Origin of the sequence: Mycobacterium sp., assembly GCF_044223235.1 — a bacterium.
Lineage (GTDB): Bacteria > Actinomycetota > Actinomycetes > Mycobacteriales > Mycobacteriaceae > Mycobacterium.
In genome coordinates, this window is record NZ_JBGAME010000009.1 from 57,672 (window position 1) to 115,342 (window position 57,671).

The 57,671-nt window shown below is 66.6% G+C and carries 34 protein-coding genes and 3 pseudogenes (2 of these 37 cut by a window edge); 18 read left to right on the top strand and 19 right to left on the bottom strand.

The annotated features are described in order from the left end of the window. From ADBZ6K_RS14125 to ADBZ6K_RS14160, 8 genes and pseudogenes are all read right to left on the bottom strand, one after another. A protein-coding gene (locus ADBZ6K_RS14125) for an SDR family NAD(P)-dependent oxidoreductase (RefSeq protein WP_526347753.1) crosses the window boundary here: on the bottom strand, nucleotides 1-780 show its 5' end (the start). Its footprint begins 10,353 nt before the window's first position; only the first 780 of its 11,133 coding nucleotides appear in the window; it begins with the start codon at nucleotides 778-780; its stop codon lies beyond the left edge, outside the window. A gap of 20 nt (nucleotides 781-800) precedes the next feature. After that, nucleotides 801-1,136 carry an SCP2 sterol-binding domain-containing protein gene (locus tag ADBZ6K_RS14130; RefSeq protein ID WP_526347651.1) on the bottom strand — a complete coding sequence of 112 codons (336 nt, stop codon included), beginning with the start codon at nucleotides 1,134-1,136 and terminating at the stop codon, nucleotides 801-803. 29 nt (nucleotides 1,137-1,165) lie between these two features. Further along, a complete protein-coding gene (locus ADBZ6K_RS14135) occupies nucleotides 1,166-2,299 on the bottom strand; it encodes a Rieske 2Fe-2S domain-containing protein (protein ID WP_526347653.1) in 1,134 nt (377 codons plus the stop codon). After that, nucleotides 2,296-6,810, bottom strand: coding sequence for a non-ribosomal peptide synthetase (locus ADBZ6K_RS14140; protein ID WP_526347755.1), 4,515 nt, complete (start codon nucleotides 6,808-6,810; stop codon nucleotides 2,296-2,298). Before ADBZ6K_RS14140 ends, ADBZ6K_RS14135 begins: the two co-directional genes overlap by 4 nt. Continuing rightward, nucleotides 6,805-9,849: pseudogene (locus tag ADBZ6K_RS14145) on the bottom strand (type I polyketide synthase); the annotation flags it as partial. The pseudogene ADBZ6K_RS14145 and the gene ADBZ6K_RS14140, both read right to left, overlap by 6 nt. After that, a complete protein-coding gene (locus ADBZ6K_RS14150; protein ID WP_526347655.1) occupies nucleotides 9,846-11,975 on the bottom strand; it encodes an AMP-binding protein in 2,130 nt (709 codons plus the stop codon). The gene ADBZ6K_RS14150 and the pseudogene ADBZ6K_RS14145, both read right to left, overlap by 4 nt. Before the next feature lie 735 nt (nucleotides 11,976-12,710). After that, nucleotides 12,711-14,597, bottom strand: a pseudogene (gene pepN, locus ADBZ6K_RS14155) (aminopeptidase N); the annotation flags it as partial. 59 nt (nucleotides 14,598-14,656) lie between these two features. Beyond that, nucleotides 14,657-15,436, bottom strand: a complete 780-nt coding sequence (locus ADBZ6K_RS14160; protein ID WP_526347657.1) for a ribonuclease T2 family protein — start codon at nucleotides 15,434-15,436, stop codon at nucleotides 14,657-14,659. A 177-nt stretch (nucleotides 15,437-15,613) separates the two neighbouring features. Between ADBZ6K_RS14160 and ADBZ6K_RS14165 the strand changes: the two genes are divergently transcribed. Beyond that, on the top strand, nucleotides 15,614-17,704 hold the full coding sequence (locus ADBZ6K_RS14165) for a hypothetical protein (RefSeq protein WP_526347659.1): 2,091 nt from the start codon (nucleotides 15,614-15,616) through the stop codon (nucleotides 17,702-17,704). Further along, the gene (locus ADBZ6K_RS14170) at nucleotides 17,701-19,041 is read left to right on the top strand and encodes a hypothetical protein (RefSeq protein ID WP_526347661.1); all 1,341 of its coding nucleotides are present in this window, start codon (nucleotides 17,701-17,703) and stop codon (nucleotides 19,039-19,041) included. Before ADBZ6K_RS14165 ends, ADBZ6K_RS14170 begins: the two co-directional genes overlap by 4 nt. An 89-nt stretch (nucleotides 19,042-19,130) precedes the next feature. Here the strand turns inward: ADBZ6K_RS14170 and ADBZ6K_RS14175 are convergent, their stop codons facing one another. The 4 genes and pseudogenes from ADBZ6K_RS14175 to ADBZ6K_RS14190 form a co-directional block, all read right to left on the bottom strand. Further along, nucleotides 19,131-21,650 (bottom strand): FAD-dependent oxidoreductase, encoded by a 2,520-nt coding sequence (locus tag ADBZ6K_RS14175; protein WP_526347663.1) that lies wholly within the window; start codon nucleotides 21,648-21,650, stop codon nucleotides 19,131-19,133. Between the two features lie 19 nt (nucleotides 21,651-21,669). Further along, the gene (locus ADBZ6K_RS14180) at nucleotides 21,670-22,590 is read right to left on the bottom strand and encodes a phosphotransferase (protein ID WP_526347665.1); all 921 of its coding nucleotides are present in this window, start codon (nucleotides 22,588-22,590) and stop codon (nucleotides 21,670-21,672) included. A 24-nt stretch (nucleotides 22,591-22,614) separates the two neighbouring features. Continuing rightward, on the bottom strand, nucleotides 22,615-25,032 hold the full coding sequence (locus ADBZ6K_RS14185; RefSeq protein WP_526347667.1) for an FAD-dependent oxidoreductase: 2,418 nt from the start codon (nucleotides 25,030-25,032) through the stop codon (nucleotides 22,615-22,617). Nucleotides 25,033-25,239: 207 nt separating this feature from the next. Further along, nucleotides 25,240-27,978 (bottom strand): annotated as a pseudogene (locus tag ADBZ6K_RS14190) (aminotransferase class I/II-fold pyridoxal phosphate-dependent enzyme); the annotation flags it as partial. A gap of 275 nt (nucleotides 27,979-28,253) precedes the next feature. Here ADBZ6K_RS14190 and ADBZ6K_RS14195 point away from each other — a divergent pair. From ADBZ6K_RS14195 to pntB, 3 genes are all read left to right on the top strand, one after another. After that, nucleotides 28,254-28,508 (top strand): hypothetical protein, encoded by a 255-nt coding sequence (locus ADBZ6K_RS14195; protein WP_526347669.1) that lies wholly within the window; start codon nucleotides 28,254-28,256, stop codon nucleotides 28,506-28,508. 251 nt (nucleotides 28,509-28,759) lie between these two features. Further along, on the top strand, nucleotides 28,760-30,295 hold the full coding sequence (locus tag ADBZ6K_RS14200) for a Re/Si-specific NAD(P)(+) transhydrogenase subunit alpha (protein WP_526347671.1): 1,536 nt from the start codon (nucleotides 28,760-28,762) through the stop codon (nucleotides 30,293-30,295). Between the two features lie 28 nt (nucleotides 30,296-30,323). After that, a complete protein-coding gene (gene pntB / locus ADBZ6K_RS14205) occupies nucleotides 30,324-31,745 on the top strand; it encodes a Re/Si-specific NAD(P)(+) transhydrogenase subunit beta (protein WP_526347673.1) in 1,422 nt (473 codons plus the stop codon). Between the two features lie 6 nt (nucleotides 31,746-31,751). Here the strand turns inward: pntB and ADBZ6K_RS14210 are convergent, their stop codons facing one another. Then, on the bottom strand, nucleotides 31,752-32,168 hold the full coding sequence (locus ADBZ6K_RS14210; protein WP_526347675.1) for an ACT domain-containing protein: 417 nt from the start codon (nucleotides 32,166-32,168) through the stop codon (nucleotides 31,752-31,754). A 182-nt stretch (nucleotides 32,169-32,350) separates the two neighbouring features. Between ADBZ6K_RS14210 and ADBZ6K_RS14215 the strand changes: the two genes are divergently transcribed. Beyond that, a complete protein-coding gene (locus tag ADBZ6K_RS14215) occupies nucleotides 32,351-32,647 on the top strand; it encodes a DUF4193 family protein (protein ID WP_526347677.1) in 297 nt (98 codons plus the stop codon). Here ADBZ6K_RS14215 and ADBZ6K_RS14220 read toward each other — a convergent pair. Both ADBZ6K_RS14220 and ADBZ6K_RS14225 read right to left on the bottom strand, forming a co-directional pair. Beyond that, nucleotides 32,625-32,966 (bottom strand): cysteine hydrolase family protein, encoded by a 342-nt coding sequence (locus ADBZ6K_RS14220; protein ID WP_526347679.1) that lies wholly within the window; start codon nucleotides 32,964-32,966, stop codon nucleotides 32,625-32,627. The two genes, ADBZ6K_RS14215 and ADBZ6K_RS14220, sit on opposite strands and share 23 nt — an antisense overlap. Nucleotides 32,967-33,121: 155 nt before the next feature. Next, on the bottom strand, nucleotides 33,122-34,741 hold the full coding sequence (locus tag ADBZ6K_RS14225) for an amidohydrolase (protein ID WP_526347681.1): 1,620 nt from the start codon (nucleotides 34,739-34,741) through the stop codon (nucleotides 33,122-33,124). Nucleotides 34,742-34,940: 199 nt separating this feature from the next. Here ADBZ6K_RS14225 and ADBZ6K_RS14230 point away from each other — a divergent pair, with 199 nt between their 5' ends. Then, nucleotides 34,941-36,224 carry a metal-dependent hydrolase family protein gene (locus tag ADBZ6K_RS14230; protein ID WP_526347683.1) on the top strand — a complete coding sequence of 428 codons (1,284 nt, stop codon included), beginning with the start codon at nucleotides 34,941-34,943 and terminating at the stop codon, nucleotides 36,222-36,224. A 122-nt stretch (nucleotides 36,225-36,346) separates the two neighbouring features. On the opposite strand, the gene ADBZ6K_RS14235 is transcribed toward ADBZ6K_RS14230, so the two are convergent. Continuing rightward, on the bottom strand, nucleotides 36,347-37,351 hold the full coding sequence (locus ADBZ6K_RS14235) for a LacI family DNA-binding transcriptional regulator (protein WP_526347685.1): 1,005 nt from the start codon (nucleotides 37,349-37,351) through the stop codon (nucleotides 36,347-36,349). A gap of 263 nt (nucleotides 37,352-37,614) precedes the next feature. Between ADBZ6K_RS14235 and ADBZ6K_RS14240 the strand changes: the two genes are divergently transcribed. From ADBZ6K_RS14240 to pgm, 8 genes are all read left to right on the top strand, one after another. Further along, nucleotides 37,615-39,339, top strand: coding sequence for a sugar porter family MFS transporter (locus tag ADBZ6K_RS14240; RefSeq protein ID WP_526347687.1), 1,725 nt, complete (start codon nucleotides 37,615-37,617; stop codon nucleotides 39,337-39,339). Then, the gene (locus tag ADBZ6K_RS14245; protein ID WP_526347689.1) at nucleotides 39,339-40,286 is read left to right on the top strand and encodes a carbohydrate kinase family protein; all 948 of its coding nucleotides are present in this window, start codon (nucleotides 39,339-39,341) and stop codon (nucleotides 40,284-40,286) included. Before ADBZ6K_RS14240 ends, ADBZ6K_RS14245 begins: the two co-directional genes overlap by 1 nt. A 121-nt stretch (nucleotides 40,287-40,407) precedes the next feature. After that, on the top strand, nucleotides 40,408-41,646 hold the full coding sequence (gene glgC, locus ADBZ6K_RS14250) for a glucose-1-phosphate adenylyltransferase (protein WP_526347691.1): 1,239 nt from the start codon (nucleotides 40,408-40,410) through the stop codon (nucleotides 41,644-41,646). Further along, nucleotides 41,646-42,830, top strand: coding sequence for a glycogen synthase (gene glgA / locus ADBZ6K_RS14255; protein ID WP_526347693.1), 1,185 nt, complete (start codon nucleotides 41,646-41,648; stop codon nucleotides 42,828-42,830). Before glgC ends, glgA begins: the two co-directional genes overlap by 1 nt. 103 nt (nucleotides 42,831-42,933) lie before the next feature. Then, nucleotides 42,934-45,015: a maltotransferase domain-containing protein gene (locus ADBZ6K_RS14260; protein ID WP_526347695.1), complete on the top strand. Its 2,082-nt coding sequence runs from the start codon at nucleotides 42,934-42,936 to the stop codon at nucleotides 45,013-45,015. Nucleotides 45,016-45,028: 13 nt separating this feature from the next. Next, nucleotides 45,029-47,230 (top strand): 1,4-alpha-glucan branching protein GlgB, encoded by a 2,202-nt coding sequence (glgB, locus tag ADBZ6K_RS14265; protein ID WP_526347697.1) that lies wholly within the window; start codon nucleotides 45,029-45,031, stop codon nucleotides 47,228-47,230. A gap of 57 nt (nucleotides 47,231-47,287) precedes the next feature. Beyond that, nucleotides 47,288-49,870, top strand: coding sequence for an alpha-glucan family phosphorylase (gene glgP / locus ADBZ6K_RS14270; RefSeq protein ID WP_526347699.1), 2,583 nt, complete (start codon nucleotides 47,288-47,290; stop codon nucleotides 49,868-49,870). Nucleotides 49,871-49,920: 50 nt separating this feature from the next. Further along, entirely contained in the window at nucleotides 49,921-51,594 is a 1,674-nt protein-coding gene (gene pgm, locus ADBZ6K_RS14275; protein WP_526347701.1) for a phosphoglucomutase (alpha-D-glucose-1,6-bisphosphate-dependent), read from the top strand. 16 nt (nucleotides 51,595-51,610) lie between these two features. Here the strand turns inward: pgm and ADBZ6K_RS14280 are convergent, their stop codons facing one another. The 3 genes from ADBZ6K_RS14280 to ADBZ6K_RS14290 are packed head-to-tail and all read right to left on the bottom strand — an operon-like array spanning nucleotide 51,611 to nucleotide 53,825. Next, nucleotides 51,611-52,015 carry a RidA family protein gene (locus tag ADBZ6K_RS14280; protein ID WP_526347703.1) on the bottom strand — a complete coding sequence of 135 codons (405 nt, stop codon included), beginning with the start codon at nucleotides 52,013-52,015 and terminating at the stop codon, nucleotides 51,611-51,613. A 56-nt stretch (nucleotides 52,016-52,071) separates the two neighbouring features. Beyond that, a complete protein-coding gene (locus ADBZ6K_RS14285) occupies nucleotides 52,072-52,818 on the bottom strand; it encodes an IclR family transcriptional regulator (protein ID WP_526347705.1) in 747 nt (248 codons plus the stop codon). Beyond that, complete coding sequence (locus tag ADBZ6K_RS14290; protein WP_526347707.1) at nucleotides 52,815-53,825, bottom strand: sugar kinase; 1,011 nt, start codon at nucleotides 53,823-53,825, stop codon at nucleotides 52,815-52,817. Before ADBZ6K_RS14290 ends, ADBZ6K_RS14285 begins: the two co-directional genes overlap by 4 nt. A 154-nt stretch (nucleotides 53,826-53,979) precedes the next feature. On the opposite strand from ADBZ6K_RS14290, the gene ADBZ6K_RS14295 reads away from it, so the two are divergent. The 3 genes from ADBZ6K_RS14295 to ADBZ6K_RS14305 all read left to right on the top strand — a co-directional run. Beyond that, complete coding sequence (locus tag ADBZ6K_RS14295; RefSeq protein WP_526347709.1) at nucleotides 53,980-55,287, top strand: amino acid deaminase; 1,308 nt, start codon at nucleotides 53,980-53,982, stop codon at nucleotides 55,285-55,287. Between the two features lie 25 nt (nucleotides 55,288-55,312). After that, nucleotides 55,313-56,914, top strand: coding sequence for an N-acyl-D-amino-acid deacylase family protein (locus tag ADBZ6K_RS14300; RefSeq protein ID WP_526347711.1), 1,602 nt, complete (start codon nucleotides 55,313-55,315; stop codon nucleotides 56,912-56,914). 116 nt (nucleotides 56,915-57,030) lie between these two features. Next, on the top strand, nucleotides 57,031-57,671 hold the start of the coding sequence (locus ADBZ6K_RS14305) for a GntP family permease (protein WP_526347713.1). The gene runs 754 nt beyond the window's last position; the window shows 641 of its 1,395 coding nt (coding positions 1-641); it begins with the start codon at nucleotides 57,031-57,033; its stop codon lies off the right edge, out of view.

A 57,671-nucleotide genomic window follows, 5' to 3' on the forward strand; every position in this document is an offset into this window, starting at 1 on the left:
GACCCCGCACCCCTCGCCGCGCACATAGCCGTCGGCAGCGGCGTCGAACGTCTTGCACCGGCCGTCCGGTGCCAGCATCCGCGCCCGGGAGAAGTTGATCATCGTCGCCGGGCTGAGGAGCACGTTGACGCCGCCGGCCAACGCGACGTCGCACTCTCCCACCCGCAGCGACTGGCAGGCCTGGTGCACCGCGACCAGCGAGGAGCTACACGCCGTGTCGACGGCGATCGCCGGTCCCTGCAGCCCGAGTCGATAGCTGATCCGCCCCACCGCCGCCGCGGGTGATGTGCCGGTCCCCAGGTAGGCCTCGATCTCCGCATAGGACAGCTTGTCCGCGATCATGCCCAGGTAGTCGTGGGTGGACAGCCCGACGAACACCCCGGTCAGGGTGCCCGCCAGCGCCGATGGCGCGGTTCCCGAATGCTCGATCGCCCGCCATGCCGTCTCCAGCAACAAGCGGTGCTGGGGATCCATCAGCGCGGCCTCCCGCGCCGACACCCCGAAGAACGCGGCGTCGAATCCTGCGACGTCGTCGATGAATCCGGCCCTGCGGGTCATGATCTTGCCGCGTGCCTCCGGGTTGGCGTCGAAGAACTCCTCGATGTCCCACCGGTCGGCGGGTATCTCCGACACCGCGTCGCGGCCCTCGCGCAGCACCTCCCAGAATTCGTCCGCATCCGCCGCCCCGGGGAACCGCACCGCGTACCCGACGATCGCGTAGCCTTGGCCTGCGCCCTCCAGTTCACGAATCCGGCGCTGCAGCTTCTCGATCGCGAGCAGCGCCCGTTTCTCGACGTCGCTCATCTGCGGTCGCCCATCATTTCGTCGAGGCTCTTGAGCTTCATCGCCAACGCCCAGTCACCCTCGACGCTGAGCCGGCCCATGAAGAACAGCGCCCGCCGGTCCTTGCGCCCCTCGACCAGATCGATGAAGTCCTTCGCCGCCATCCGGATGATGCAGTCGGCGGTGCCGTCCCCGTCGATCACCCTCGGATTCTCGGTGAGATCGACGATGAACGTCCTGCCCCCGTCGCCGTCCAACTCGAACTTGTAGACGCCGCCGAATTCGCGTGCGCGCTCCGGGTTCTCGGCGATCATCGTCGTGGCCCGGTCCATCAGATCGCTGACGGTCGTCATGGGTGAGTGCCTTTCTGCGCGGTCGGTGTTCAGCCGTCGAGCCGGGTCAGCGCCGCGACGTCGGGGGTCGGAAACTTGGTGAGCGGGTGACCATCCTCGACGGCGGCCAGTTCACGCGCATAGAGCTTGCGCAGCAGGATGATTGCCGCATCGGAGGCGCCGAGCCGGTTCAGCGAACGGTCTGGCAGCACGCCCTGGCCGAGCAGGACGATGCCGTCCTCGATGAGGACCTGGTCGGGTCGGTCTTCGATGTCCTCCCACCGTTCCCGTCCGCTGAGCACCGCACGAACAACCTCCTCGACCGGCCGCAGGGTGGACAGGTATTTCCGCCCTTCCCGCACACCGGTCGCCACCCGCGCACCGACCTCGGGCGGCAGATGGGCGGCGATGAACAGGAAGAACATCATGTGACTCTCGTCGTCCACCGGCACGTTCCACAGGAAGCTCTTGAACCCCCGCATCACCCCGGCGCCCGAGTTGAAGTACAGGGTGTTCGGCATCAACAGGGCCAGCCGGCGTATGAAGCCGTTGCTGAATCGGCTGGTCTGTGTCAACCCGAAATCCGCCAATTCCGCGGTGATCTCCGGCAGTTCGCCGGAGAGGCCATCATCCTGGTAGACGCCGGTCTTGTGCACCCAGTACTGATGCACATCGTCGACGGTGTTCTCCAGATCGTGGAAGTAGTTCCACTTGCGCAGCTCGATGACGTGGAATCGGCCGTGAACTTCGAGCTCTGGCCAGTGCGGCAGTTCCGGCTCCGGGCTGTCGCCCAGGTACACCCAGATGAATCCGAGGTACTCCTGGACCGGGTAGCTGGCGATACGTACCTTGTCGGCAAAGCTTTTCGGTTCGGCCGGCTGGTCAACACATTGGCCGGTCTCGTCATAGTTCCAGCCGTGGTAACGGCACCGGACGCAGCTGCCTTCCACGATGCCCACGGAGAGCAGCACGCCGCGATGCGCGCATCGGCCGGCGATGATGTGCGCCACCCCGTCCTCACCGCGGTACAGGGTCAGCTCCTGATGCAGCACCTTCAGCGGCACCGCCTGGCCCGGCTCGAGCTCCTCGGCGGCGTAGACCGGTTGCCACCGCTGACGCAGCAGATATCCGGCCGGTCGGCCCGGACCGGTGTGTTCGAAGTCGGCGTCCTTCAGGCTGTTCATGTGATCCTCCTGTGCTTACCGAATCTTGTCCCGTCGCTGCGCTCGCCCCGGAAATCATTCCCGTCGCTGCGCTCGCCCCGGAAATCATTCCCGTCGCTGCGCTCGCCCCGGTGGCCCCGTGATGACGGTGTCAGCGCTGCAATGAAATTCGTGATGATGCCCTCGATCGATGATGCTTCGTACAGTGCGTCGTCGTAGGTCACCGTTCCGCTGATCTGACCGCTTCTGGTACTCATCGCCACGGTCAGCTCACGGCGGGCGATGATGCGTTCGGGCGCAACCCGTGTCAGGGTGAAACCGCCCGCGGCGAACTCGCCGGGTGCCGGATCGTCCATCAGGAACACCGTCTCGCCGATGCCCTGGGCCGACGGTCCGTGGTTGTCTGCCAACGCGGAAAGCACGTGCTGCCAGGGTGCATCCTGATGCGCGAGTGCCTGAAGCACGGTGGCCTTCACGTTCCCCACCAACCGCGGCAAGTCGTCCCCGGTTTCCACGTCGACGCACAGCGGGACGGTGTTCATCATCGGACCGAGCATGAGTTGGGTGGCCGGGTCATTGCGCCGAGTCACCGGCGACCCGATCACCACGCAGCCCCGGTCCGCGTAGCGGCCCAGCGCCGCGGCGAAGGCGGCCAGCAGCACCGCGTACAGCGACGCCTGTTCCCGCACCGCCAGCGCACGTGCGGCATCGGCGGCCGCGGACGGAAACTCGAAGGTGTACTGGCCACCGCGGCGGGCCGCGCGACCGGTGCGCGGGTGGTCGGTGGGCAACGCGGGCGGAAGCTCCCGCGACGCGAACTCCCGCCGGAAGTGCTCGACGTGGCGGGCCAGCACATCACCGGTGAGCCAGGAGCGTTCCCACGCGGCGTAGTCGGCGTACTGCAGGTCGCCGTCGAGCAGGGGAAAGTCGTCGAATCCCACCGAACTGGCGACCAGGCCACCGATCTCGCTCAACAGCAGCCGCATGGTGTACCCGTCGGCGAGGATCCGGTGCACGCGCAGCCGCAGGATGTGGTGGCCGTCGGCGACCCGGACCAACTCGGGGCGAAACGGCGGGCGAACGTCGAGATCTCGCCATTCCCGATCCGAGTCATCGCGCCGCTGCAGCGCTTCCAGCATCGGAACGTCCGGCAGGTGGGACGGCAGAATCACCTGCGTCACCGATGTGGCCGTCGGCCGGAAGGTGGTGCGTAACAGCTCATGCCGTGCGACGGCCTGCTGGACGCCGGCGACCAGCAGCGTGCTGTCGAGTGGACCGCGGATGCGAATCGACAAGTCGATCCAGTGTGCCGGGGACCCGGGATCGTCGCGCTCCAGCTGCCACATCAGCTCCTGCGCGTAGGAAGCAGGCAGCGTCCCGGTGCGCGGGGCCGACCGCAGCGGCGGAGTGTCGGTGGCTTCCGCGCTGGTCGCGCCCTCGATGCGACGGGCAAGGTCCGCCAAAGTCTGGTCTTCGAACAATGCGTCCAGGGGCAGCTCGATCCCGAGCAGCTGATGGATGCGGGATCGCACCTGCGCGGCAAGCAGCGAATGCCCGCCGAGGGCGAAGAAGTTGTCCGCCGCCCCAATCTGTTCGATCTGCAACGTGTCTCGCCAGATCGACGCCAGTGATTCCTCCACGCCGGCGCGGGGTGCGACGTATTCGACGTCCTGGTCGCGGGCGATCGTCACCTCGGGCAGCGCCGCCTGGTCGAGCTTTCCGTTCGATGTCTGCGGCAGACGGTCCAGTGCCAGGAATGCCGCCGGAACCATGTGTTCCGGCAGCTTCCGGCGGACATGGGCCCGCACCTCCGCGGCCGGCACCGGTTCGTCGGCCACGAAGTACGCGACGAGCACACCGCTTCCGTTGATCTCGCGTACCAGCGACACCGCCTCCCGTATGCCGGGGTGGTCGAGCAGCACCCGGTCGATCTCGGCCGGCTCCACGCGCAGTCCACGGATCTTCACCTGCCGGTCGGCGCGACTGCGGAATTCGATCGTCCCGTCCCAGCCGAGTCGCACCACGTCACCGCTGGCGTACAACCGCTCGCGGTCATCCCACGGCGCGGGGATGAACTTCCGTGCGGTCAATTCCGGAGCGCCCCAGTACTCGCGAGCCAGTGCCGGGCCGCAGATGTACAGTTCCCCGGTGACGCCGGGCGGCACCAGGCGCAGCTGCGGGTCGAGGACGTACATCCCGATGTTGTCGCGGGGACGGCCGATCGGCATGATCCGCTGATCCCCGGCGTCGACGTCGCCGATCCGGTGCAGGCTGACGATGCCGGTGGTCTCGGTTTGCCCGTACATGTTGATCCATGCCGCGCCCGGGCCCATCCGCTCCCGCCAGGCCCGCACCACACCCGCCCGCAGGGGTTCGCTGGCGGTGACCATCAAGCGCAGCCGGTTGGCAGTCAGCGCGGCGCGCTCGCCGTCCGGCCGGTCGGCCACCGCGTCGACGATTCGTTGCACCACCGTCGGCACCAGATCGGCGACTGTTACCTCTGAATCGGCGATCCGGTGCAGCAGTGCGACGGGATCGCGGCGCTCCTCAAGGCTGGCGATCACCACCTGCGCACCGACGGCGAACGGGACGAGCAGCTGCCGGATGGACGACGAGAAGGAGATCGACGCCGTTTCCAGATACACATCGTCGGCGGTGATGCCGAGTTGACGACCAAGGGTTTCTGCGTATTCGACGACACCGCCGTGGCTCACCGCCACGCCCTTGGGGCGGCCGGTCGAACCAGAGGTGTACATGATGTACGCGATTTCGTCGGGGGTGGTGGGGGTTTCGAGGCGTTCGGGATCGTGCTGCCCAATACTCCCGATGCTGAGGTCCTCCACCATGGCCTCGTCGAGCCGCAGCACCACCCCCGCATCGGCAACGATGTGCTCGATCCGGTCCTCGGGGTACGACGGGTCGATCGGTACGTAAATGGCGCCGGCCTTGAGGATGCCGAGCATGCCGACAGCCATCGCCGACGTCCGTCCCACGCAAAGGCCCACCGCCATCCCCGGCAGTACGCCCTGACCGCTCAGCCGGCCCGCGAGCCAGTTCGCGGCGCGGTCGAGTTGCCGGTAGGTCAGTGAACGGCCGGCCGTGGTCACCGCGATGGCATCCGGGCTGCGATCGACAACGGTCTCGAACAGCGCAGCGATCGACGGGGCGGTCGTGATGTGCGGTGACCGATTGATACGGTACTGCGCCTGCTCCGACTCGGTCAGCAGCGGAAGGTCGGCGACTCGCTGGCCGCGGTCGGCCACCATGGCATCGACGACCCGTGTGAAATGCGCGATCATCCGTTCGATGCGGTCGGCGTCGAACAGTTCACTGTCGTACTCCGCATGGGCCGTCAGCAGCGCGTCGTCGAAGAAGGTGAGCGTGAGATCGCGCTTGGCCGTGTAAGTGTCGACTTCGGAGACCTCCAGGCCCAGCCCGCTCAGTTCGCCGCCGGCGGTTGCGGGCTGGACGACGAGCTGCACCCCGAACAGCGGGTTGCGATTGGCCGCTCGATCCGGCGCCGTCGCGTTGACGATCATGTCGAACGGCACGTCCTGATGTGCCAGCACGTCGACCATGCGTCGACGGGTCCGGTCCAGGAGCTCCGCGACATCGGGATTTCCGTCCAGCCGGATCCGCACCGGCAACGCGTTGACGAAAAGCCCGATGAGGTCCTCGGTTTCGAGCTGGGCACGGTTGGCGGTCAGGGTACCCACGACGATGTCGTCCTGTCCCGAATGGCGCTGTAGCACCGCGGCGAATGCGGCGAGCAGCGGTACGGACAGCGTGACGCTCTCGGTCCGGCATAGATCGCGCAACGCCATGGCTCGTTCCCTGCCCAGGTCGAACCGTATCCGGGCGCCCCGGAACATCGGCGTCTTCGGCCGCGGCCGGTCGGTGTCAAGCTCCAGCGGCGGTGCACCCGCGAGCTCTTGTCGCCAGTGCTCAAGGAGCCCTTCGAAATCGGGGCCGTGCAATCGGTCCCGTTGCCACTGTGCGTAATCCGCGTACTGGATCGGCAGATCCGCGAGCGGCACCTCGTCGCCACTCGCGAACGCCTGATAGATCTGGCCCAGCTCGCGCAGCAACACCCGGAACGACCAACCGTCGGTAACGATGTGATGCATGGTCAGCACCAGCACGTGACGCTGCCCGCTCAGCCCGAACAACCGGGCGCGCAGCAACGGACCTGTGCCGATATCGAAGGGCGCAGCGGCCTCCCGCTCCGCAGCCTGGGTGACGGCCGCGTCTTCGTCGGGCTCGACGGCGAGTTGGACGAACGGCAGCTCGAACGGCCGGGCCGGCGCCGGCACCACTTGCGGGGCCCCCTGCTCACTGCGGAACGTCGTGCGCAGCACCTCGTGCCGATTCACCACGGCCTCGAGGCTGCGCCGCAGCACATCGGGATTCACCGGGCCGGGGATGTCCACCCGGGCGGCCACGTTGTACGCACTGGACGACGGCAACAACTGGTTGAGAAACCACAGCTGCTCCTGTGCATGCGAAATCGGGAGCACGGCACCGCGATCCACCCGGGCAATGGGCGACTGCCGTTTCGCCGGATCGGCCGCGGTTTCCAGCCACAGCTCCAGCAGACCCTTCGCGAGCGCGGACACTCCGGGGTGGGTGAAGAACAACGACGCCGGCACTGCGATATCCAGCGCCGCCTGCAGCCGGCCACGCAGCTCCATCGCGACCATCGAATCCAGTCCCAGCGCGACGAAGTCCGCCTGGGGATCGATCTCGGCGACGGGCATCCGCAAGGCCTCACCCAGTTCGGTGAGGATCAGTTCGGTAATCCGGTTGATCCGCTGCTGCGGTGGCACGCTTCCCAGCCAGTCCTCGATCCGGGCGGTGGCCGGCGCCGGCTCGGGGGTGCGCGGCGCGGCGGACGGCGCCGGTGCCGTGCCGACCGGAAACCAGTAGCTGCGGTGCTGGAACGGATATGTCGGCAGATCGAGCGAGCGGTACGGTCGGGTGCGCCGCGCGGCGAAATCGAGCCGGTGCCCTACGGTGTACGCGGTCGCCAATGCCTCGGTGAAGCAGCGGCCTGCGTCAGCATCCCGGCGCAGGGAGGCGATGGCCGGCGGGGTGTGCGTGGTGTCGGGCCAGGCGCGCAGCGCCGCCGTGGTGAGGACCGGTTGCGGGCCGATCTCCATCAGCACACCGCAGCCCAGTTCGGACATCGTGTGCACACTGTCGGCGAACTGGACGGGTTCGCGGGCGTGCCGTCGCCAATACGATGCGTCCAGGTGGGTCCGCCGCGGCAGCACCTTGCCGGTCCGGTTGCAGATCAGCGTCAGCTGTGGCGATTCGTAGTCGAAACCTTCTGCATACAGCTCGAATTCGTCGAGGACGGGGTCCAGTAGCGCGGAGTGGAATGCGTGGCTGGTGTCCAGCCAGTCGCAGCGGATTCCCCCGGCAGTGAGCGCGGCCACCGCTCTTTCGAGGTCATCCACGGGCCCCGACAGCACGGTGCTGGCGCCGTTGTAGGCGGCCACCGACAACCGTGGCTGCTCGACTGCGCAGAGTTCGGCCCGGTCGGCGCCGCCGAAGACCGCAACCATGCGGCCGCCCGTCGGCAGTTGGCCGAACAGCCGCCCGCGCTGGGCGATCAGCCGGGCGCCGTCATCGAGATCGAAGACGCCCGCCACACAGGCCGCCGCATACTGGCCCACGCTGTGTCCCAACACGACATCCGGCTCGATGCCCCACGACTGCCACAACCGCGCCAATCCCATTTCCACCGCGAACAGCGCAGGCTGCGCGAAGGTGGTGTCGCGAAGAACATCTTCGACGCCAGGCCCGGTGTCGGTGAGCACGTCCACCAGCGACCGGGGCAGCAGGCCGTCCATCACCTCGGCACACCGTGTCACCGTGGCACGGAAGACCGGTTCGGTGTCGAGCAACGCGCGCGCCATTGCCGGGAACTGACTGCCCTGTCCCGGAAACAGCCACGCGGTCTTCGGCCGGTCGGCACACACTCCCCGCACCAGCCCGGGAGCGGGTCGTTCTTCCTGCATTGCCCGCAGGAGCCGCCGCGCTCGCCGGCGCGAGTCGACCACCAGGGCCGCGCGATGTTCGAAGTGCGAGCGACCCGCTCCCGCCGCCGCGCAGATATCCGCAAGGTCCGCCTCCGGATGGGCATCCAGCCAGTCGAGATATCGAGAAGTCAAGTGAGCCAGTGCTTCCGGGCTACGCGCTGAGAGCGGCAGCATCTGGTATCCGCCCACCGCCTCCGGCTCGGCGGCCACGCCTGTCGATGCGCCGGCCTCTGGCGCCTCCTCGACAACCAGGTGCGCGTTGGTTCCGGAGAAGCCGAACGAACTCACCCCGGCGAGGCGCGGGCGGTCGGTCCGCGGCCACGGCACCGCCTTGTCCACCACGCGCACCGGCAGCCGATCCCAGGGGATGTGCGGCGACGGCTGCTGGAAGTGCAGATGCTCCGGCAGCGTTTCGTGTTCCAGTGAGAGCACGACCTTGATCAGGCCGGCGACACCGGAGGCCGCCTCCAGATGGCCGATGTTGGTCTTCACCGAACCGATCAGCAACGGCCGGTCCGCATCCCGCCCCTCGCCGAGCACGGCACCGGCGGCCTGCACTTCAATGGGGTCGCCCAGCGACGTCCCGGTGCCGTGCGCTTCCAGGTAGTCGACGTCGGCGCCTGTGATACCGGCCCGACGCAGCGCCTCGGCGATGACGCGCTGCTGCGCACCACCATTCGGCACGGTCAAACCGCCCGACGCACCGTCCTGGTTCACCGCGCTGGCCCGGATCACCGCACGGACCCGGTCGCCGTCGCGGATCGCGTCGGCAGTGCGTTTGAGCACCACCACACCGCAGCCCTCGCCGCGCACATACCCATCAGCGGCGGCGGCGAAGGTTTTGCAACGCCCGTCGGGGGCCAGCATTCCGGCCCGGCTCAGGTTGATCATCGGGACCGGTGTCAGGATCACGTTCACCCCGCCGACCAGCGCCAGGTCGCAGTCCTCCGAGGCCAGCGCCTGACAGGCCTGGTGCACGGCCACCAGCGACGAACTACAGGCGGTGTCAACCACCACGGCCGGACCCTGCAGACCAAGACGGAAACTGATTCGCCCCGCTCCCGCCGCGGGGGACGTCCCGGTTCCGGAATAGATGTCGACGTCCTCATATCCGGTGTAGCGGATGAGCATTCCAAGGAACTCGTGGGTGGACAGCCCCATGAAGACCCCGGTCGACGTCCCGTTCAGCGACGAGGGCGCGATACCGGCATGCTCCACCGCCGACCATGCGGTTTCCAGCATCAGCCGATGCTGCGGATCCATGAACATCGCTTCGCGCGCCGACACCCCGAAGAATGGAGCGTCGAATCCGGCGACGTCATCGACGAATCCCGCGCGGCGGGTGGTCGACTTGCCGATGGCGTTGGGATCTGGATCGAAGAACTCATCGACATCCCAGCGATCCGGGGGTACGACCGACACCGCGTCGCGACCGTCTGCCAGCACACGCCAGAACTCGCCCGAATCGGCAGCGCCGGGGAAGCGCACCGCGTAGCCGACCACGGCGAACCCCCGCGGGACGGTCACAGCCGGCCGCCGTCCAGCACGTCGTCAATGCGCCGCCGCAACGCCTCGACAACCTCACGCTCGTCCAGGGCGTCGATCTGCGCCTGGGTGTGCGCGTCGATGTGCGCGTCGGGGGTGCGGCACAACCCACCGTTGCCGAAACTCAGCGTCGATCCGCGAATCAGGTCGGCCAGCGATTCAACCGTCGGATGATCAAGCATCGAGGTCGCGGGAAAGGTGCGATCAAACGCGGCCGACAGGACATTGACCAGTTCCACGCCCTTCAGCGAGTCGATGCCCAGCTCGGTGAGCGGGGTGCTCCAGGTGAGGTCGGTGAGCACCAGTTCCCGCTGCAGCCATTCCACCAGTTGCCGTTCGAGATACCCGGGCTGGCTCAGCGAATCGGTGTCGACGTCGAGCGGCGCAACGGCCCTGGCGGACATCTGCCACTGGTGGTGGATGGGAAGCCGCTCGGCGTCGAGGTCGTCGCGGCACTTGCTGCGCTGTACCTTGCCGCTCGATGTCTTGGGCAGACCGCCGCGGTGTAACAGGACGACCCGTTGCAGAGCGAGCTGGTGGTCACGTGCCACCGCGCGCCGGATCGCGTCGACGACCTCATCGAATGCCGTGGAATCCGGGCAGTCGCCCCGGACCTCGTGTACCGCCACCAGCCCGGTGCGGCCACCGACTTCCTGTCCCAGAACCGCGCCGGCATCCGGTTGCAGCGCGGGATGGCTGCGCTCGACCGTGTACTCGATGTCGTGGGGGTAGTAGTTGACCCCGCGGATCACGATCATGTCCTTGAGCCGTCCGATGACGAACAGTTCACCGTCGTGGACGAATCCGAGGTCACCGGTGCGCAGGAAGTGCCCCTCCCCTGTCGCCAGGTACGCGCCGAACGTTTCGGCCGTTTCCGCTGGTTTTCGCCAATAGCCTTGCGCCACACTGGTGCTGCGCACCCAGATCTCGCCGAGCGCGTCCGGCGCCGCGACCCGGCAGACGTCCGGCCGGACGATACGCACCTCGATGCCGGCGCCGGGACGACCGGATCCTGCCAGCCGCTTGGTGCCTGGGCCGCCGTCGGTGCGCAACCGGATCTGTCCGATGTGCAGTTCGGATTCGTCGACGGTGATTTCGACGGCGCGCTTCGATCCATCTCCCCCGCTGACCACCAGAGTTGCCTCCGCGAGGCCGTAGCCGGGGGCGATGCTCTCCGGCCGGAAACCGTTCGCCGCGAACTGCGCGCGGAAGCGGTCCAGCGTGTCCGGGCGGATCGGCTCCGCGCCGTTCCAGGCGACCCGCCAGCTGGCCAGGTCCAGGCCGCTGACATCGGCGAACCGCGCCGCCTCCACACATGCCTGATAGGCGAAGTTTGGTGCGCCACCGTGTGTTCCCCGGAAGCGGGAGAACATCTCCAGCCAGCTGAGCGGGCGTCGGATGAAGGTCGACGGCGCCGTCAGATACGTCGGATAGCCCACCCAGAGCGGCAGCAGAACGCCCGCGATCAACCCCATGTCGTGAAATAGCGGCAGCCAGCTGATCCCGACGGAGTCCTCGTCGACGCCCAACACACCGCGCAACGAGTCCAGGTTGGCGCTCAGATCGCCGTGCCGAACCATGACACCCCGCGGGGACCGCGTTGACCCGGAGGTGTATTGCAGGAACGCGAGCTGGTCCGGGCCGGGCGGTGCCACGTTCCCAACGTCCGCGTCGAGCGCAAGCAGATCGGCGGCAACGACGTCGACGGATACGCCGGCCTGATGGGAAAGCTCGTCTCGGTACCGGGCGGAGGTGAGCACGCACGGCGCCCCACTGTCGGCGAGAATCGCTGCCAGGCGTTCGCCGGCCCGATGCGACCTCGGCAACGTCGCGGGCACCGCCACCGATCCCGCATACAGGCAACCGCAGAAGGACGTCACGAAGTCCAGGCCGGGCGGGAGCGACAGCACGATCGGCTGTCCCGCGAAGCCGCGATCGCGCAGGTTCGCCGCGACCGAGCGTGCCCGGGCGTCCAGCTCTCGATACGTCACCGATTCGGCGACCGCCAGCCTGGCGTCCAAGAACGACAGAAGGTGCTGGTCCGGGCCCTCCTCAGCGAGCCGGCCGATTCGCACGGGCAGCGGCTCACCGTGGCGCTCGTCGCTCATTCTGGGCGTCCGTCATCGCGTGCCATTTTGCTGTCCTCAACACTCGAGAATTCGGAAGACATTGCTCACATGCAGCGGGCACCTCACCACCCGACGCGACACTTGAATGCACGGTTGCCCGCTCTCGCTGCGGCAAGCCGCACGACCTCCCCGCACGCTATGTGCGAACGGGGCCCGCTACTACGCGGGTGACCGGCAGCTCCGGGTGGCCCCGCGCCACATCCGCAGCTGATCCCCACAGCTCACTCTCATGAAATGGTCCCTTCGCACCTGCCAGTCGATCCGACGAATCAGTTCGGCCAGTGCCACGTCGCACCGAGGCCTGCATCACCTTCCGGTGACACCCGCACTTTTGCCGCCACGCTCAGCGACGGATAGATCGGAAGATACAACTAGGTGACCCGGCTGGGAACGGGTAATGGACTACTCGACCGGACGGGCTTCCACGTACTCGCTGGGAGTACGCCTCACACCGTCGGAACCCCTTGCGGAATACACCCGTGGCGCGCCCCGGCTGCCGACTGAGCGCACCGCAACCGCAGACCGCGATACCTCCGCTCAACGCCGCCATCCGCCTTCTTTCCGAGAGTTTTCCCAGCGACCGGAATGCCTCCACCGTCGTCCGCGAGGGTTCAGAGATCGTGAAGTATTTGTGAAATCGCCAGGTCGCCTGCTCGCAGGAATCAGTCAGGTGCCAGTCAGGCATCAGTCAGGGAGTACTGCAGCCCCGCGTCCGCGGGTCGTCTCCCGGGCCGCCGCCCACACCAGCGTGCGCGGCAACGATTCGGCGAAATCGGCGATGCGGGTCAGCGCAGTCTGCAGGGACTCCGGATCCAGCCGCACCGAGCAGTAGGTCAGGTCGTCGTCATTGACCAGGATCAACTTGCCCCGCGAAACACCATGCAGTGCAGGGACATCCGTTACCTCACCGGCGACATCGAGTTCCACCCGGTGCACCCGCACCAGTTTCCCGGACCCGTTGTCGTCATAGATGCCGACCGCCAGCCGGTGCACCCGCGTCTCACCCCCACCCGGCGCCGCGACGCTCTGCCTGACGGCGAATCGGGTGAACCGTCCGTCAGCGTCGACATCGAAATCGGCGTGCAGGGTATTCAGCCCGGTGGTGGTGAGCCATTGCTGTCCCCAACCGGATAGGTCGCGGCCCGATGCCTTCTCCAGCACATCCAGCAACTCGCCGAGCGTGGCGTTGCCGAAAGCATGGGTGCGCAAGTAGTCACGCAGGCCGGCCAGGAACTGCGTCAAGCCGACGTAGACGACCAACTGTTTGAGCACGGCCGCGCCCTTCGCATACGTGCTGGCGTCGAATTCGACCTCGACGGCAGCCAGGTCGGGAATGTCGGCCGCGACCGGATGTGTCGACGGCAGCTGATCCTGCCGGTAGGCCCACGACTTCTCGCCACTCGCGAACGTCGTCCAGGCGTCGGTGTACTCAGTGGCCTCCGCCTGACACAACACCGAGGCGATCGACGCGAACGATTCGTTGAGCCACAGCTCGTCCCACCATCGCATGGTGACCAGGTCACCGAACCACATGTGCGCCATCTCGTGCAGCAGGATCGACGCGCGCTGCTCGTAGGACGCCCGGGCGACCCTGCCGCGGAACACGTAATCGTCGCTGACGGTGACAGCCCCGGCGTTCCCCATCGCAGCGTCGAACTCGGGGACGAACAACTGGTCGTACTTGCCGAATGGATACGGCACGCCAAAGTTCTTGTGGTAGAAGTCCAATCCCTGCTTGGTTTCGGCGAATACTCGCTCGGCGTCCATGAACGCAGCCAGCGACCTCCGGCAGAACAGGCCCAGTGGAATCTCACCGTGCTCGTCGCGGTAGGTGTCGTCCCACCGGGCGTACGGCCCGGCGATCAACGCCACCAGGTAAGTGCTCAACCGCGGGGTGGTGGCAAACGCATGCTGCTTGGCACCTGCGCCGCGCTGCTGGGCATCGATGCCATGCTGCTTGATGAGCATGCGGTAGAGATGGCCCTCGACGGTTCGTACCGACACCACCAGCCGCTGTGCGATCTCGGCGTTGGCCATTCCGGCGGCTACCATCTCGGCGATCTGCCGCTCGCGCGCGCTGAGCCCAAGCGGCCGTTTCACGGCGCTATCCGGCGCGGCGTTGGAGATGACCTCCCAGCCATCCGGCGCGATCACGGTGATGTGGAAGGCGGCCTTACGGTCTGGCTGGTCGAAGCAGGCGAACATCCGCTTGGCGTAGGCGGTTTCGAACTGCGAGTACAGGTAGACCTCTCCGTCGAGCGGGTCGACGAATCGGTGTAGGCCCTCGCCGGCGGTGGAGTAGCGGCAGTCGGCGTCGACCTCCAGGACATTGCGCTCCGAGAGCCCGCGCAGCGGGATTCCGGTGGATTCGTCATAGCCGGAGATGTCGAGAGGGCGGTCGTTCAGCATCGCGCGACGGATGCGGTCAGCCGCGATGTCGATGTAGGTGTCGGCGCCGGGCAGCGCGTCGAACTCGACGGTGGTGGTCGAGCGGAAGGTGCGGTCGCCTTCGGTGAGGTCGAGCGCGATCCGATAACTGTCGACGGCCACGAGAACGGCGCGCTCGGCGGCTTGAGCGCGCGTCAGATTCGGAAGCGCCACTCCATTCTTCTATGCCAGATCGTCACCCGTTGGCAAGGCAATATGGAAGTCGGCCTCCGTCACGCCTTCGAAGGCACCGCCCCGCCCGGGCAGTGCGACGGAATCGGAGGGCCCGCCAACAGCAACGGTCCGAGTGACAACGAATCGTCGACCGTGGCCAGTTCGTCGGCCGGGGGCAACGACAGCAGCATCTCGTAGACGACGGCGCCCGTGCCGGGGACGTCGCGGCAGCTGAGGGCGACCCGCTCACCGGCTCCCGGACCGAACGCGTCGTCGAAGTTGTCACGGATCGTGTTCAGCTCGACGCGATCGCCCTGCGCCCCAACGAAAAGCGGATCGAGCACCTGGCGCGCCTCGCGGGTGAGCGCCGCGGCGTCGCCGAAGTACTCGTCCGGGGTGACACCCGAGCAGGTGCCGTGGGTATACCACTCGTGTGGCACCATGACGTCCGCAGACGACAGAACTTCCTGCACGTCCTGGCGCACTTCGTCATTGAGTTCCACCGGCGGCAGGTCCCTCTTTCCCTGGTGGACGCGGTCCGCGAGACCGGCCGGCAGGCCGCAGTACTGAAGCTCGGGCGGTTGCGGCCACAACCCGTGGAGGATGAAGGTCGGCCCCATCTCCCCCACTTGGCCGGATGCGCACCCGCGATTGTCCGGGGTTACCTTGCAGAAGGTGGGCGCCCAGGTGATGACGAGCAGACTCGAATCGGCACCCTGGGAGATCGCCGCCGAACTCGGCTCACGGTCCAGGACGAACACGCTGAAAGCCGTCGCAGCTGCAGCAACCACCCCGAGCACAGCCGAGATCGAGAATACGGCTGCGTCACCGCGCTTCATGGTGCACCCTTCTACACGGGGCACGAGTCGGAGTCAGCCGCTCTCGTCTTGACGTACCACCCTCCCACATCAGCAGTTCGGCGTTTACGGATCGAGGCGAAAGGTCAGCGAGGTGTCGCCGTCCGAGCATGGCCCGCGCCCACGGACCTTCGGAGTGCGCGTGCGAAGGGCCCGCCGGTGAACGAGGTCGACCGCTGGCTGCAGCAGACCGCCCGGCAGGAAGACCGGACCGTCTCCCTGTACGCGTGCCTGCTCACCGGAAGGCTGCTCGAATATTTCCGCTACCGGATGCGCTTCGCGTTGCTACTCGACACCGCGCAATTCGCGATCCACGTCGCCGAATTCCTGATCATCTTCACCTCGCTCGGCGGGCTGGCCGCATTCACCGTGATGATCCTGCGGGCGGGCAGTCTGCTCATCAGCGGAGCATGGTGGGGACTCGTCGAAGTCATGAGAGAGCGGCTCAGGGTGTTCAGCCAGGCGGGCCGTCGCGACGCGATCGAGAACGAAATCGGGCGCTGGCTGGCCCTTTCGGTGGTCCTTGCGGGGGTGCTGGCGATCGCGGCGGCCGTCGGTCTGGCACTGTGGCTTCCGCCCGACCACGATCCGATCGGGCGCTTCTACGCCTTTCTCGTCGTCATCGAGCTCGCGCTTCGTCTGCCCGTCCGGGTGCTGCACTCCGGCATGTTCGCCACCCGGCGCATCTACCGTCCCATGTGGACGTTGTTCGCGCCGGAAGCACTACAACTCCTGATCCTCGGCGTCGGTGCGTTCTATTACCCCGAGGCCGCCATCATCATCGCCATCATCGCCACCAACGCCCTGGCCATCTGGATCACCGTCCACTACACCCTCGCCGCCTACCGGCTCGGCGGCGTGCGGCCCAGGCTGGGCGTAGCCGGATCTTCCCTGCGCCGCCAGCTACCCTCGATCCCACTGCGCCTCGGGACCGAGACGGCGCTTGCCGGGTTGGGGCTGCGCCTGGACGCGGTTGCGGTGCTGGCGATCGCCGGGATCTACGGAACCAACACCAGATCGTTCGACCTCACCGCCGGCTACTCCGCGTGGCGCGACATCGACGCGTTCCAGTTCTTCTACCTGGTCCTGCCGCTGTTCCGAGGCGGATACGAATCGACAGGCCTGTTCTACTTCGACTTCGTGCGGCTGAGGCGGGTTCCGGCGTTCCGCCAGTTCCGCGTGTCGTTCTTCCACCGGCTCCTGGCGGTGACGCCGGTGATCGCGCTGTACTTCTGGTTGCTGGCGGTGGTGCTGGGCGAGTTCGTGCTCCCCGACGTGCCGTTCAGCTTTGTGCTGGCGCTCCTGCCGCTCTTCGCGCTCCGCAGCGCGATCGGCGCCTATCAGGTCCGGTTGTTCGCCGAAGCCCAGTTCGGGTTGCTCATCGCCACGATCGTCTTCTCGGCCGGCTTGTTCGCGTTGGTGTGGATCGACGTCAACCCAGCGTCGGATCTCGTCCAGATCACCGCGGCGATGATCGTGCTGCTCATCGTGCACATCAACCTTGCGCACTTCCAGGATCGCTCCACCGCGATGCCCACCGTGCTGTCCTTGGGAGACTGGCTGCGCGCCCTCGCCGACGAACCCGCCGCTGTCCAGTTCGGCAATGTCGTTGTCCCAGAGTGGATTCCATCGCGCCATCGCCGCAACGCCGTCAACCTTATGCTGGAAACGCTTGACGGCAAAGGCCATTTCGCGTTTCGGTCCCCGACGACGCTGGTGTTCTACCAGCGCGTGACGGGCTCCGCCGACGGACAAGCGCCTCACCTGGCGATCCAGGCGATGACCGGGGCAACCGTCAACCGCGGCCGATACAGCAAACCGGCGGCCGACGGGCGATATGCGCTCGACAGTGTGATGGCCGAGCGATGGATGCAGCCCAACGGCGGCCCCGGGGTGCTCGAGGGCGAAGCGCAGTCCCCCGAAGCGGAGTTCCGCGCCTTGTTCCCCGACGGGATTGTCCTTGACCTGCAGACCCGCGTCGGCACGAAAGACATGCGCAGGCTCCCCAAGAGCGTGCTGGCCACCATACTGCCCGCCGCCATGCGGAGCCTCGAGGACGGCGCGACCCTGGTCCGAGCGGCCGACCGCCGATTCACGCCGATCTTCGCCGGTGGACGGCTGCGCCTGCTCTGCGTCCTGCCGCCCGACCCCGAATCGGGCCAGATCGCTCAGTGGCTGCGCACCGTCAGAACCTGGAACATCGGCAACTTCACCCTAGAGCGCCACTCCCCCACAAAGATTGAGCGGTGAACCCGCTCAGCGAGCCGATCGACATCGAACGGCGACTCGCCGATCCGAGGACCTATGAGGACACCATTCTGCGGGTCTTCACCAAACGCAGCGAACGCGGGATGGCCTTCAGCGAGGCAGCCGACGGTGTGACGTACTTCAGTACCGCGACCGGCCGCAAGGACCTCGCCAAGGCCATCGCCCGAACCGTCGCCAGCGGCCAGTACCGACCCCAACCCGTCGACCTGTGGACGCTGGAAACCAACGGAAAGCGCCGCGCGGCCCACAAATCCTCCTTCGTCGACCAGATCGTCGGCTCGGCGCTGTTCCGGATGCTGACGCACAATGCGCGCTGCTACGGACTGCCCGGTGTCTACTCGTACCTGCCGGGCGTGACGAACGTCGCCGCCATGCGCGCCTTCGCCGGGGTCGTGCGTGCGCACCGCAATCGGGTGGGTGCTCAGGGTCCGCCGATCTTCGTGCTGCAATCCGACTTCGCCCGCTACGGCGACGACCTGCCGATCGGACCCGGTGCGGCCCTGTGGCCGATCCTGCGGAAGGTTTCGGCGCTCGGCAGCCCGACCGGTGAGATCAGTTTCGGCAGTTGGAATCTCATCGTCGAGCTGATCCGCCCCGTGGTACGCGATTCCGACGGCGCCCAGTTCACCCGGGTCAACGGCGTGGCCATGGGAACCCCGCTGGTCCCCCTGCTGGGAAACCTGGCGGTGATACCCATGGATCGGGCCATCACTTCGATCGACGGCGTCTTCTATGCCCGCTACAACGACGACTTCATCGTCGCCCATTCGGATCTCGACGCTCTGCGCGAGGCCGATGTGCGAATAGACGCACTGCTCGGCGACCTCGGGGTCGCGCGAAAGCTCAGCAAGGAAGTGCGCACCGCGCTGTCGGGCAACGGGCAACCGTGCGACGCCAACCCCGCCTACGTCGGGCGGAACCGGATCGACTGCCTCGGGATGTCGGTCAGCCATGCCGGCACGATCGCCCTTGGCCCGCATCGACTCAGCCGGTTCATCGCACGCATCGCGACACGACTCGACGCCGCCGGGCCTGCGCTGACTCCGCTGCCGATACTCCAACGCGCCCGCCATCTCGTGGCAGCGACCAACGTCATGCTGGACGTCGACAACCCGTTCGCCGTGTCGGGTTTGGATGCGCTGCTGGACACCACCACCGACCGGGGCGCGCTGAAGGACCTCGACGCGCGGATCGCCCGCAAGATCGTGCAGGTGGCCACCGGAACTCCAGGGGTTCGCGGATTCCGGAAGCTGCCGCCCGCGGTGCTGCGAGAGGAGTTGGGGCTGGTGTCGCTGGTGCGGCTGCGTAACTTGCGGTGACCGACGGCAGGCAACTATCGTCGGCACCGGCGCGGCTCCCGCTTCGGCGGCTACTGCGAGGGACCACAGAGGCTGCGGCTTTCGGCCCCTCACTTTTTCCGGTTTTTCCCCGCGCCTCTACTTTGCAACTTCCCTACGCGAGCACTCTGGCGCTTGCGCACCCGGCTGTTCGACGGGTCATAGATCGCCTTGAGCGACACCGTGATCGGGTACAGCGCGCCGCCGACGTCGACCTGGTAACTGCCCGAGCGCACCCAGTCCGCGTCGACCACCGCACCGTCGGCACTGCGCACATACCCGAGCCCGACGCAGGCGCCGACCGTTGCTCCCCACGCCGCCGACGTCACCTGCCCGGCGGGCAATCCGTCACGGAGAATGAGCTCGCCGCCCCACAACATCGGCTCAGAAGAGTCGACCCTGAAGCTGACCAGTTTGGTCCGCGCCCCTTGGGCGCTCGCCACCTCGACGGCCGCGCGGCCGAGGAAGTCGATGTCTGTCCCGAGCTTGCACGCGAACAGCAGCCCCGCCTCGACAGGGTTCTCCGTCGGAGTCAGTTCCCGGCCGAAAGCCCGGTATCCCTTCTCCAACCGCAGCGACTCGATGGCGTAGTACCCGCCGCGGACCACCCCCAACGGCGACCCCGCCGCCAGCAGCTGCTCGTATACCCCGACCGCGAACTCGGTGGGAACGTAGATCTCCCAACCGAGTTCACCGACGTAGGTGATCCGGGTGGCGCGGACTGTGGCATACCCGAGCCCGATTTCACGGCTGGTCCCGAACGGGAAACCCGCGTCGCTGAGGTCGGCGTCGGTGAGCATCGACAACAACTGACGCGATTTCGGGCCCATCACCCCGAACACCGCCCACGCCGAGGTCACGTCGAACAGCGTCGCGTGGGCGCCATCCGGGATGTTCTTGCGGATGAGGTCGATATCCCGTTCGGTGGTCGCGGCGCTGGAGACGATGAAGTACTCGTCGGCGGCGGTGCGCGTCACGGTCATATCGGACTCGTAAGTGCCGCGGGCGTTGAGGATCCCCGTGTAGACGACGCGGCCGACATCGACGCCGACGTCCGCGGTGCAGAGCCATTGCAGCGCAGCCTCGGCATCGGGCCCGACGAGCACATACTTCGAGAACGACGTCTGGTCGAACACGGCGACCCCGGTGCGAGTGGCAGTCTGCTCGGCCGCCGACCACTCCAGCCAGTTCGGTTTGCCCCAGGTGTATTCGATGAGAGGAGGCTGACCGGCAGGGGCGAAGAAGTTCGCGCGTTCCCAGCCCATCCGGCTGCCGAAGTTGGCCCCCGCCGCGGCCAGCAGGTGATGAACCGGCGATCGCCGAAACGGCCGAGCGGTGTCCAGTTCCCGGTTCGGCCAAGGAATTTCATAGTGGACGCCGAGCACCTCGGCGACCCGGTCGTGCAGCCAGCGGTTGTTGCCGTTGAACCGCGCGAAGCGGCGGATATCCACCCCCGTCAGGTTGCCCTGCGGCGAACCGCTGACGATCCACTCGGCCAGCGCCCGGCCGGCACCGCCTGCCGTCGCGATTCCCACCGAGTTGAATCCGGCACCGACGAAGAAGTTTGCGCACTCCGGCGCCGCACCGAGGACGAACTGGTTGTCCGGGGTGAAGCTTTCCGGGCCGTTGTAGAACTTCTTGATCCCCGCCACCTCCAGCGCGGGGATGCGCAGCAGCGCGCTGGTCATCAGGACCTCGAAATGTTCCCAATCCTCGTCCAGGAGTTGGAATTCGAACGGGTAGGGCACACTGTCCGGTGACACCCACGGCTTGGCCTCCGGCTCGAAACCGCCAATCACCAGGCCCCCGACCTCTTCCTTGAAGTACGTGTAACCGTCGGGGTCACGCAGGATCGGCAGGTCGGGATGCACGCCGTCGATCGCCTCGCTGACGACGTAGAAGTGTTCGGCGGAGTGCAGCGGCACGTTCACACCCGCCATGGCCCCGACCTGTTTGGCCCACTGGCCGGCGCAGTTCACCACGATCTCGGTCTCGATATCGCCGGCATCGGTGCGCACCCCCGTCGCACGGCGACCGCTGGTGGCCACGCCGGTCACCCGGACACGCTCGATGATGCGCGCCCCGCGCATCCGCGCGCCCTTGGCCAGCGCCATGGTGAGGTCGGTGGGATTGGCCTTGCCATCGGCGGGCAACCAGATGGCGCCGACCAGGTCGTCGACGCGCATCACCGGGTAGTGCTCCAACGCCTGCTCGGGGGTGAGCAGTTCACACGGCAGATCGAAGGCGACCGCGCTGGCTGCGGTGCGGCGCAACTGGGTCATCCGGTCCTCCGTGCGGGCCACCGTCACTCCCCCGCATTGTTTGTAGCCCGCGGACAGCCCGGTCTCGGCTTCCAGCTCGGCGTAGAGCTGTGTCGAGTACTGCACCAACCGGGTCAGGCTCTGCGACGCGCGCAGCTGGCCCACCAATCCGGCTGCGTGCCAGGTGGTTCCGCAGGAGAGTTGGCCCTGCTCGAGGAGTACGACGTCATCGATCCCCATCTTGGTCAGGTGGTAGGCGACGCTGGTGCCGATGACGCCGCCGCCGACGATGACGACGCGGGCGCGGTCGGGAACGGTGCTGGTGGACATCATTCTCCGTGGGGGGTGATCAATCGGTGGCCTGGGCGTCGTCGAGCAGGCGGGTGAAGTCGGGGCTGTTGAACTCGGCGACGGCGCTGTCGTAGCGTTCCATCGCCCAGCCCCAGAAGTCGAAATCCAGAGCGCTGGCGCCGCTCTGGATACAGCCCCACAACGTCCAGCCGTACTTCGACACGATGCCCTGCAGGCGCGCACGAGCGTTCTTGTGCCGCAGCCGTTCCCCGTAGTAGGCGGTGACGAGCTCGTCCAGCTGGTCGAGGGTGAGCCCGCATTCGCTCCACACGTTGCCCAGCTCGAAGCAGGGATCGTTGTTGCCGGAGTACTCGTAGTCGATCAACCACATCACCTGGCCGTCTTCGATGAAGTTGGCGGCCAGCAGGTCGTTGTGACAGGGCACGGTGGTCGAGTCGGTGCGGGTGAGCACCTCGGCAATGGACCTGAACCGGTCGGCGTAGTCCAGGTAGTCGGCGGGGATACGAAACCCGTTGTCTTGTACTGTTTTCAGGTAGGACGGCTGCAGTTCGAACATGTTGAAGTCGCCGCTGAACCGCGGTCCCGCGTGCAGTTGCCGGATCACCGACGCCGCCTTGGCCACCACACCGGGCCGCTGGAAATCCTCGTTGGACAGCGCGACCCCATTGAGGAATGCGATCAGCAACACCCCGAGGTCGGGCCGGTAGTCCACCACCTGAGCGCCGACCCCGGCCTGTTCGGCCGCCCGCGAGTTGAAACACTCCTGGTCGCGGTCGATGCCGAGCAGGTTGCTGCTCGGGTCGGTGCACCGCGCGACGTAGACACCGTGCGGGGTGGTCACTTTGACGTTGCGGTTGGTGAGGCCGCCGGGAAGCTCCTCGACGTGCCGGGGCACACCGGAGAACGCCTCGATCAGATCCAGCCGCCGGGCTATCTCCTCATCGCCGATGAGTGTCATCGCGACCCCCTTCCACCGACCTGGTCATGAGCGCACCCGCGCACCGCCGGGGTCGTACAGCGGTTCTGCCAGCAGCGTCGCCGGGTATCGGTGGTTCATCACCTCGACCTCGAATCCCCCAGAACCGGCCTCGACATCCGCCGGCAACATCGCCGAGAACGTCGTCACTCCGATGGTGTGCCCGAATCCTGCGCTGCGCACGCCGGCGCGGTAGTCGGCCGCGGGGTACACCAGCATCTCTCCGCCGTGCATCACGACGTCGGCGTCGGTGGCGAACCAGCACAACCGGTGGCTTGGCCCGGACCCCGCCAGAGCGGCCAGCGCCGGGCCTGCCAGAAGGCCAGGCTTCTCCGATGCGACGCGGGCGCCGAGGCCGACATCGAACGGTGTGCTATCCGAACGCATATCGGTGCCCCACGCGGGGTACTGCTTCTCCAACCGGAGCGATTCCAACGCTCGATACCCGATGTCACGGATGCCGCAGGGCCCGCCGGCGTCGAGGATCTTGTCGTAGAGGTCGCGGACGTACTCCGTGGGCACGTGGAACTCCCAGGCCACTTCCCCGGCGCGACCGGTACGCAGCGCGAGCACCGGCGCCCAGCCCAGGTCGGTGTGGCGCGCGGTCATGTACGGAAACCCTTCGTTGGTGAAGTCGTCACCACTTAATATCGTTGCCACAGAGCGTGACTCGGGCCCGCAGACGGTGAGCACCCCGTAGGCCGAGGTGACGTCGCGGACGACGACACCGCCGTCGTCCGGCGCGTGCTGCAGCACGAAGGTCACGTCGTGGCGGCCGAACCCTGCCCCGGTCACCAGGTAGAACCGGTCGACGTCCAGCCGGGTGACGGAGACGTCGGCCTCGATGCCGCCGCGCTCGTTGAGCAGTGGCGTGTAGACCACCGTGCCGACGCTGACGTCGAGATCGGCGCCCGCGATGCGTTGCAGCAGCGTCAGCGCGCCCGCCCCGGTGATCTCGAATTTGGCGAACGAGCTCTGGTCGATCACGCCCGCGCCGGTGCGCACCGCGGTGTGTTCCTCCGCGACGAAATCCCAGGCATTGCTGCGCCCGAACGTCGGCTCCTCCACCGCACCCGGGCGACCCGGGTGGAACCAATCCGCGCGCTCGAAGCCGAACGCGGCGGCGAACACCGCTCCCCGGGCCCGCAGCCGATCATCGATGGCGCTGCGGCGCTGGCCGCGCGGGGGTGATGCGGTCCGGTTCGGGAAGGCGATGTCGTAGTAGTGGGCGTAGGCCTGTACCGATTGCAGGTCCAGTACCGCGGGCACGCTATGCGGACGTCCGAAGCGCCGAACATCGAAGTGCCACAGGTCCATTCCCGGATCACCGTCGACAATCCAGTTCGCCATCGCGACCCCGGCGCCCCCGGCGGCGGCGATGCCCGCCGAGAACCCGCAGCAGTGGTAGAGGTTGTCCAGATCCTCGGTGAGGCCCATCAACGGTTCGGCGTCGGGCGAGAACGGGATCGGTCCGTTGATCCAGCTCTGGATTCCCATGTCGCCGAAGGCGGGCAGCCGGTTGGTGGCGCCTTCGGCCAGCGGCGCGAATCGGTCGTGGTCGGGAGCGAACAGCTCGGGACCCAGGTCCCGAGGGATGGTCTGCCAGCAGGCCCGGGTGCCGTCCTCCCAGCCGCCGATCACCAGCGCACCGGCCTCCGGTTTGAGGTAGAAGCGGGCGTCGGGGTCGCGGAACGTGGGCAGATCGACCGGCAGGTCCGGGGACTTCTCGGTGACCACGTACTGGTGCTCGACCGCGTTGACGGCCAGGTCCGATCCCGCAAGCCGGGCGGTCTCCGCCCCCCACATGCCGGTCGCATTGACCAGCACGTCGCATTCGATCCGGCCCCGCCCGGTGTTGACCGCGACCACCCGGCGGCCGCGGCGTTCGATCGACTCGACCCGGCACTGCTGCACGATGCGCACACCGGCGGCCCGCGCTCCCGCGGCGAACGACTGGGTCAGCTGGCTGGGGTCGACGTAGCCGTCGGACGGTGTCCACGTCGCCCCGTACACCCCGTCGATGTTGAGCAGCGGGAAGATTCGCCCCGCCTCGGCGGCGCTGACCAGGTGGATGTCGAATCCGTAGCTCTTGCCCTGGGTGTAGACCCGCTGCAGTTCCTGCCAGCGTTGTGGGCTTGAGGCGATGCGCAACCCGCCGACACCTCGCCAGCCGGTGGCGTACCCGGTGACGTGCTCCAGCGTCTGATAGGTCGCGACGCTGGTCTGCATCAGCTGGGTGAGGCTGGAACTGCTGCGCAGCTGACCCACCAGTCCCGCAGCATGCCAGGTGCTGCCCTCGGTGAGCGCCCTGCGCTCCACCAGCGTCACATCGGTGCGGCCACGCTGCGCAAGGTGGTAGGCGACGCTGACGCCGACGACGCCGCCACCGATGATGACGACCTCACTGCGGGCGGGGATCGGCAAGGGGGCACTTTCTCGGCAGGCGCGGCGAACCTGTCAAAGCCTAGACGCTGTAGGGGGCTGGGACCCCGTACCGTCTGGGCGATCCGGACCGGGCGCGGCGAGCGATCGGGACCGACCCTGCCGGAGGACTCACCCCGTCGTCATGGGCTCTGCTGCCGAGTTCGTTTGCAGAACAGGCTTTTTCGGTGTGACCGGCACCCGTCCGTTGACCGTCTGCCGGGTCGCCGCCACCCGGGCAACAGCGTTCTCGGTGAAGACGGATAACCCCAGATCGGGGTTGTAGCCGTGGATCTCCTTCACGTCGAGTTGGGCGAGGAAATACAGAATCTGCTTGGAGATCACCTGACCGGGAACCAGTACCGGGAACCCGGGCGGATAGGGCACGACGAATGTGGTGGATACCAGCGTCTTCCCCTCGGCGATTCGCCTCCCGGCAGCACCGAGCGGGACGTACTCGCGGTCCGACTCCTCGTATCCGGCGTAGAACGCCGACCGCATATCCCCGAAGGGGCTGGCCACGTCGGGCCGGAACGCTTCGTCGAATTCGCTGAAGTCCGGCAGCGGCGGAAGGTCCTCGGTGATCTCCTCGACCCGGCGCCGTTGCAGCGCACGGTCGGCCTTGCTGGCGGACTTGAGCTTTCGGTCCAGGTCGCCGGCGACCCGACGCAGCGCATCGAGCAGATAGTGCACGCTCGACCAGGTGACGCCGATGGTGAAGATCAGCAACACACTGTTGATCGACGTCTTGTTGATCTGGATGCCGAACTGCTCCATCAGCACCTTCTCGCGGAAGTGGTAGCCGTTCATCCCTGTCTTCCCGATGAAGAGGGTGACCCGCGTCGGGTCCAGCACGAACTCGTCGCTCTTCCACGCCTCGTTCCAGCCCTCCAGCGCACCCTGGCTGACCTGACGGTAGGAGCGCACCCTGGGGTCGCGGTACTCCTCGGGAACCAGGTCGGCTTCGTCGAGTATCCGGAACCACTTGCTGATCAGCGGATCCATCCGGACCCGATGCCGGAAAACCAACGACATGTTGTAGGCGTAGCGGACCATCTGGAACCCCTCGATGTCGACCTGCCGACGGGCCAGGTCCAGTGAGGCCAGCAACTGCTGATTCGGTGACGTCGAGGTATGGGTCAGGAACGCCTCCCCGAACGCGTCGCGACTCTGGGTGTTGAAATCTTCGTCGCGAATGTGGATCATCGACGCCTGCCGCAACGCCGACAGCGACTTGTGCGTGGAGTGCGTCGAGTACACCCGGATCCGGGCCTTGGCCGGGTCGGGCAGCAGCCGGCGGTCGACCCACGCGGAGCGGTCCACATCCTTCATCGATTCGTGCCACACCCGGTACTCCTCGGCGTATGCCGGGGAGCTCAGCATCGTCTCGAGCCGTTCGGCGGCGATCATTGCGGTGCGCCGGCGCGACCACGGCACCGCGGTGGCGAATGCGTACCAGGCCTCGTCCCACAGGAAGCAGATGTCCGGCTTGATCGCCAGGACTTCTTCCATCACCCGCTGCGGGTTGTAGACGACCCCGTCGAAGGTGCAGTTGGTCAGCAACAGCATCCGCACCCGATGCAGTTGACCGGCCGCCTCCAGATCCAGCAGGGCCTCCTTGACGGTGCGCAGCGGCACCGCGCCATAGATGGCGAACGGCTCCAGTGGATAGGCGTCCAGATACAGCGGGCTGGCCCCGGCCAGCACCAGGCCGTAGTGATGCGACTTGTGGCAGTTGCGGTCGATGAGCACGATGTCGCCCGGTCGGGTCAGAGACTGCACGACGATCTTGTTCGCCGTCGACGTCCCGTTGGTCACGAAGTACGTCTGATCCGAGCCCCAGGTCTTGGCCGCCTTGTCCATCGCCTTCTTGAGGTTGCCGTGCGGGTCGAGCAGCGAGTCCAGCCCACCCGACGTCGACGACGTCTCCGCCATGAAGATGTTGCGGCCGTAGAACTCCCCCATATCCTGCAGTGACTTCGAGTTGAAGATGCTGGCACCCCGGGCCACCGGCAACGCATGGAACTGCCCCACCGGCGCGGCCGCGAATGAGCGCAGCGCATCGAAAAAGGGCGTCGCGAACCGCGTCCGCATGCCGGACAGGACGGTGCTGTACAGGTCGGTGGCGTCATTGAGCCGGTAGAACGTGCGGTGATACACATCCGGCCCGATCTCGTCCGACGACGCGATCGACTCGTCGGTGACCAGGTAGCGGTCGATGTGCGGACGCAGCTCCCGTATCCATTCACCGCACTCCACCCAGTCGTAGGTTCGGTCGGTGGCCACCGTCAGGTCGTTGGCACCCAGCAATCGGGTCATCACCGGGAGCCTGTCGCCCGACCGCAGCGGCAGATCATGGCGGATGATGGCGGCCTGGATCTCGCCGTTGAGCGCGACGGCGGTGATGGCATCCTCGACGCTGGGCACCACCAGCAGCTCGAACTGCACGTCGTCGTCGGGACTGCGGAGCGCACACAACTGCTCTGCCAGACTCTCCGGACCCAACGGTGAATCGTCGGCGAGCAGCACCGTGTAGTACTGGTGCCGCTTGGCGCGCATCTCGATTTCCTGCTCGGTCAGCGAAGTCGACGCGTCGAACTGTGCGGCACGGTCCCCGTGCTCCGACAGCAGACGAACGGCGAACGACACCTCGTCGCTGAGCAGTTCGGTCGCCAGGTCACCGAGGTAGCCGCGGAAAGCCTCGACCTTCGCCGCGCCCGGATACAGCCAGTACCTCTCGTATGCACCCAGGCGGTCCAGCAGCCGCTTCACCCGCGTGGTCTCACGCCGGGTGTCCAGACCCGCCCGGTGTACCGCCAGCAACTGCCGGCAGGCATCGTCGAGCAGGTTCCAGGTATCGATCCGCGAGTAGGACGGATTGGCCACCGCCGCCAACGCCGAGACGCGAAGTCGCCTGGGACGGTCTGCATCCCGGTACGCAGGGTTCATGGAAATCTCGATTCTCCGATCTGCCGGGCATCACGTACAAAGCAGGTGGCCGGTCGACGCGAGGCAATGCGTCGGCGCGGCCCGCGCTACATACGCAGGTGCCAGAACTCGTTCGCCGTCCCCGCCGCGCGACCTCCGCGGTACCGCCCGGCTTCGCTCCCCACCACACCCAGATCATCTCAGATGTCGATACTTGTCCGGCGCGCCTTCGGTCCTGAAATCAACGCGAGATCTGTGGCATCCTCGACGACCATTTCGCCCGACCGGCGCCGACCATGTATCCGTTCGACTCGATCATCGCCGAGATCGCCGCCCGCTGCGGATTCAACTACGACACAGCCGATTTCGACATCGGTGCGCCGGCGTTCCGGTGGCAGCCGTACGAGAAGACGACACCCGGGTCGGAGTTCGTCGTGTTTACAATTCCCGGTTTGAATCGTCCCTGGGACCAACTGGCGCACCATGGCGATCTTGAGCTGCCGATGTACGGGTCCTCCTTCCGGGCCCGAGCTGGCATCGGGAGTTTGTGACGTCTGGGCCGAACCGGTAGCCCGGGAATCCGCTTGCTTCAGCAAACATTGAACGATCGGCCCACGCGGTCTCGCCCGCCACCGCGCCGACCCCGTGACAGCCACTGCAGAACGGCACTCGGCGAGCCGGAGGGGGCCGGGGCGCGCTACTATCCCGCGGTCACGTGCACGAATCATGCACACGGGAGTCGCGCCGACTTCGTACGCTAAGACCAGCACATCGCGCTGGATCGACAGAACGGACCGAGTAGATGTTGATCGGGATACCGCGGGAGTCCCTACCGGGTGAGACGCGTGTGGCCGCGACTCCGCAGACCGTCGGGCAGATCATCAAGCTGGGCTACACGGTGATCGTCGAGTCGGGGGCGGGTGTCGCGGCGAGTTTCGCCGACCAGGCTTATGTCGAGGCCGGCGCCGAGATCGGCTCGTTCTCGCAGGCGTGGGCGGCCGAGGTGGTGTTGAAGCTCAACGCCCCCACCGACCGGGAGATCGCCGCGCTGCGCGACGGGGCGACGCTGGTCAGCTTGATCTCCCCCGCGCTGAAACCGGAGCTGGTCGAGGCGTTGAGCAAGCGCCCCATCACGGTGCTGGCGATGGATGCGGTGCCGCGGATCTCCCGGGCCCAGTCGCTGGACGTGCTGTCGTCGATGGCCAACATCGCCGGCTACCGCGCCGTGATCGAGTCCGCCCACACATTCGGCAGGTTCTTCACCGGTCAGGTGACCGCTGCGGGCAAGGTGCCACCGGCCAAGGTGCTGGTGGTCGGCGCGGGGGTGGCCGGCCTGGCGGCCATCGGCGCCGCGGGCAGCCTGGGCGCCATCGTGCGGGCCACCGACCCGCGCCCGGAGGTGGCCGATCAGGTCAAGTCTCTGGGCGGGGAGTATCTGTCGATCGAATCGCCCGAGGCGGAGGTGTCGGCCACCGGCTACGCCAAGGAGATGGGTGAGGACTACAAGGCCCGCGAAGCCCAGCTCTACGCCGATCAGTGCACCGACGTCGACATCATCATCACCACGGCGCTGATCCCCGGTCGTCCCGCACCGCGGATCATCACCGCCGACATGGTCGCGTCGATGAAATCGGGCAGCGTGATCATCGATATGGCCGCCGCTAACGGCGGCAACGTGGAAGGCACGGTCAAAGACCAGGCCGTGCTCACCGACAACGGCGTGACGATCATCGGCTACACCGATTTGGCGGGCCGGCTGCCCGCCCAGGCCTCCCAGCTCTACGGCACCAACGTGGTGAATCTGCTCAAGCTGGTGACACCGGAGAAGGACGGCCAGTTCACCCTGGACTTCGACGATGTCGTGCAGCGATCCATGACCGTCGTGCGCGACGGCCAGACCACCTGGCCGCCGCCACCGGTACAGGTCTCCGCCGCGCCCGTCGCGAAGCTGGCCGAGGCTCCCGTCGTTGTCAGCAAACCCAAGAAACCGATGACGACGGGGCGCAGGCTGGGTAGAGTGTTCGCGGTCGCGGCGGTGCTGTTCGCCCTGATCGCGATCTCACCCGCGGCGCTGCAGGTCCACCTGACGGTGTTCGCGCTGGCCATCGTGATCGGCTATTACGTAATCGGCCATGTGCACCACGCGCTGCATACCCCGTTGATGTCGGTCACCAACGCGATCTCCGGAATCATCGTCGTCGGCGCGCTGCTGCAGATCGGGCGGGGTGACCCCGCGATCACCGCGCTGTCGTGCGTGGCGATCCTGCTGGCCAGCATCAACGTCTTCGGCGGCTTCGCGGTGACCCGCCGCATGTTGGCGATGTTCTCCCGCAGCTGACCGTGCGTGCCTGATCCGAGGGGACCCGATGTTCACCATTGAAACCACCGCCACCGCGGCCTACGTCGTCGCGGCGCTGCTGTTCATCCTGGCCCTGGCCGGGCTGTCCAAACACGAAACATCCAAGGCCGGCAACACGTTCGGCATCGCGGGCATGGCCATCGCCCTGATCGCCACGATCGCCCTTGCGATCGCCCGTGAGATCGAGCCACTGGGCCTGGCGTTGTTGATCGGCGCCACCGCCATCGGTGCCGGGATCGGACTGTGGCGCGCCCGGGTGGTCGAGATGACCGGTATGCCCGAGCTGATCGCGTTGCTGCACTCGTTCGTCGGCCTGGCCGCCGTCCTCGTCGGGTGGAACGGCTACCTGCACATCGAGCGCCACCCCGAGGGCGTCGACGCCGTGCTCTTGCGCTCGCAGGGAATGCTCGGCATTCACTCGGCCGAGGTCGTCGCCGGTGTGTTCATCGGCGCCGTGACGTTCACCGGCTCGATCGTCGCCAACCTCAAGCTCTCGGCGCGGATCAAGTCCACCCCGCTCATGCTGCCGGGCAAGAACGTCCTCAACGTCGGGGCGCTGGTGGCCTTCTTCGCGCTCACCGTGTGGTTCGTCATCGACCCGCAGCTGTGGGTGCTCGTGGTGGTCACCGTGCTGGCGCTGCTGATGGGCTGGCACCTGGTCGCCTCCATCGGCGGCGGCGACATGCCCGTTGTGGTGTCGATGCTCAACAGCTACTCCGGCTGGGCAGCCGCCGCTTCCGGGTTCCTGCTCGGCAACGATCTGCTCATCATCACCGGCGCGCTGGTGGGATCCTCGGGCGCCTACCTGTCCTACATCATGTGCAAGGCGATGAACCGGTCTTTCATCTCCGTCATCGCCGGCGGCTTCGGCATCGAGGCCCCCTCCGGCGACGCCGAGGACTACGGCGAACACCGCGAGATCAGCGCCGAGGGCGTCGCCGAACTGCTCACCGCTGCCTCGTCGGTGATCATCACACCGGGCTACGGGATGGCCGTCGCGCAGGCCCAGAACGGCGTCGCCGAACTGACCCGCAAACTGCGCGAGCGTGGGGTTACCGTCCGGTTCGGTATCCATCCGGTGGCGGGCCGCCTGCCCGGTCACATGAACGTGCTCCTGGCCGAAGCCAAGGTGCCCTACGACATCGTCCTGGAGATGGATGAGATCAACGACGATTTCGACGACACGTCCGTCGTGCTCGTCATCGGTGCCAACGACACCGTCAACCCCGCCGCCGCCGAGGACCCCGGCAGCCCCATCGCGGGCATGCCCGTTCTGACGGTCTGGGACGCCGACGACGTCATCGTGTTCAAGCGCTCGATGGCATCCGGCTACGCCGGTGTGCAAAACCCGCTGTTCTTCCGCGACAACACCCAGATGCTGTTCGGTGACGCCCGCGACCGGGTGGAGGCGGTGCTCGCCGCGCTGTGAGTGCGATCAGTCGACGAGCGCCGTGCGCGCCAGGCGCTGCAAACATGCGACGGCGGCGTCCACGTCGGCAATGGGAACAAAAATGTGGTCGTGGTAGTAACCGGCGATCACATTGGCCGATATCCCCGATTGGGCCAGCGCACCGCCGAAGGCACCCGTCAACCCGACCGCGTCCAGCGATGAGTGGACCTGCAAGGTGATCCACTTGGCAACGAAGTCATAGGCCAACCCGAGTTCGTCGGCACGGCGCTGCTCGAGCACGACGGTCACCCCCTCGCGCTCGCGGACCATCGCCACCGCCTCGGCGAGGGCCCCATCGGAGGGATCGACAGCCGTCGCGAAGACGAACGTTCCCGGATTGACGATCGGGGACATCGACAACATCGAAGACAGCAGTTTCGCCAGGTTTCGCTCGCCGGTCATGGCTTCAGCATGACAAGCGTGGTGTTCCACCTTGGACCATGTGTGGGTTGAATCCTGTCTGGGTTTTGGGTTGAACCACATCTGGCCGTGGAACGTTGTCCGGTGTGGGCCGTCGGGTCGCCTGCGGATTCCGGAACGCGAACCGGACGGCCGTACGACTGTGTTGCGAAGGGGAGCAAGACGTGACTGTTGACTTTGACGCCCCGCGGCGGGCCGAGGCCGAAGATCAGTCCGAGGCGGGATTCGGCGATCTGAAGGTGGGGCGCTCCGACACCGCCAAGGCCGCGGTGATCGACGACGAGGACGAGGCGGACATCTACGAACTGCCCGCCGTCGAGGTCTCCGACGATGAGCTGTCTGTTCGGGTGATCCCGAAGCAGGCCAACGAATTCACCTGTTCGAGCTGCTATCTGGTGTTGCACCGCAGTCGGCTTGCCCGCCACGTCGGTGCCAGGGTCATCTGTGCCGACTGCGCGTAACGCTCCCTGAGAACTCCTCGATGACGTCGTTCGTCGCGAGGACCTCGGCGTAGTTGGGCACGTTGACGTCGAGGGCGGCGTGCATCTCCGCATCGGAGTAGGACGCGGTCGCATCCTTGACCACCGTGACTGCGTAACCCAGTTCGGCGCCATACCGAACGGTCGCTTCGACGCAGGTGTGAGCGATGAGCCCGATGACGATGAGCTCGTGGACGCCGTGGCGCTTGAGCAGTACGTCAAGGTCTGTGTTGGCGAAACCGCTTGAGCACCAATGCTCTTGAGCGACAATATCGCCCCCCTGGGGGGGTGGCTTCGGCAATGCCCTTGAGGCGATCCCAGACTTTGCCGCCCTCGGAGATGAAGTCGTTGTACGGATCGATGACGAGCAGGGCGGCCGTGTCGTTGGTGAATGTCACGTCTGTCATCCTCCTCCCGCCGATGGCCGTCCTGGGTGCATTCCACTAGGTGGGCCGGTCAGCCTGTCTCCTGCCGGCGCCGGCCTCCAAGCCACACGGCCAGGACCGCGATGTCGGCGAGCTCGCCTGTCGGTGCGGTGCGCGGATCCCGGTCGAGCCACACCAGATCGGCGCTCGCGCCGGCCTGGATCGTGCCCCAGGGGGGCGCCGACCGATCCGAAAACGCCTGCCCGGCGACCGACGATGTATAGGCGGTCAACGCCTGCTCGACGGTCAGCGACTCGCCGGAGGTCCAGGTACCCGCGGGGTCACCAGCGATCGGCCGCGTCACGGCCACCGCGATCCCGGCCAGCGGCGCGCCCGAGGACACCGGCCAGTCCGAACCGAAGGACACCCTGGCACCGAGCCCGGCCAGGCTCTGCATCCGGTACATGCGGGCCACCCGGTCGGCACCCAGCCGCGGCAGCATCACGTCGGTCATCAACGAGTCCAGCTGCGCCCACAACGGCTGCATGTTCGCGATGACGCCGAACTGCGCGAAGCGCCCCAGGTCGGCGTCATCGATCAGCTCGGCATGCGCGATCACCGGCCTGCGGTCGGACGGACCGTTCACCGCCACCACATACTCGATGGCATCGAGCGCCTGACGCACCGCCGCGTCGCCGATCGCATGGACGTGGATCTGGAAGCCGTGCTCGTCGACAAGCCGAGCGGCCTGCGCCAGTGTGTCGTGGTCCCAGACCCTGAGCCCGTGGCTGTGCAGCGCCGAGCAATACGGCCGCAACAGTGAAGCGGTCTCATTTCCGACGACCCCGTCGGCGAAGAACTTCACGGTGTCGGCGGCCAGCAGCGGTGACCGCAGCTCGGCCACCCGGCCCCGCGCCTCGACGAACTCGGCGACTTGGCTGCGGAACCGGCGCGGGTCGGCGTGAAACGCCAGATTGACCCGCACCCCGAGCCGCCCCCGATGTACCGCTGCGAGATACACATCGACGTCGGAGAGGCTCACCCACGCGTCCTGAACCCAGGTCACCCCGCGACGCAGGAAGTAGTCGCTCGCCGCCTCGAGTGCCGCGACGCCGACCTCGACGTCACGGGGTACCTGTCCGAGCACGAGGTCGACGGCACCCCATTCACGCAACGTGCCGAGCACCGACCCATCGGGCCGTCGCGGGATCTCGCCGAGTTCCGGATCCGGTGTGTCTTCACCGATCCCACACCGGCGCAGTGCTTCGGAATTGCACCAGGCGGTGTGGTAATCCGCGGCCCTCAGCACGACCGGCCGATCGGAGACCGCCTCGTCGAGCCAGCGCGCGTCGAACAGACCACCTGGCGCCAGTGTGCGGTCGTAGGAGCCGCCGGTGATCCAGCCGAGGTCGGGATGTGCCGCGGCGAACCGTCGCACCTCCGCGACGATCTCGCCGATCGACGCACATGTCCTGACCTGGGGTCCCAGCGACTCAAGCCCGCCAAGCATCGGATGGGCATGCCCGTCGCCGAACGACGGCATGAGGAATCCGCCGGCGAGGTCGACGATCTCGACCGTGTTCCCGGCACCGCCGAGCCGTCGTGCGTCCTCACCGAGTGCGGCTATCCGGCCGTCGCGCACCAGCAGCGCGTCGGCGATCTCTCCGCAGCCGGTCCATACCGTTCCCCCGCGAAACAGGACCTCCGTCATCGCTGGACGATGTTACGGCGTTCCGCGCATGCAGACCCCCTGCCGCACAAGCAGTTTCCCACGCAGTTGGCCGAACGGCGGCGGGGCGCGGGGCGGCTTCTCTAATCTGGACGACTGGGTATCGGTGCGGTCATCGGCGGCACGGTTAACGTCTCGTTCGTTGCCGTGTTCTCGACAGTGCTCGTGAGAAGGGAGCGGGATGGACACGCCGAACTTGCTCATTGCCAACGTCAACGTCTTCGACAGTCCCCAGGGCCGGATCACCGGACCATGGGACGTTGCCGTCTCCGACGGTCTGATCACGTCCATCAAGCCCGCCGGCCCGGTTGCGCCGACCCCCCCGGGAGTGCGGATCGACGGCACCGGCAAGACGTTGCTCCCCGGTTTGATCGACGCCCATTGGCACGCGGTGTTCACCACCATCCCCGCAGTGGTGGCCCAGCTCAGCGAGATCGGATACGTCTTCGCCCACGCCGTGGTCAGCGCCAGGGAGACCGTGCTGCGCGGATTCACCACCGTGCGCGATCTCGGCGGCCCGGTGTTCGGCATCAAGAAGGCCATCGACGAGGGTGCGATCCTTGGGCCGCGGATCTTCCCGGCCGGCGGCTTCATCTCCCAGACGGGCGGGCACGGCGACTTCCGGCTGCCCAACGAGGTGCCCCGCGGGGTGGCGGGGCACCTGAGCTACGCCGAGATCATCGGCGCGGCCGTTATCGCCGACGGTGAAGCGGAGGTGCTTCGCGGCGCACGCGAGATGTTGCGGCGCGGCGCCTCTCAGCTGAAGCTGATGGCCGGCGGCGGTGTCGCGTCGCCGTACGATCCGCTCGACGTCACCCAGTTCACCGAGCGTGAGATCCGCGTGGCGGTGGAGGCCGCGGAGAACTGGGGGACGTACGTGACGGTGCACGCGTACACGCCCCGTGCGATCCGCACCGCCGTGTCCGCCGGTGTCCGCTGCATCGAACACGGCCAGCTCGTCGACGAAGCCACCGTCGCGATGCTGGCCGAGAACGACATCTGGTGGTGTCTGCAGCCATTTCTCGACGACGCGGACGCGATACCGGTGCCACCGGCCAACGTGCTGAAGTTCAAGCAGATGACCGCGGGGACCGACACGGCATACCGGCTTGCCATCAAGCACGGGGTCAAGGTCGCGTTCGGCACCGACACCCTCTTCGACGCGAAGCTCGCCGACAGGCAAGGGGCACAGCTCGCCAAACTCATCCGCTGGTATACCCCCGCCGAGGTGCTGCAGCAGGCGACGTTCCGCAACGCTGAGTTGCTGGCCATGTCGGGACCCCGCAACCCCTATCCCGGGCGGCTCGGCGTGGTCGCCGAAGGCGCCCTCGCCGACCTCATCCTCGTCGACGGTGACCCAGTCGCCGATATCTCGCTCATCAGCAGTCCCGATGAGGCTTTCACCGCCGTCATCAAGGAAGGCAAGCTCGTGAAGGGCTTCACCGACCAGTGCGCCGAGAACTAATAGCCAGACGCCACAGGAGTTTCGATAGCCGCGTCGCAGGGACTTCGCCATCCCTGATCGGTCTGTTCACCTGCTTTTCCAGGGACCCGCCCGATGGTGGCACGTCGCGGTCGCGAAGACGGTCACTGACTCTCGTCGAGGTGGGCGCTTTCGCCAATGACGAGTTCGGCGCTGATCAACTCACCGGGAAGGTCTGTCGCACCATCGATTTCGGCCAACGCCCGATCCACGAGCCAATCGCCGATGCGTTCGAGCGGGATGGCCAGGGTGGTCAGCGAGGGACTGAGCAGCCGCGCGGCCACGCCGCCATCGAAGCCGGTGACGGCCAGTTCTTCGCCGATTCGGATCCTTCGCCGCGACGCCGCGACGTACACATCGCCGGCGAGCACATCGCTTCCGGTGACAATGGCCGTCGGGCGCGGCTCGTCGTCCAGCAACGCCTCGACCGTCTCGTGCACCGCCGTCGGGTCGAGCGCGGGTTTGCGGACGCGCTCGATCAGCCCCGCTGCCGCGACCGCGTCCCGAAATCCGGCCTCGCGCTCGATGTCCCATCGGCTACCGGTCGCGTAGCCGACGAATACCAGTCGCTCGTGCCCCGCGCCGATCAGCCGTGTTGTCAGATCGCGGACGCTTGCCCGGCTGTCGATGTCGATCCAGTTCCTGGAGTGCTCGGGTTCGATTCGGCCGAAGCAGGCGAATGGAACGCCGAGCCGTTGCAACGTCGAAACGCGCGGATCGTCCACGACGATATCGGCCAGCACGACGGCGTCGACCGCACCCGAGCGGACCAGCTCGTCGATATCGCCCGCGCTGTCGACGAGTAGCAGGTTGTGGTTGCGTCGACCCGCTGCAGCGGTCAGCGCGCGAATGAACTCCAACATGATCGTGTTGGACGGGTCCAGTTCACCCGGCTGGATGGGATGCGCGATGCGTTCACTGCGGTGGGTTCGCAGGCTGGCCGCACCGACGTGCGGGCGATAGCCCATCCGCTGGATCACCTGCAGGACCCGCTGCCTGGTCGAATCCGCGACGCGCCCGCGACCGTGCAGGACATTGGAAACCGTCTGGGACGACACGTTCGCCGCGCGCGCGACATCGTGGACGGTGACCCTCGATCTGTCTGCCACAAGATTTTCCTTGACTTTTCCGTGCCAGATGACATTCTAGTCGTGCTCTGCTTTATCGATAAACCACACCACAGCAGCGAGGGGTGAGCACTCAGGGTCGTCGGGTTCCACCCGCGTCCGCCCGCTTGGGGTATTTGGGATGCCGGCGTACCCGACAGGTGGATCGTCGCCGCGCGTGGCCCGGTTGAGCCGAAAATTGTTCTGCCTCAACTAGGTTACAGCGACAATGTTCCGCGCGGCGGGTACGCCGTACCTCTATTCTGTTGTGCTACAACATATTACTGCAGAGCCGGCGAGTCCCCATCTTCCTCCACCCGCCTTCCCTTGGACGGGCTCCGCTCGCCGCAGGTCGCAAATCCCGCATCTGTGAAACTTGCAGTCTGACCGCTGATGTCGCGAAATCGGCTAACTACCAACAAATCTCAAAGCCAACACAGAAATCGTGTGGATATGACCATGATTCAACAAAGGTGCAGGTAACGCCCAATGAAAAACAACAGATATCGACACAGCAGGTACGATATTTCCTTGGCATTCGCCGAAACTATTGCGACACTGTGCACGACAGTTTTAGCTTGTCGTCCATGAAACCTCTCGTAATCCGCAGCGCCGTTGTTGCGGCATTGGGCGGCTTGATCTTCGGATTCGACACCGCGGTGATCTCCGGTGCCGAAGAGCAGATCCAGCAAGTGTTCGGTCTCAGCGACGCGATGCTGGGATTCACTGTCACCACTGCCCTGATCGGGACGATCGTCGGCGCGCTCACTGCGGGCAAACCCGCCGACAGGTACGGCCGGAAGAAGGCGCTCTACGTCATCGGCGTCCTGTATGTGGTGGGCGCGCTGGGGTCGGCGGTTGCCCACAACATAGAGCTGTTGATGTTCTTCAGGTTTCTGGGCGGCCTCGGCGTGGGCGCGGCCAGTGTCTGCGCGCCGATCTACACGGCCGAGGTGGCTCCACCCGCACACCGCGGGAGGCTGGTCGGACTGGTGCAGTTCAACATCGTGCTCGGCATCCTCCTCGCCTATGCCTCCAACGCGATTGTTCGTGCCGTCGCCGATGGCGACAACGCCTGGCGCTGGATGCTCGGCGTGATGGTGGTTCCCGCAGTGGTGTTCCTGCTGCTTCTTCCGACGGTGCCCGAGACGCCGCGCTGGCTGGCCGCCGACGGCCAGTGGGAAGCCGCCGAGGCCACCAGCCAGCGGCTGTGCGTCACGCAGGAAGAAGCCGACTTTCAGATGTCGGAAATCAGGGCATCGCTGGCGGCCGCCGAGAACGCCCCGTCGGTGCCGTTCTTCACCCGTGGGCACCGCAAGGTGATCATGCTCGCGGTTGCGATCGCGTTCTTCAACCAGATGTCCGGTATCAACGCGATCCTGTACTACGCGCCTCGGGTGATGCAGGAGGCAGGCGCGAGCACGAGCGCCGCCTACTGGATGAGCGTGGCAGTAGGGGCGGTGAACCTCGTCACCACCATGGCCGCGCTGTCGGTGATCGACAAACTCGGCCGCCGGACGCTGATGATCGTCGGCTCGCTCGGCTACTTGGTCTCGCTGGGTTTCCTGGCCGGCGTGATGTTCTACTACGAGAAAGCGCGCGATGGCGAATTCACCTCCACGTCCGCCGTTTTGGTCCTGATCGGGCTGATGGTGTTCATCGCCGCGCATGCCTTCGGGCAGGGTTCGGTCATCTGGGTGTTCATCTCCGAGATCTTCCCGAACCGGATCCGGGGGCGCGGCCAGTCGCTGGGCAGCCTGACCCACTGGGTGTGGGCCGCGATCACGTCGTTCGCGTTCCCACCGATCATCGGTGCGTTCGGCGCCGGGGTCGCGTTCAGCATCTTCTTCTTCGCGATGGTCGGCCAGTTGCTCTGGGTTCTCAAGGTCATGCCCGAGACCAAGGGCGTGCCGCTGGAAGAGATGGAAATCAAGCTCGGCCTCACACACGACGCGGGTCCCGGTGACCCGCTGGCCGCTCGGGGTCACTGATGGCCCCCCACGTGCTCAGCCTCGGCGAGGCGTTGATCGATGTCGTCATCCGGCCGGAGTCCACGGAGGAGCACGTCGGCGGCAGTCTGCTCAACGTCGCGGTAGGCATCGCGACGTTGGGCCAGCGGGCGAGTATCTGCGCCTACTGGGGGCGCGACGAGCGTGGCGATCGACTCAGGAAGTGGGCTGAGTCCGCCGGCGTTGAGATCGTGACGGGAACGGACTCCGCGAAGAGCACCTCCGTCGCATTCGCGCATGTCGACGACGAGGGCCACGCCACATACGAATTCGAGTTGACCTGGAAAGTTCCGCAGGTACCCGACCTTTCCGAGTACGGCCATCTACATACCGGCAGTATCGCGGCCACGCTCGAGCCTGGCGGCGCGGACGTGGTCGCCACGGCAACCCGGATGAAGGATCACGGAACCGTCTCGTATGACCCCAATATCCGCCCGGCACTGATGCATTCGCCCGACGCCGTGATGGAACGGGTCGAGCACATGGTTGGCCTGTCCGATGTGGTGAAGGCCAGTGACGAGGATCTGGGCTGGTTGTACCCGGACACCCCCATCGAGGATGTCATGCGCCACTGGATATCCGCCGGACCTGCCATGGTGGTCGTCACCCGCGGACCCTGGGGCGCCTACGCGTTGCTGGCCAACAACCGCGACATGCTGCATCTCGATCAGCTTCGAGTGAACGTCAGCGACACCGTGGGTGCCGGCGATTCCTTCATGGCAGGCCTCATTTCGGGGTTGCTCGACGCGGGTCTACTCGGATCGCCCGAAGCCCGGCAGCGGCTCGCCGACACGAGCTGGTCAGATGTCCAGCCGACGCTGCACCGGGCGGTGATCACCAGTGCGTTGACCGTCAGCCGCTCGGGCGCCTATGCGCCGACGATGGCCGAGGTGGAGGCATACCGCGCGGCCGACCCTATGCTCAGGTGACCATCACCGGTGCGCCGCGGTCGGCCGTGGCACCTTCCTCCCCCGTCATCCTCCCTCCCCCCTCGTCCCCCGTTGCCCTCCCCACATTCGTCCCCAACTTGCTCACCCGAAGGAGCCGCTGATGGCTGACCCAAAAGTGCTTGGCATTGTGCTTGCCGGCGGTGAAGGCAAACGTCTCTCCCCGCTGACGCTGGATCGGGCGAAACCGGCCGTACCCTTCGGCGGACTGTATCGACTGATCGATTTCGCGTTGTCGAACATCGTCAACGCTGGCATTCTGCGGATCGCCGTACTCACCCAGTACAAGAGCCACAGCCTGGACCGGCACATCACCACGACATGGCGGATGAGCAATCTGCTCGGCAATTACGTCACCCCGGTGCCCGCCCAGCAGCGCCTCGGCCCCCAGTGGTACACGGGTTCGGCCAACGCGATCTTCCAGTCGCTCAACCTGATCTACGACGAGAAGCCGGAACTGGTCATCGTTTTCGGGGCCGACCACGTCTACCGCATGGATCCGCGGCAGATGATCGCCCAGCACCTCGAAAGCGGTGGGGGGGCCACCGTGGCGGGCATTCGGGTGCCGCGCACGCAGGCCAGCGCCTTCGGTGTGATCAAGACAGCCCCTGACGGCCGGCAGATCGACGCATTCCTGGAGAAACCCGCCGATCCACCAGGGTTGCCGGACAATCCCGACGAGACGTTCGTCTCGATGGGCAACTATCTGTTCTCTGCCGACGTACTGATCGAGGCGTTGCGCAAGGACGCCGCCGACGCCGACAGTAAGCACGATATGGGCGGTGACATCATGCCGATGATGGTGGACCGCGGCACCGCGCAGGTCTACGACTTCATGAGTAACGACGTACCCGGCGCCCACCCGGCGGATGTCGGTTATTGGCGCGACGTCGGAACATTGGACTCCTACTACGACGCGCACATGGATCTCTGCGCGGTGGTGCCGACTTTCAATCTCTACAACAGTGAGTGGCCCATCCTCACGCATATCCCGCCGCACCCGCCCGCGAAGTTCGTCCACAACGACGGTAAGCGGGTCGGTCGCGCGATCAACAGCGTGGTCGCCAACGGCGTCATCGTCTCGGGCGCGCTGGTGGACGAATCGGTGCTGTCGCCCGGCGTGCGGGTAGAGGAACACGCCACGGTGGAACGTTCGGTGATCATGGACAGCACCGTCATCGGTGCGAACGCCGTGATCCGCAACGCGATTATCGACAAGAACGTAGTGGTGCCCGACGGAGTGAAGGTGGGCGTGGACAAGGAGCACGATCTGGCCAGGGGATTCGTCGTATCCGACGGCGGCGTGACGGTCGTCGGCAAGAGCCAGGAGGTCACCCCGTGATGTCTGCATCCGGCGAAGAGCGCCTCAACGTCGCCCTCTGCACGCGGGAGTTCCCACCCGAGGTCTACGGCGGCGCCGGGGTGCACGTGGAATACCTGGCCAGGGAACTGGCGAACTACGTCGACCTGACCGTGGAATGCCAGGGTGCGCCGCGGCCGACCGCGGTGGCGCACCAGCCATGGGACCTCCTGCAGAACACCAACCCTGCGCTGCAGACGATCTCGACGGAACTGTCGATGGTGGCGCACATGAACAATGCCGACCTGGTGCATTCCCACACCTGGTATGCCAACACAGCGGGCCACCTGGCATCGCTGCTCTACGGCATCCCACACGTCGTAACCGTGCATTCCCTCGAGCCGCTTCGCCCGTGGAAGGCCGAACAGCTCGGCGGCGGGTACGCCCTGTCGAGCTGGGCCGAACGCACCGCCGTGGAGAGTGCTGCGGCGGTCATCGCTGTTTCGGACGCGATGAGGGTAGATGTGCTGTCCAACTATCCCACCGTGGACCCCGACAAGGTGCACGTGATCCACAACGGTATCGATGCCCGGCAATACATGCCGGACCCGAACACCGATGTGCTCGAGCGCCATGGCATCGATCCCCGTCAGCCGAATATCGTTTTCGTCGGGCGCATTACGCGCCAAAAGGGCGTTCCCGTCCTGCTACGAGCGGCCGCGCAACTCGATCCGGACGTTCAGCTCGTGCTGTGTGCCGGGCAGCCCGACACACCCGAACTCGCCAAGGAAGTCACCGACCTGGTCAACGACCTGCGTCGTACCCGAACAGGGGTGGTCTGGATCGAAGGCATGCTGGACAGGCAGGAAGTGATCCAACTGCTCAGCCACGCCACAGCCTTCGTTTGCCCGTCGCTGTACGAACCGCTGGGCATCGTGAACCTGGAAGCCATGGCCTGCGGGAGCGCCGTCGTGGCGTCACGTGTGGGCGGCATCCCGGAAGTCGTCGCCGACGGTGAGACAGGTCTGCTCGTACCCCCGGATGACCCGATGGCGCTCGCCGACGCGCTCAACGCGCTGGCCCGCGAACCAGAACGAGCAGCCGCAATGGGTGTGGCCGGCCGCCAACGCGCGATCTCCGAGTTCGACTGGGCGAATATCGCGCTGAAGACGGCGGAGCTTTACCGCAGGACGGCGCGACCGGCCGCGGTGCCGGTCGGGTCATGACGATGACATCACCACACTGGGGGCGAATGCTGATGTGCACGAGCGTATGTCAAATCAGTGACGCCGCGTCGAGCATTGGCGGCGCGGTCGGGGGGACGGTGTGTTGAGCGGTCGCATCGAGATCGACGACGTTCAACCTGTCGTGTCCGGAGGCAGGTTTCCGGCGAAAGCGGTGGTGGGAGAGGTGGTCCCGGTGCGCGCCACGGTGTGGCGCGAGGGGCACGATGCCGTCGCCGCGACGCTGGTCGTCCGCTATCACGGCAGGTCGTACCCGAGGCTGGTCGACGGCCCGATACGCGCGAGTGCTCCGGCCGTACCGATCGAGAACCACGAAGCAGTCGCGGCGAGCAAAAAACCGCTGCTGCTGGCGATGTCGGCAGGCCGCACGCCCGACGTGTTCCACACACAGTTCACGCCCGACGCGGTCGGTCTGTGGACTTTTCGGGTGGACGGCTGGGGGGATCCGATCACGACGTGGCGTAAGGCGGTCATCGCCAAGATGGACGCCGGCCAGAGCGAGGCGGAGCTGTCCAACGACCTCCTCGTGGGCGCGCAGCTACTAGAGCGTGCGGCCGCCGGTGTTCCACGAGAAATGCGTTATCCGCTGCTGGAAGCCGCTGCGGCGCTGCGTGACCCGGGGCCTCCGTCCCGACGCGCGGCACCCGCCCTGTGCGGTGAGATCACCCAACTGCTGGCGGACTATCCGCTGCGGGAACTGCTCACCCGCGGCGACCAACATGGGGTCTGGGTCGACCGACCGGCGGCGCGGTTCGCGTCGTGGTACGAGTTCTTCCCCCGCTCGACCGGCGGCTGGGACGCCGAGGGCACGCCGGTGCACGGCACGTTCGCCACGGCGATCAAGGCGCTGCCCCGCATCGCCAAGATGGGTTTCGACGTGGTGTACCTGCCGCCGATCCACCCGATCGGCAGCGTGCACCGCAAGGGTCGCAACAACACGGTGACATCCGAACCCGGCGACGTCGGCTCCCCGTGGGCAATCGGCAGCGCCGACGGTGGGCACGACGCGGTCCACCCCGAACTGGGCACGATGGACGACTTCGACGAGTTCGTGGCGGCCACCACTGATCTGGGTATGGAGGTGGCGCTGGACCTGGCACTGCAATGCGCCCCCGATCATCCGTGGGCCAGAGACCATAGGGAATGGTTCACCGAATTGCCGGACGGCACCATCGCCTATGCCGAGAACCCGCCGAAGAAGTATCAGGACATCTATCCGCTGAACTTTGACAACGACCCCGCCGGCCTGTACGCGGAGGTCCTGCGTGTGGTCGAACTCTGGATCGCCCATGGTGTCAAGACCTTCCGCGTCGACAATCCCCACACCAAGCCCCCGGACTTCTGGGCATGGCTGATCGCCGAGGCCAAGAACATCGATCCCGATGTGGTGTTCCTCGCCGAGGCGTTCACCCGCCCGGCACGGCTGTACGGGCTGGCGAAGTTGGGTTATACGCAGTCCTACAGCTATTTCACGTGGCGCACGGCCAAATGGGACATCACCCAATTCGGTGAGGAGATCGCCGCGCACGCCGACGAGGCACGGCTGAACCTCTTCGTCAACACCCCCGATATCTTGCACGAGAGCTTGCAGCACGGGGGACCGGGCATGTTCGCCATCCGCGCGGTGCTCGCCTCGACGCTGAGCCCGGTGTGGGGGGTGTATTCGGGCTTCGAGTTGTTCGAGCACCAAGCGGTTCGTGCGGGCAGCGAGGAGTACCTGAACTCCGAGAAGTACGAACTGCGCCCACGCGACTACGACTCCGCGCTCGCGGACGGCAGGTCGCTGGAGCCGTTTCTCACCCGACTCAACGAGATCCGCCGCACACATCCGGCGTTGAGCCAGCTGCGCACGATCAGGTTTCATAACATCGACAACGACGCGCTGTTGGCCTACAGCAAGTTCGACCCCGTTACCGGGGACTGCGTGCTGGTGATCGTCACCCTCAACGCGTTCGGCCCCGAGGACGCGACCATCTGGCTGGACATGGGTGCGCTCGGGATGGAGTGGCACGACAGGTTCTGGGTGCGCGACGAGGTCACCGGCGAGGAATATCAATGGGGACAGTCGAATTACATCCGCATCGATCCTGCCAAAGCGGTGGCCCACATCGTGAACATGCCGCTCATCCCTGCCGATGCGCGCGGCCCACTACTGCGCCGCGAGTGAGAGGAATCACACCATGACCAACACCGAAGCCCCGAGCAGTCACCTGGCCCCCGACCCTGCCGATCTGCATCGGTTGCTGTCGGGAACCCACCACGACCCACACGCGGTGCTCGGGGCGCACGAGTACTCCGACTACACGGTGATCCGGGCGTTCCGCCCGCACGCCAGGACGGTGACGGCGCTCATCGGTGACGCGCGGTATCCCCTGCAGCACATCGAATCCGGATTGTTCGCCGTCGCCGTCCCGTTCGTCGACCTGATCGACTACCGCCTTGAGACCGGCTATCCCACTCCCGACGGTGGCACGTTCGGCCCGACCGTTGCCGACGCCTACCGGTTCCTCCCCACCCTCGGCGAGATCGACCTGCATCTCTTCTCCGAGGGCCGCCACGAGCGGTTGTGGGAGGTACTGGGCGCGCACCCGCGGTCGTTCACCACGTCCGATGGTGTCGTCGACGGGGTGTCCTTCGCGGTGTGGGCGCCCAATGCCACGGGTGTCAGCCTGATCGGCGAGTTCAACCACTGGGGTGACGAGGCGCCGATGCGCGTGCTGGGCTCGACCGGGGTGTGGGAGTTGTTCTGGCCGGGTTTCCCCGTCGGTGGGCTGTACAAATTCCGGGTGCACGGCGCCGACGGGTCGGTGACCGATCGCGCGGACCCGATGGCCTTCGCGACCGAGGTGCCCCCGCAGACGGCGTCGAAAGTCACCGTCAGCGACTACACCTGGGGCGACGAGGACTGGATTCAGCGCCGGGGGGCGCTGAATCCGGTGTTCGAGCCGATGAGCACCTACGAGGTCCACCCGACGTCGTGGCGCCCGGGCCTGTCGTATCGCCAACTCGCCGACGAGCTGACCGAATATGTTGTGGAGCAAGGCTTTACCCATGTGGAGTTGATGCCGGTCGCCGAACACCCGTTCGGCGGCTCGTGGGGCTACCAGGTCACCTCCTACTACGCTCCGACGTCGAGGCTGGGATCCCCCGACGACTTCCGCTATCTGGTCGACCGGCTGCACCGGGCCGGCATCGGTGTGATCATGGACTGGGTACCCGCCCACTTCCCCAAGGATGCCTGGGCGTTGGGCCGGTTCGACGGGACCCCGCTCTACGAACATGCCGACCCACGCCGTGGTGAGCAACTCGACTGGGGCACCTATATTTTCGACTTCGGCCGCGCCGAAGTCCGCAACTTCCTGGTGGCCAACGCGCTGTACTGGGTGCAGGAATTCCACATCGACGGACTGCGCGTGGACGCCGTGGCCTCCATGCTCTACCTGGACTACTCCCGACCGGCCGACGGCTGGACACCCAACGTCTACGGCGGCCGGGAGAACCTCGAAGCCGTGCAATTCCTGCAGGAGATGAACGCCACTGTCCACAAACTCACGCCCGGCGTCGTCACCATCGCCGAAGAGTCCACCTCCTGGCCCGGCGTAACACGCCCGACGAACCTCGGCGGCCTGGGCTTCTCGATGAAGTGGAGCATGGGCTGGATGAACGACACGCTGGACTACATCAGCCGTGACCCCATTTACCGCAGCTACCACCACCACGAGATGACGTTCTCGATGCTCTACGCGTTCAGTGAGAATTATGTGCTGCCGATCAGCCACGACGAAGTGGTGCACGGCAAGGGCACGCTGTGGGGTCGGTTGCCCGGAAACGATCACGTCAGGGCGGCCGGGCTGCGCAGCCTGCTCGCCTACCAGTGGGCCCATCCGGGCAAGCAACTGCTGTTCATGGGCCAGGAGTTCGGCCAGCGCGCCGAATGGTCCGAGGAACGCGGCGTCGACTGGTATCAGCTTGACGAGAACAGTTTCTCATCAGGGATTCTGACGATGGTCCGCGATATCAACGGCATCTACCGCTCGCACCCGGCCTTGTGGAGCCAGGACACCAAACCCGACGGCTACTCGTGGATCGACGCCAACGACTCGGGCAACAGCGTGCTGAGCTTCCTGCGATTCGGCAGTGACGGCTCGGTGATGGCGTGCATTTTCAACTTTGCCGGATCGGAACACGCCAGCTACCGGCTGGGTCTTCCGCAGGCGGGACGCTGGCGCGAGGTCCTCAACACCGACGCGACCGTCTACAACGGCGCCGGCTCGGGCAACCTCGGCGGCGTGGAAGCCACCCCGGATCCCTGGCACGGCAGGCCGGCTTCGGCGGTCCTCGTGCTGCCACCAACCTCAGCGCTGTGGCTGGTGCCCGACTGACCGGACAGCTGTTCGCCGCCCGAGTTCGTTTCGTTCACCCATGAAAGGGCACCTCTCTTGAGAGCCATTCGCAGGTTTACCGTCCGAGCCCACTTGCCGCCGCGCCTGGCCGCGCTGGAACGGCTGTCCAACAATTTGCGGTGGTCGTGGGATACCCGCACCCAGGACCTGTTCGCCAGCATCGACGCCGCGCTGTGGGAGGCCCACCACGGAGACCCTGTGGCCCTGCTCGGTGCGGTCAGCCCCGCGCGACTGGACTCGCTCGCCGGTGACGAGCACTTCCTGGACCGCCTCGATGCGCTGGCCGCCGACCTGGACGACTACCTGACCCGGCGGTTGTGGTTCCAGGAGCAGGACGTCGCAAGCATGCCGGCCGGCATCGCCTACTTCTCGATGGAGTTCGGCGTGGCCACGGTGCTGCCCAACTACTCCGGCGGTCTGGGCATCCTGGCGGGTGACCATTTGAAGTCGGCCTCCGACCTGGGTCTGCCGCTGATCGGCGTCGGCCTGCTCTACCGCTCCGGGTACTTCCGCCAGTCACTGACGGCCGACGGCTGGCAGCACGAGACCTACCCATCGCTGGACCCACAGGGGTTACCGCTGCGGCTTCTGACCACCCACGACGGGGACGCGGTGCTCATCGAGTCCGCGATGCCCGACGGCCGGAAGCTGTTCGCCCGTGTCTGGGTAGCCCAAGTGGGACGAATCCCGTTGTTGCTCTTGGATTCCGATATCGGCGAGAACGAACACGACATGCGCGGTGTCACCGACCGACTCTACGGCGGCGATCAGGAGCACCGCATCAAACAGGAGATCCTGGCCGGGGTCGGCGGTGTGCGGGCGGTCCGGGCGTTCACCGAGATCGAGGGACTGCCGGCGCCTGAGGTGTTCCACATGAACGAGGGCCACGCGGGGTTCCTCGGCGTGGAGAGGATCCGCGAGTATATGGCGTCGGCGGGGCTGGACTTCGAGACCGCGCTGACCGTGGTCCGTGCGAGCACGGTGTTCACCACCCACACCCCGGTGCCGGCGGGGATCGACCGGTTCCCGATGGACCTGGTGCGCCACTACTTCGACGACGAACGGCCCGACCCACTGTTGGCGGGTGTGCCGCTGGACCGGGTTATCGAGTTCGGCGCCGAGGACGATCCGTCGAAATTCAACATGGCTCATATGGGGCTGCGGCTGGCGCAGCGCGCGAACGGTGTTTCACTGCTGCACGGCCGGGTGAGCCGGCAGATGTTCAACGGCCGCTGGCCGGGTTTCGACGCCGAGGAGGTGCCGATCGGTTCGATCACCAACGGGGTGCACGCACCGACGTGGGCGGCGCCGCAATGGCTTTCGTTGGCCCGTGACGTCGCAGGCGGTGATTCGCTGTCGGAGTCGCAGCTGTGGCAGCGGCTGCAGCAGATCGAATCCGGCCGGTTGTGGTCGATCCGGTCTGCCTTGCGCGCATTACTGGTCGACGACGTGCGGGCCCGGCTGCGCGAGTCGTGGGTGGAGCGCGGAGCGTCAGAGGCCGAACTGGGTTGGATCGCCACCGCGTTCGACCCGGAGGTGTTGACGATCGGGTTCGCCCGGCGCGTCCCGACCTACAAGCGGCTCACGCTGATGCTGCGTGATCCGCAGCGGCTGGAGGCATTGCTGCTCGATCAGGACCGTCCCGTCCAGCTGATCGTGGCCGGCAAATCGCACCCTGCCGACGACGGCGGCAAGGCGCTGATCCAGCAGGTGGTGCGGTTCGCCGACCGGCCCGAGGTCCGGCATCGCATCGCGTTCCTGCCGAACTACGACATGTCGATGGCGCGGCTGTTGTACTGGGGTTGCGATGTCTGGCTGAACAACCCGCTGCGCCCGCTGGAGGCCTGCGGTACCTCGGGGATGAAGAGCGCGCTCAACGGCGGGCTGAACCTGTCCATCCGCGACGGCTGGTGGGACGAGTGGTACGACGGGGAGAACGGCTGGGAAATCCCGACCGCTGACGGTTCGGCGCACGAGGACCGCCGTGACGACATCGAGGCCACCGCACTCTACGAACTGTTGCAGAATTCGGTGACGCCCAAGTTCTACGAGCGCGACGACCAGGGAATCCCGACCCGCTGGGTCGAGATGGTGCGCCACACCATGCAGACCCTCGGCCCCAAGGTGCTGGCGTCGCGGATGGTGCGTGACTACACCGAGCGCTATTACGCTCCGGCGGCGCAGTCGCTGCGCCGCACCATCGCACCGAATACGGGCGGGCCCTTCGGCGCCGCACAGGAGTTGACCGCCTACCGCCTTCGGGTGCAGGAGGCGTGGCCGAAGGTGGAGGTCACCGATGTCGACAGCACCGGGCTGCCCGACACTCCCCTGCTCGGCTCCCGCCTGACACTGACCGCCACGGTGCAGCTGGGCGGGCTGGATCCCGACGACGTCGTGGTGCACGCCGTCCTCGGGCGGGTCGACAGCGACAGCTCCCTGCTCGACCCGCAGATCGTGACCATGACGCACACCGGAAGCGGTGAGGGCGGCGCCGAAATCTTCACCAGCACAACACCGCTCCCCGTCGCCGGTTCGGTCGGCTACACCGTCAGGGTGCTCCCACACCACCACCTGCTCGCCTCCGACAACGAACTCGCGCTGATCAGCCAGGCAACGTGAGCCGGCTCGCGGCCACGAAGACACCGGTGCGCATCAGAAAGGACCCTGAGATGGCAGCCAACCCCCGGGCCGGACAACCCGCGCGGCCCGAAGACCTGATCGACGTGGCCCACCTGGTCACCGCGTACTACAGCGTCCAGCCCGATCCGGACGACATCGATCAACAGGTGGCGTTCGGCACGTCGGGTCATCGCGGGTCCAGTCTGGACGGGGCGTTCAACGAGGCGCACATCCTGGCAACCACTCAGGCCATCGTCGAGTATCGGGCCGCGCAGGGCACGACGGGCCCGCTGTTCATCGGCCGCGACACTCACGGTCTGTCCGAGCCGGCGTTGGTCTCGGCGTTGGAGGTGCTGGCGGCCAACGATGTGGTGGCGATGATCGACTCGGCCGACCGGTACACCCCGACGCCGGCGGTCAGCCACGCGATTCTGGCGTTCAACCGCGGCCGCGATGCAGCTGGTTCATCCTCCTCGCGTGGGGGTGGCCTGGCCGACGGGATCGTCGTCACGCCGTCACACAACCCGCCGCGCGACGGCGGCTTCAAGTACAACCCGCCCAACGGCGGACCGGCGGACACCGATGCCACCGGCGTCATCGCCAAGCGCGCCAACGAGATTCTGCGTGACGGGCTTAGGGCCGTGAAGCGAGTACCGCTGGCGCGGGCGCTGGGTAGCGCGCAGCGTCACGACTACCTCAACGCCTACGTGTCCGACCTGCCGAACGTCGTGGACATCCACGCCATTCGCGCCGAAGGCGTGCGCATTGGCGCCGACCCGCTCGGCGGTGCCAGCGTCGACTACTGGGGTGCGATCGCCGAGGCGCACAAACTTGATCTGACGGTGGTCAACCCGCTGGTGGACGCGACATGGCGATTCATGACGCTCGACACGGACGGCAAGATCCGGATGGACTGCAGTTCGCCGAACGCGATGGCCGGGCTAATTCAGAAGGTGAACGGCGCGAACGCCGACTACCAGATCGCGACGGGCAACGACGCGGATTCTGACCGGCACGGCATCGTCACTCCCGACGGTGGGCTGATGAACCCCAACCACTACCTCGCGGTGGCGATCGAGTACCTCTACACCCACCGGCCCGACTGGTCCGACACAATTGCGGTCGGCAAGACCGCCGTCAGCAGTTCGATCATCGACCGGGTGGTCGCGGGTATCGGCCGCACGCTCCTGGAGGTACCGGTCGGCTTCAAGTGGTTCGTCGACGGATTAGTCAGCGGAACAATCGGTTTCGGCGGAGAGGAATCTGCCGGCGCGTCGTTCCTGCGCAAGGACGGGACCACCTGGACCACCGACAAGGACGGCATCATCCTGGCGTTGCTGGCAGCGGAGATCCAGGCCGTCACCGGTGAGTCGCCGTCGCAGCGCTACGCCGAACTGGCGGCGAAGTACGGCGCGCCCACCTACGCGCGCATCGACGCTCCGGCCAACCGGGAACAGAAGGCCCGGCTTGCCAGGCTGTCGCCCGAACAGGTCAGCGCCACCGACCTCGCCGGCGAACCGATCACCGCCAAACTGACCACCGCGCCCGGCAACGGCGCTCCGCTCGGCGGACTCAAGGTGACGACGGCCAACGCATGGTTCGCCGCACGCCCGTCGGGCACCGAGGACGTCTACAAGATCTACGCGGAGTCCTTCCAGGGGCCCGAGCACCTGGCACAGGTCCAGGAAGCCGCCCGCGAAGTCGTGAATGCAGTAATCGCGTGACCCGAGGCCTGCGAGGCTAACCCACCGCCGCGATGGCGTCGATCTCCACGAGCATCACCGCATGGGGCAGACCGACGAATACGGTAGTCCGGCAAGGAAGTTGGCCGGAGGCGACGTTCTCCTCGATGAACTCGCCGTACACCTCGTTCATCGCGGCGAAGTCTTCGCGCTTGGTCAGGTAGACGCGGAACATCAGTACGTCGTCCACGGCGGCGCCGCCGGCGGCCAGGATGGCCTTGACGTTCTCCAGGGTTCGTCGGGTCTGGGTCCGCACGTCACCCTCGCCGATATAGGTGTTCGTCGCCGGGTCCATCGGACCCTGTCCGGATACCTGCAGCAGGCCACCCTTTCTGATGCCCTGGCTGAATGTGTGGGCGGGTGCCGGTGCACCATCGGTGCGGATAACCTGTGATTCGGCCATGACCGAACTCCTTTGCTTGATCGGATGTTGCCGGGTCGGACGTTGCCTGGCCGGGTTCACCGCGGACGGAATCCGCAGTCTTCAGAGATGCGCTGACCCACGTCCCGCAACGGTGTGAGCAGCTCGAGCAGTTGATCGAAGGAGAGCACCACGTCGGGCACCGACACCGACACCGCGGCCACCACACGACCGGAGGCACCGCGGATGGGAACGCCGATGCAGTTGATCGAGGCTTCGTTCTCTTCACGGTCCTGCGCCCAGCCCTGGGCACGGACGGTCTCGATCTCGCGAAGATACTCCTCGGGCGTGGTGATCGTGTTCGGGGTGCGCCGGCTGAAGTCCATCGCCTTGACGATCGGGCGCAGTTCGGAGTCCGGCAGGTCGGCCAGGATGATCTTGGCGACCGCGGTCGAATTCAGGTTGGCGCTCATCCCGATTCGGGAGAACATCCGGATCTGGTCGTGGGACTCCAGCTTGTCGATGTAGACGATGTCACCGCCCTCCATCGCCGCGAGATGGGTGGTGCGGCCGTAGGCGCGGTTGAACGCGGTCAGGTGCGGCGACGCGATCTGGCGAATCTCCCGCTGATCGGTTCCGCGCGAGGCCAACTCGAAGATCCGCGAACCGAGGTGATAGCGGTTGGCCTGGTCCCGAAAGGTGAACCGCTCCTCGGACAGGGTGCGCAGCAGCCGCAGCACTGTCGTCTTGTGAACCCCGGTAGACTCCGCCAGCTCGTCGAGGGTCGCCGGCCGATCAGCGAGTTGCACCAGCAGGTGCAGCGCACGCGCAACGCTCTGGCTCATGGGTGTTCTCCCACTTCCGGTATCGAAAAGCCCGCCGCCGTGGCCGTCGTCGCGGCCCAGTCGGTCGCTGAACAGGTGAGCAGCTGGCTTAACAGATCGGCGGGTGGGGGCGGTGCGGAGTCCTGCGGGACCGTCAACGTCGCCGCGGCGCCGACATGCCCGCGGCGCAGGCACGTCGCAACGTCATCGCCTGACACCACGCCGCTGAGATAGCCCGCCGCGAATGCGTCGCCGGCACCGACCGGCTCGACGACCTCGACCCGAAGCGCCGGTACCGATATCGTCTCGCCATCCGGGTCGATCGCCACCGCGCGCACCGCGCCGTCCTTGACCACGATCGTCCCCGGATTCGGCAGTATCCGCCGCAGCGCTACCGGATCGTCGGTGCCCATAACCCGCCTGGCCTCGTCGGCACCGACCAACACCAGATCGGCCTTGTCGGCGAGATCGACGACGACGGCGGGGTCGCCGCTGGGCCACAGCTGCTCGCGCCAGTTCACATCGAAGCTGACCAACCCGGTAATCCGGGGCCGTTCGGTGAGCAGCCTGCGCATCAATGCCTGGCAGCTCTCTGACAGGGCCGCCGTGATGCCACTGCAATGCACGACCGAAGCCCGCACGAGCGCCGACGCCACGTCGGGAACGTCGAGGAAGGCCGGGGTCATCGCCGACGCCGCGGAGCCGGCACGGCAGTAGCTGCTGGATGTGCGGGGCTCGCCCGTGTCATCGACATCGGTCAGCTTCGAGTAGTGGCCGGTCGGCCGGGACCCGTCGATCTGCAGCGCTGAGATGTCGACACCGTGCGCGTCGAACTCATTGCGTACGACGGTCCCGAAGTCGTCGTCACCCAGCCGTCCGACGAATGCCGCGGATACACCCCACGCCACCAATCCCGCAGCGACGTTGGCTTCGGCGCCCGCAAGATGTCGTTCGCGTGGCGAGACCAGGACAAGCGGTTCTCCGAGGCACGTAACACCGCCTCCGACAACTGTTTTCGTTTCCAGCACAGTCTTCCCTCGATAGTCCGTTCACGTTTCAGGGGATTGACGCGGATCCCGCACCAATGTTAGACATGAGCTGTCAGAAAATGCAATAGCGATTGCACTATATGCAACATTGCAGCTCAGACGTGTCAGACCCCTTGAAAGGCGGGATTCGGTGATGACTACCCACGGTGAAACCGCATTGGGACGCGAGCGGTTGCCGGGTCCCGCCGAGCCGGCGTTGTCCGAACTGGACAAGTCGCTGCCCGCTGCGGCGACCGGCCTGAGCACCGCGGAGTTCCTGGCGACCGGTCCCCGGTTGTCGGCGTTCAGCACCCCGGTGATGACCCTCGACGATTCCGCTATCGAGCAGAACCTGGCGGCGATGTCCGCGTGGTGCGACGCACACGGCGTCGAGCTCGCACCGCACGGCAAGACCACCATGGCCCCCGTCCTATGGGAGCGCCAGATACGCAGCGGCGCTTGGGGTATCACGCTGGCCTCGTACAGCCAGCTAAGGGTGGCTGTACATTTCGGCATCCGGCGGATACAGCTGGCGAATTCGCTGGTCGACCCGGCGGGGTTGCGGTGGCTGGTCGACGAACTGGCCGAGCACCGCGACCTTGAGGTGCTCACCTGGGCCGACTCGACGCAGACCGTCGACGCGATGGTCGCCGCACTGTCGGGCATACGGGTCACCCGGCCGATTCCCGTGCTGGTCGAACTCGGCGCCCCCGGCGGCCGGACCGGCGCGCGCACCCTCGATGAAGCCGTCGCGGTCGCGCACCGGGTGGCGGAAAGCGCCGTGCTGCGGCTCGCGGGCGTCTGCGGCTATGAAGGTGCGCTCGCCCACGACGCGTCGGATGCGTCGCTGTCGCGGGTACGGAGGTACCTGCAGGACATTGCGGAGCTGCACACGCGGCTGCGCGATAGCTATCCCGCCGGCGGCGCTGGCGCCGATATACATGTGACCGCGGGTGGCAGCGCCTACTTCGATGTGGTCGCCGACGTGCTGGCGCCCCTCGCGCGCGGCAACACCCGCGTCGTCGTCCGCGCGGGCGCCTACGTCATCCACGACGACGGCTTCTACTCACAGATCACCCCGTTCGCCCGCGGTGGCGATGACCACCGGTTGCGCTCGGCCATGCACACGTGGGCGCGGGTGGTGTCGCGCCCCGAACCGGGTCTGGCGCTGCTCGATGCGGGCAAGCGGGACGTGCCGTTCGACGAGGGCCTGCCCGTGCCACAGTTGGTCGCCGACCAACTCGGTGCGCCGCCCCGGCCCATCGAGGGCGCGGAGATCACCGCCGTCAACGACCAGCACGCGTTCCTGAGCATCCCACCCGACAGCGATCTACGGGTCGGGCAGGTGATCCGGTTGGGTCTCTCCCACCCCTGCACCGCCTTCGACAAATGGCGATGGATCCCCGTGATCGGCGGCGGGGACGACCCCCGCGTCATCGACCTCATCCGCACCTACTTCTGAAATCCACTGATTCCCGGGGAATGTCATGCGCACACTGATTCGCTCCGCCACCGTCGTCGACGGAACAGAGGCACCTCGCTACCGCGCCCATGTTCTGCTCGACGGAGACACCATCGCCGAGATCCGCGACGACGACACCGGGGTGCACGCCGACCGGGTGATCGACGCCTCCGGGCTGGTGCTCGCACCCGGATTCATCGACATGCACGCACATTCGGATCTGCAGATCCTGATCAATCCGGAGCATCCGTCACGAATCACCCAAGGCGTCACGACGGAGGTGCTCGGCCAAGACGGCCTCTCCTATGCGCCCGTCACCGACGAGGTGCTCGCCGTGGTGCGGCGCAAGATCGCCGGATGGAACACCGACCCGGTGGATTTCGATTTCGACTGGCGCTCGGTCGGCGAATATCTCGACCGGCTCGACCGCGGTATCGCCACCAACGTCGCCTACCTGGTACCGCACGGCGTGCTGCGCGCGCTGGTCGTCGGCTGGGACGACACCCCGGCCACCGCGGCCCAGATCGCCGACATGCAGCGTCTGCTCGCTGAGGCGATGAGTGAAGGGGCCGTTGGCCTTTCGGCCGGTCTGACCTACACGCCGGGCATGTACGCCGACAACGACGAACTCCTCGCGCTGTGCCGGACGGTCGCCGGGTACGGCGGATACTTCTCACCGCACCACCGCTCGTACGGAGCGGGGGCGATGGAGGCGTATGCCGAGATGGTCGACCTCACCACGCGTGCCGGCTGCCCACTGCACCTGGCGCACGCCACGCTGAACTTCGGGCCCAACAAGGGGCGCGCGCCGGAGTTGCTCGCGCTACTGGACGATGCGGAACGGGCCGGCGCCGACATCAGCCTGGACACCTACCCGTATCTGCCCGGTGCCACCACCCTTTCCGCGATCCTTCCCAGCTGGGCGTCGGCCGGAGGCACCGAGGCGACGCTGGCCAGGCTCGAGGACCCACAGGAGCGGTCGAGGATTCGCGAACATCTTGAGGTCACCGGCTCCGACGGCTGCCACGGCGTGATCGCCGAATGGGACACCATCGAAATCAGCGGCGTGCAGCACGGCGAACTCGACGGCTACGTCGGGCAGACCATCGCCCAGATCGCAAAGGAGGAAGGCCGAGAGCCATTCGACGTCTGCGTCGACATCCTGCGTCGCGACGAACTCGGCAGCGGGATCCTGCAGCACGTCGGCCACGAGGAGAATGTTCAGGCCATCATGGGCCACCCACGTCATACCGGTGGCAGCGACGGGCTGCTCGTCGGGGCGAAGCCGCACCCGCGCGGATGGGGCACCTTCGCCCGGTATCTCGGCCACTACAGCCGCGATCTGGGCCTGATGTCGCTGGAGGAATGCGTCGGGCACCTCAGCGGCCGTGCCGCCACGCGCCTACGGCTCATCGGCCGGGGGTATGTGCGCACCGGCTTCGCCGCCGATCTCGTGCTCTTCGATCCCGACGCTGTCGTCGACAACGCGACCTATGCCCAACCACGCAAGGCTGCAAGCGGTTTCACACATGTGTTCGTCCGCGGCGAACTGGCACTCGACGACGGTGAACTGACCGGCGCGACGGCGGGGCGGGCACTGCGCCTCGCCAAGGCGGGTGTGCAATGAGCGTGGAACCGCCGGACCGCGTCGCCGCCGCCGACTGGGACGACATCACCGGGCGGGCACAGGCATTCGTCGCCGCGCTCGCACACTGACCCTTCAACCCACCCCTGGAGTTCCGAATGTCCGACCTCGTGAACTGGCTGCAGCACGACACAGCCGGTCTGCTCACCCTCGCCGCAGTATCCATCGCGGTGCTGTTGCTACTCATCATCAAACTCAAGCTCGAACCGTTCATCGCGCTGATCGTCGTCAGCGTCGCGGTGGCACTCATCGCCGGCATCCCGGTGGTCGATTTGGTCGGCACCCCAGCGAAAGCCGCCGATTCCCTGCTGGAGAAGGGATTCGGCAGCATCCTGGGGCACATCACCGTGATCATCGGCCTCGGCACCGTCCTCGGCGCGATGCTGGAGCGCTCGGGCGGTGCTGATGTCCTGACCACCCGACTGCTGAACCTGTTCGGCCCCAAGGGCGCACCGCTGGCCATGGGCATCACCGGCCTGGTGCTCGGCATCCCGGTGTTCTTCGACATCGGCATCTTCATCCTGGCGCCGCTGGTCTATGTCGCAGCCAAGCGCGGCGGAAAATCGATGGTGCTCTATGCGATGCCGATGCTGGCCGGCCTGTCCATGACGCACGCGTTCCTGCCGCCACACCCCGGCCCGGTCGCCGCCGCGGGGCTGCTGGGCGTCAGCCTCGGCTGGATCATCATCATGGGCTTGGCCTGCGGCATCCCCGCGTGGTTCGTCAGCGGCGTCGTGTG

Excerpts from the sequence above, each read along its gene's own strand:
- ADBZ6K_RS14160 (WP_526347657.1), bottom strand. The coding sequence starts at position 15,436 with ATGAAGCGCGGTGACGCAGCCGTATTCTCGATCTCGGCTGTGCTCGGG.
- ADBZ6K_RS14130 (WP_526347651.1), bottom strand. The coding sequence starts at position 1,136 with ATGACGACCGTCAGCGATCTGATGGACCGGGCCACGACGATGATCGCC.
- ADBZ6K_RS14175 (WP_526347663.1), bottom strand. The coding sequence starts at position 21,650 with ATGTCCACCAGCACCGTTCCCGACCGCGCCCGCGTCGTCATCGTCGGC.
- ADBZ6K_RS14245 (WP_526347689.1), top strand. The coding sequence starts at position 39,339 with ATGGCCCCCCACGTGCTCAGCCTCGGCGAGGCGTTGATCGATGTCGTC.
- ADBZ6K_RS14230 (WP_526347683.1), top strand. The coding sequence starts at position 34,941 with ATGGACACGCCGAACTTGCTCATTGCCAACGTCAACGTCTTCGACAGT.
- pntB (WP_526347673.1), top strand. The coding sequence starts at position 30,324 with ATGTTCACCATTGAAACCACCGCCACCGCGGCCTACGTCGTCGCGGCG.
- ADBZ6K_RS14210 (WP_526347675.1), bottom strand. The coding sequence starts at position 32,168 with ATGACCGGCGAGCGAAACCTGGCGAAACTGCTGTCTTCGATGTTGTCG.
- ADBZ6K_RS14300 (WP_526347711.1), top strand. The coding sequence starts at position 55,313 with ATGCGCACACTGATTCGCTCCGCCACCGTCGTCGACGGAACAGAGGCA.
- ADBZ6K_RS14295 (WP_526347709.1), top strand. The coding sequence starts at position 53,980 with ATGACTACCCACGGTGAAACCGCATTGGGACGCGAGCGGTTGCCGGGT.
- ADBZ6K_RS14225 (WP_526347681.1), bottom strand. The coding sequence starts at position 34,741 with ATGACGGAGGTCCTGTTTCGCGGGGGAACGGTATGGACCGGCTGCGGA.
- ADBZ6K_RS14195 (WP_526347669.1), top strand. The coding sequence starts at position 28,254 with ATGTATCCGTTCGACTCGATCATCGCCGAGATCGCCGCCCGCTGCGGA.
- ADBZ6K_RS14180 (WP_526347665.1), bottom strand. The coding sequence starts at position 22,590 with ATGACACTCATCGGCGATGAGGAGATAGCCCGGCGGCTGGATCTGATC.
- pgm (WP_526347701.1), top strand. The coding sequence starts at position 49,921 with ATGGCAGCCAACCCCCGGGCCGGACAACCCGCGCGGCCCGAAGACCTG.
- ADBZ6K_RS14200 (WP_526347671.1), top strand. The coding sequence starts at position 28,760 with ATGTTGATCGGGATACCGCGGGAGTCCCTACCGGGTGAGACGCGTGTG.
- ADBZ6K_RS14280 (WP_526347703.1), bottom strand. The coding sequence starts at position 52,015 with ATGGCCGAATCACAGGTTATCCGCACCGATGGTGCACCGGCACCCGCC.
- ADBZ6K_RS14285 (WP_526347705.1), bottom strand. The coding sequence starts at position 52,818 with ATGAGCCAGAGCGTTGCGCGTGCGCTGCACCTGCTGGTGCAACTCGCT.
- ADBZ6K_RS14150 (WP_526347655.1), bottom strand. The coding sequence starts at position 11,975 with ATGAGCGACGAGCGCCACGGTGAGCCGCTGCCCGTGCGAATCGGCCGG.
- glgC (WP_526347691.1), top strand. The coding sequence starts at position 40,408 with ATGGCTGACCCAAAAGTGCTTGGCATTGTGCTTGCCGGCGGTGAAGGC.
- ADBZ6K_RS14135 (WP_526347653.1), bottom strand. The coding sequence starts at position 2,299 with ATGAACAGCCTGAAGGACGCCGACTTCGAACACACCGGTCCGGGCCGA.
- glgB (WP_526347697.1), top strand. The coding sequence starts at position 45,029 with ATGACCAACACCGAAGCCCCGAGCAGTCACCTGGCCCCCGACCCTGCC.
- glgA (WP_526347693.1), top strand. The coding sequence starts at position 41,646 with ATGTCTGCATCCGGCGAAGAGCGCCTCAACGTCGCCCTCTGCACGCGG.